General features: G+C 59.6%; 53 protein-coding genes (2 of these 53 cut by a window edge). 38 read left to right on the forward strand and 15 right to left on the reverse strand.

What is annotated here, in order from left to right; genetic code table 11:
• The 3 genes from D3F01_RS03975 to D3F01_RS03985 all read left to right on the forward strand — a co-directional run.
• Positions 1-232, forward strand: partial view of a tagaturonate reductase gene (locus D3F01_RS03975; RefSeq protein ID WP_097770441.1) — the final stretch only. 1,283 nt of this gene lie to the left of the window's left edge; the window shows 232 of its 1,515 coding nt (coding positions 1,284-1,515); its start codon lies beyond the left edge, outside the window; the stop codon is at positions 230-232.
• 86 nt (positions 233-318) lie between these two features.
• Positions 319-1,809 carry an altronate dehydratase family protein gene (locus D3F01_RS03980; RefSeq protein ID WP_097770440.1) on the forward strand — a complete coding sequence of 497 codons (1,491 nt, stop codon included), beginning with the start codon at positions 319-321 and terminating at the stop codon, positions 1,807-1,809.
• 76 nt (positions 1,810-1,885) lie between these two features.
• Complete coding sequence (locus tag D3F01_RS03985) at positions 1,886-2,767, forward strand: aldose epimerase (RefSeq protein ID WP_117475961.1); 882 nt, start codon at positions 1,886-1,888, stop codon at positions 2,765-2,767.
• Between the two features lie 101 nt (positions 2,768-2,868).
• Here the strand turns inward: D3F01_RS03985 and D3F01_RS03990 are convergent, their stop codons facing one another.
• From D3F01_RS03990 to D3F01_RS04015, 6 genes are all read right to left on the reverse strand, one after another.
• Complete coding sequence (locus D3F01_RS03990) at positions 2,869-3,360, reverse strand: cytochrome C (RefSeq protein ID WP_242886001.1); 492 nt, start codon at positions 3,358-3,360, stop codon at positions 2,869-2,871.
• Positions 3,361-3,605: 245 nt separating this feature from the next.
• The gene (locus D3F01_RS03995) at positions 3,606-4,406 is read right to left on the reverse strand and encodes a gluconate 5-dehydrogenase (protein WP_156060602.1); all 801 of its coding nucleotides are present in this window, start codon (positions 4,404-4,406) and stop codon (positions 3,606-3,608) included.
• 62 nt (positions 4,407-4,468) lie between these two features.
• Complete coding sequence (kduI, locus tag D3F01_RS04000) at positions 4,469-5,317, reverse strand: 5-dehydro-4-deoxy-D-glucuronate isomerase (RefSeq protein WP_005931438.1); 849 nt, start codon at positions 5,315-5,317, stop codon at positions 4,469-4,471.
• 26 nt (positions 5,318-5,343) lie between these two features.
• Complete coding sequence (locus D3F01_RS04005) at positions 5,344-6,369, reverse strand: sugar kinase (protein WP_098924630.1); 1,026 nt, start codon at positions 6,367-6,369, stop codon at positions 5,344-5,346.
• A 93-nt stretch (positions 6,370-6,462) separates the two neighbouring features.
• Positions 6,463-7,425, reverse strand: coding sequence for a bifunctional 4-hydroxy-2-oxoglutarate aldolase/2-dehydro-3-deoxy-phosphogluconate aldolase (gene eda, locus D3F01_RS04010; RefSeq protein ID WP_097770432.1), 963 nt, complete (start codon positions 7,423-7,425; stop codon positions 6,463-6,465).
• A 174-nt stretch (positions 7,426-7,599) separates the two neighbouring features.
• The gene (locus tag D3F01_RS04015) at positions 7,600-8,505 is read right to left on the reverse strand and encodes a Cof-type HAD-IIB family hydrolase (protein WP_242886002.1); all 906 of its coding nucleotides are present in this window, start codon (positions 8,503-8,505) and stop codon (positions 7,600-7,602) included.
• 192 nt (positions 8,506-8,697) lie between these two features.
• Here D3F01_RS04015 and D3F01_RS04020 point away from each other — a divergent pair, with 192 nt between their 5' ends.
• The 7 genes from D3F01_RS04020 (at position 8,698) to D3F01_RS04050 (ending at position 15,283) form a co-directional block, all read left to right on the forward strand.
• The gene (locus tag D3F01_RS04020; protein ID WP_242886003.1) at positions 8,698-9,342 is read left to right on the forward strand and encodes a phosphatase PAP2 family protein; all 645 of its coding nucleotides are present in this window, start codon (positions 8,698-8,700) and stop codon (positions 9,340-9,342) included.
• Between the two features lie 137 nt (positions 9,343-9,479).
• Positions 9,480-10,166, forward strand: a complete 687-nt coding sequence (locus tag D3F01_RS04025) for a GntR family transcriptional regulator (protein WP_097770429.1) — start codon at positions 9,480-9,482, stop codon at positions 10,164-10,166.
• A gap of 226 nt (positions 10,167-10,392) precedes the next feature.
• Positions 10,393-11,493, forward strand: coding sequence for a mannonate dehydratase (uxuA, locus tag D3F01_RS04030; protein ID WP_156058461.1), 1,101 nt, complete (start codon positions 10,393-10,395; stop codon positions 11,491-11,493).
• Positions 11,494-11,501: 8 nt separating this feature from the next.
• Positions 11,502-13,088 carry a mannitol dehydrogenase family protein gene (locus tag D3F01_RS04035; protein ID WP_242886005.1) on the forward strand — a complete coding sequence of 529 codons (1,587 nt, stop codon included), beginning with the start codon at positions 11,502-11,504 and terminating at the stop codon, positions 13,086-13,088.
• Between the two features lie 160 nt (positions 13,089-13,248).
• Complete coding sequence (locus D3F01_RS04040; protein ID WP_242886008.1) at positions 13,249-14,178, forward strand: ROK family protein; 930 nt, start codon at positions 13,249-13,251, stop codon at positions 14,176-14,178.
• Positions 14,179-14,307: 129 nt separating this feature from the next.
• Positions 14,308-14,772 (forward strand): DUF4430 domain-containing protein, encoded by a 465-nt coding sequence (locus tag D3F01_RS04045; RefSeq protein ID WP_242886010.1) that lies wholly within the window; start codon positions 14,308-14,310, stop codon positions 14,770-14,772.
• Positions 14,756-15,283 (forward strand): hypothetical protein, encoded by a 528-nt coding sequence (locus D3F01_RS04050; RefSeq protein WP_242886012.1) that lies wholly within the window; start codon positions 14,756-14,758, stop codon positions 15,281-15,283. The genes D3F01_RS04045 and D3F01_RS04050 overlap by 17 nt, the downstream gene beginning before the upstream one ends.
• Positions 15,284-15,538: 255 nt before the next feature.
• Here the strand turns inward: D3F01_RS04050 and eno are convergent, their stop codons facing one another.
• Positions 15,539-16,837 (reverse strand): phosphopyruvate hydratase, encoded by a 1,299-nt coding sequence (gene eno / locus D3F01_RS04055; protein ID WP_156072923.1) that lies wholly within the window; start codon positions 16,835-16,837, stop codon positions 15,539-15,541.
• 278 nt (positions 16,838-17,115) lie between these two features.
• Here eno and D3F01_RS04060 point away from each other — a divergent pair, with 278 nt between their 5' ends.
• The 6 genes from D3F01_RS04060 to D3F01_RS04085 all read left to right on the forward strand — a co-directional run bounded on the left by D3F01_RS04060 (position 17,116) and on the right by D3F01_RS04085 (position 23,512).
• Positions 17,116-18,459 carry an MATE family efflux transporter gene (locus D3F01_RS04060; RefSeq protein WP_242886014.1) on the forward strand — a complete coding sequence of 448 codons (1,344 nt, stop codon included), beginning with the start codon at positions 17,116-17,118 and terminating at the stop codon, positions 18,457-18,459.
• 266 nt (positions 18,460-18,725) lie between these two features.
• Positions 18,726-19,928, forward strand: a complete 1,203-nt coding sequence (locus D3F01_RS04065) for an ABC transporter substrate-binding protein (RefSeq protein WP_242886016.1) — start codon at positions 18,726-18,728, stop codon at positions 19,926-19,928.
• A gap of 128 nt (positions 19,929-20,056) precedes the next feature.
• The gene (locus D3F01_RS04070; protein WP_005931363.1) at positions 20,057-20,935 is read left to right on the forward strand and encodes a branched-chain amino acid ABC transporter permease; all 879 of its coding nucleotides are present in this window, start codon (positions 20,057-20,059) and stop codon (positions 20,933-20,935) included.
• A 13-nt stretch (positions 20,936-20,948) separates the two neighbouring features.
• On the forward strand, positions 20,949-21,962 hold the full coding sequence (locus D3F01_RS04075; protein ID WP_242886018.1) for a branched-chain amino acid ABC transporter permease: 1,014 nt from the start codon (positions 20,949-20,951) through the stop codon (positions 21,960-21,962).
• Positions 21,955-22,794, forward strand: a complete 840-nt coding sequence (locus tag D3F01_RS04080) for an ABC transporter ATP-binding protein (protein ID WP_097770421.1) — start codon at positions 21,955-21,957, stop codon at positions 22,792-22,794. The genes D3F01_RS04075 and D3F01_RS04080 overlap by 8 nt, the downstream gene beginning before the upstream one ends.
• A gap of 4 nt (positions 22,795-22,798) precedes the next feature.
• A complete protein-coding gene (locus D3F01_RS04085; protein WP_242886020.1) occupies positions 22,799-23,512 on the forward strand; it encodes an ABC transporter ATP-binding protein in 714 nt (237 codons plus the stop codon).
• Positions 23,513-23,602: 90 nt separating this feature from the next.
• Here D3F01_RS04085 and D3F01_RS04090 read toward each other — a convergent pair whose 3' ends face one another.
• From D3F01_RS04090 to D3F01_RS04110, 5 genes are all read right to left on the reverse strand, one after another.
• Positions 23,603-26,872 (reverse strand): FtsX-like permease family protein, encoded by a 3,270-nt coding sequence (locus D3F01_RS04090; RefSeq protein WP_242886022.1) that lies wholly within the window; start codon positions 26,870-26,872, stop codon positions 23,603-23,605.
• Positions 26,873-26,877: 5 nt separating this feature from the next.
• Positions 26,878-27,582 (reverse strand): ABC transporter ATP-binding protein, encoded by a 705-nt coding sequence (locus tag D3F01_RS04095; protein ID WP_117533404.1) that lies wholly within the window; start codon positions 27,580-27,582, stop codon positions 26,878-26,880.
• 97 nt (positions 27,583-27,679) lie between these two features.
• On the reverse strand, positions 27,680-28,264 hold the full coding sequence (locus tag D3F01_RS04100) for a uridine kinase (protein ID WP_242886024.1): 585 nt from the start codon (positions 28,262-28,264) through the stop codon (positions 27,680-27,682).
• 132 nt (positions 28,265-28,396) lie between these two features.
• Positions 28,397-28,534 carry a hypothetical protein gene (locus D3F01_RS04105; protein WP_242886026.1) on the reverse strand — a complete coding sequence of 46 codons (138 nt, stop codon included), beginning with the start codon at positions 28,532-28,534 and terminating at the stop codon, positions 28,397-28,399.
• 205 nt (positions 28,535-28,739) lie between these two features.
• A complete protein-coding gene (locus D3F01_RS04110; RefSeq protein ID WP_223454886.1) occupies positions 28,740-29,261 on the reverse strand; it encodes a GNAT family N-acetyltransferase in 522 nt (173 codons plus the stop codon).
• Between the two features lie 403 nt (positions 29,262-29,664).
• Here D3F01_RS04110 and D3F01_RS04115 point away from each other — a divergent pair, with 403 nt between their 5' ends.
• The 8 genes from D3F01_RS04115 (at position 29,665) to D3F01_RS04150 (ending at position 37,503) form a co-directional block, all read left to right on the forward strand.
• Positions 29,665-30,243 (forward strand): DUF3793 family protein, encoded by a 579-nt coding sequence (locus D3F01_RS04115; RefSeq protein ID WP_242886028.1) that lies wholly within the window; start codon positions 29,665-29,667, stop codon positions 30,241-30,243.
• A 404-nt stretch (positions 30,244-30,647) separates the two neighbouring features.
• On the forward strand, positions 30,648-30,863 hold the full coding sequence (locus D3F01_RS04120) for a FeoA family protein (protein WP_005931323.1): 216 nt from the start codon (positions 30,648-30,650) through the stop codon (positions 30,861-30,863).
• A gap of 79 nt (positions 30,864-30,942) precedes the next feature.
• Entirely contained in the window at positions 30,943-31,164 is a 222-nt protein-coding gene (locus tag D3F01_RS04125; RefSeq protein ID WP_005931321.1) for a FeoA family protein, read from the forward strand.
• 25 nt (positions 31,165-31,189) lie between these two features.
• Positions 31,190-33,379 (forward strand): ferrous iron transport protein B, encoded by a 2,190-nt coding sequence (gene feoB, locus D3F01_RS04130; protein WP_242886030.1) that lies wholly within the window; start codon positions 31,190-31,192, stop codon positions 33,377-33,379.
• A gap of 34 nt (positions 33,380-33,413) precedes the next feature.
• Positions 33,414-33,584 (forward strand): FeoB-associated Cys-rich membrane protein, encoded by a 171-nt coding sequence (locus D3F01_RS04135; protein WP_005931317.1) that lies wholly within the window; start codon positions 33,414-33,416, stop codon positions 33,582-33,584.
• A 123-nt stretch (positions 33,585-33,707) separates the two neighbouring features.
• Entirely contained in the window at positions 33,708-34,106 is a 399-nt protein-coding gene (locus D3F01_RS04140) for a MarR family transcriptional regulator (RefSeq protein WP_005931315.1), read from the forward strand.
• Positions 34,103-35,836 (forward strand): ATP-binding cassette domain-containing protein, encoded by a 1,734-nt coding sequence (locus tag D3F01_RS04145; RefSeq protein WP_242886032.1) that lies wholly within the window; start codon positions 34,103-34,105, stop codon positions 35,834-35,836. Before D3F01_RS04140 ends, D3F01_RS04145 begins: the two co-directional genes overlap by 4 nt.
• Entirely contained in the window at positions 35,833-37,503 is a 1,671-nt protein-coding gene (locus D3F01_RS04150) for an ABC transporter ATP-binding protein (RefSeq protein ID WP_242886034.1), read from the forward strand. Before D3F01_RS04145 ends, D3F01_RS04150 begins: the two co-directional genes overlap by 4 nt.
• Before the next feature lie 70 nt (positions 37,504-37,573).
• Here the strand turns inward: D3F01_RS04150 and D3F01_RS04155 are convergent, their stop codons facing one another.
• A complete protein-coding gene (locus D3F01_RS04155) occupies positions 37,574-38,419 on the reverse strand; it encodes a DegV family protein (protein ID WP_097770415.1) in 846 nt (281 codons plus the stop codon).
• Positions 38,420-38,745: 326 nt separating this feature from the next.
• Between D3F01_RS04155 and murC the strand changes: the two genes are divergently transcribed.
• The 14 genes from murC (at position 38,746) to D3F01_RS04225 (ending at position 55,603) form a co-directional block, all read left to right on the forward strand.
• The gene (gene murC, locus D3F01_RS04160; RefSeq protein WP_242886037.1) at positions 38,746-40,125 is read left to right on the forward strand and encodes a UDP-N-acetylmuramate--L-alanine ligase; all 1,380 of its coding nucleotides are present in this window, start codon (positions 38,746-38,748) and stop codon (positions 40,123-40,125) included.
• A gap of 257 nt (positions 40,126-40,382) precedes the next feature.
• Positions 40,383-41,180, forward strand: coding sequence for a zinc dependent phospholipase C family protein (locus tag D3F01_RS04165; RefSeq protein ID WP_242886039.1), 798 nt, complete (start codon positions 40,383-40,385; stop codon positions 41,178-41,180).
• Between the two features lie 5 nt (positions 41,181-41,185).
• On the forward strand, positions 41,186-42,436 hold the full coding sequence (locus D3F01_RS04170; protein ID WP_242886041.1) for an MFS transporter: 1,251 nt from the start codon (positions 41,186-41,188) through the stop codon (positions 42,434-42,436).
• A 217-nt stretch (positions 42,437-42,653) separates the two neighbouring features.
• Positions 42,654-45,407, forward strand: a complete 2,754-nt coding sequence (locus tag D3F01_RS04175; RefSeq protein ID WP_242886043.1) for an insulinase family protein — start codon at positions 42,654-42,656, stop codon at positions 45,405-45,407.
• 313 nt (positions 45,408-45,720) lie between these two features.
• Positions 45,721-46,005, forward strand: a complete 285-nt coding sequence (locus D3F01_RS04180) for a chemotaxis protein (RefSeq protein ID WP_186850847.1) — start codon at positions 45,721-45,723, stop codon at positions 46,003-46,005.
• Positions 46,002-47,435, forward strand: coding sequence for a phage terminase large subunit (locus D3F01_RS04185; RefSeq protein ID WP_156058448.1), 1,434 nt, complete (start codon positions 46,002-46,004; stop codon positions 47,433-47,435). Before D3F01_RS04180 ends, D3F01_RS04185 begins: the two co-directional genes overlap by 4 nt.
• A 275-nt stretch (positions 47,436-47,710) precedes the next feature.
• Positions 47,711-49,444 (forward strand): hypothetical protein, encoded by a 1,734-nt coding sequence (locus D3F01_RS04190; protein WP_242886045.1) that lies wholly within the window; start codon positions 47,711-47,713, stop codon positions 49,442-49,444.
• Between the two features lie 17 nt (positions 49,445-49,461).
• The gene (locus D3F01_RS04195; RefSeq protein ID WP_242886047.1) at positions 49,462-50,415 is read left to right on the forward strand and encodes a ribosomal-processing cysteine protease Prp; all 954 of its coding nucleotides are present in this window, start codon (positions 49,462-49,464) and stop codon (positions 50,413-50,415) included.
• A 98-nt stretch (positions 50,416-50,513) separates the two neighbouring features.
• A complete protein-coding gene (locus D3F01_RS04200) occupies positions 50,514-51,512 on the forward strand; it encodes a N4-gp56 family major capsid protein (RefSeq protein WP_242886049.1) in 999 nt (332 codons plus the stop codon).
• 134 nt (positions 51,513-51,646) lie between these two features.
• Positions 51,647-51,859 carry a hypothetical protein gene (locus D3F01_RS04205; RefSeq protein ID WP_005931267.1) on the forward strand — a complete coding sequence of 71 codons (213 nt, stop codon included), beginning with the start codon at positions 51,647-51,649 and terminating at the stop codon, positions 51,857-51,859.
• 4 nt (positions 51,860-51,863) lie between these two features.
• Positions 51,864-52,247 carry a hypothetical protein gene (locus D3F01_RS04210; RefSeq protein ID WP_242886050.1) on the forward strand — a complete coding sequence of 128 codons (384 nt, stop codon included), beginning with the start codon at positions 51,864-51,866 and terminating at the stop codon, positions 52,245-52,247.
• Positions 52,248-52,262: 15 nt separating this feature from the next.
• The gene (locus D3F01_RS04215; RefSeq protein WP_242886051.1) at positions 52,263-54,134 is read left to right on the forward strand and encodes a hypothetical protein; all 1,872 of its coding nucleotides are present in this window, start codon (positions 52,263-52,265) and stop codon (positions 54,132-54,134) included.
• 3 nt (positions 54,135-54,137) lie between these two features.
• A complete protein-coding gene (locus D3F01_RS04220; protein WP_117535735.1) occupies positions 54,138-54,341 on the forward strand; it encodes a hypothetical protein in 204 nt (67 codons plus the stop codon).
• The gene (locus D3F01_RS04225; protein ID WP_242886059.1) at positions 54,338-55,603 is read left to right on the forward strand and encodes a cell envelope biogenesis protein TolA; all 1,266 of its coding nucleotides are present in this window, start codon (positions 54,338-54,340) and stop codon (positions 55,601-55,603) included. The genes D3F01_RS04220 and D3F01_RS04225 overlap by 4 nt, the downstream gene beginning before the upstream one ends.
• A gap of 41 nt (positions 55,604-55,644) precedes the next feature.
• On the opposite strand, the gene D3F01_RS04230 is transcribed toward D3F01_RS04225, so the two are convergent.
• Entirely contained in the window at positions 55,645-56,379 is a 735-nt protein-coding gene (locus D3F01_RS04230; protein ID WP_242886061.1) for an ABC transporter permease, read from the reverse strand.
• A 4-nt stretch (positions 56,380-56,383) separates the two neighbouring features.
• Positions 56,384-57,076, reverse strand: partial view of an ABC transporter permease gene (locus tag D3F01_RS04235; protein WP_242886064.1) — the 3' portion only. 57 nt of this gene lie beyond the right edge of the window; only the last 693 of its 750 coding nucleotides appear in the window; its start codon lies beyond the right edge, outside the window; it ends in the stop codon at positions 56,384-56,386.

A 57,076-nucleotide genomic window follows, 5' to 3' on the forward strand; every position in this document is an offset into this window, starting at 1 on the left:
CAAGCGCCCCGCAGGCAACACCTACAAGATCCAGGATGACGCATGGGCACTGGACTTCTACTATGCACACAAGGACGACACCGACGCTCAGCTGGTGCACGCCGTTCTGACCAACACCCAGATGTGGGATCAGGATCTGACCAAGATCGAGGGCCTGGAGGCCGCTGTTCTGGCTGATCTGGAGCTGATCCGCACCCAGGGTGCCGAAGCTGCCTACAAGAGCTGCCTGTAAGCTGGAATATCACCTGCACAACAAGGGGCTGCTGCTTTGGGCAGCGGCCTCCTTGTGCTTTGTAAATGTCATTAAGGAGAATAACTATGCCGCAGGCGATTCATATCAGCCCCATTGACAACGTGGTGGTTGCACTGCACCCCATTGCCAAGGGCACTCTGGTGGAGGTGGACGGCCTTGCCGTGACCGCGCTGGAGGATATCCCTCAGGGCCACAAGATGGCAGTAAAGCCCATCAAGAACGGTGAAAATGTCATCAAGTACGGGTTCCCCATCGGTCATGCCACCGCCGATGCCGAGCCGGGCACCTGGATGCACACCCACAATGTCCACACCAACCTGTCCGGTGAGGTGGAGTACAGCTATCACCCCGCCCCCGACCTGGCCCCCCTGCCCAAGGTGGAGCCTGAGACCTTTATGGGCTTCCGCCGCAAGGATGGCCGTGCCGCCATCCGCAACGAGATCTGGATCATTCCCACGGTTGGCTGTGTCAACGACATCGCCAAGAAGATGGTGAACGACAACCAGGATCTGGTCACCGGCTCCATTGAGGGCCTGTACACCTTTACCCATCCGTTTGGCTGCAGCCAGACCGGCCACGACCATGCACAGACCCGCAAGCTGCTGGCCGCGCTGGTCCGCCACCCCAATGCCGCCGCTGTTCTGGTGCTGCATCTGGGCTGCGAAAACCTGCAGCACGATCAGTTCGTGGAAGAGCTGGGCGAGTATGACCACGACCGTGTCAAGTTCCTGACCTGTCAGGATGTGGACGACGAGTTCACCGCCGCCCGTGAGATCCTGAAGGAGCTGGCTGCTTACGCCGGTCAGTTCAAGCGTGAGCCTATCCCTGTGAGCGAGCTGGTGGTGGGCATGAAGTGCGGCGGCTCGGACGGCCTGTCCGGCATCACCGCCAACCCCACCATTGGCCGCTTCTCCGATATGATGGGCCAGCGCGGAGGCTCCACCGTCCTGACCGAGGTGCCCGAGATGTTCGGTGCCGAGGGCTTCCTGATGGACCGCTGCATCAACAAGGAGGTATTCGTCAAGGCCGAGCACATGATCAACGGTTTCAAGGAATACTTCATCAGCCACAACGAGGTGGTTTACGACAACCCCTCTCCGGGCAACAAGCAGGGCGGCATCACCACCCTGGAGGACAAGAGCTGCGGCTGTGTCCAGAAGGGTGGCACCGCCCCCATCATGGATGTCATCGGCTACGGTGACCCCGTGGTGACCAAGGGCCTGAACATGCTCTACGGCCCCGGCAACGATCTGGTGTCCGCAACGGCCATGACCGCCGCAGGCGCTCACCTGATCCTCTTCTCCACCGGCCGCGGCACCCCGTTCTCTGCCCCGGCTCCCACCCTGAAGATCTCTACCAACACCCCGCTGGCCGAGAAGAAGTCCGGCTGGATCGACTTCAACACCGGTGTTATCGCGGACGGTGAAAAGACCATCGACGAGGCCGCCCACGACCTGCTGGATCTGGTCATCCGCGTTGCAGGCGGTGAGCAGACCAAGGCCGAGAAGCACGGCTTCCGCGAGATCTCCATCTTCAAGGATGGCGTTGTTCTTTAATTGAAAAATGGCTGCTGTGCGTGCTTTTTGCGCGTACGGCGGCCTTTTTGTATCAAATGATATGGAGGTACAACTTATGAACCAGATCACCACCCAGTACGTCACCGAGGGCGGCGCATGCTTTGAGCAGTATGTCATCACCGACCCCGTGGCAAAAACTGCCCTGACCATCACCCCCGAGCGCGGCGGCATGGTCACCGGCTTTACCCTGGACGGCGACGAGTACATCTGGACCCGCCGCCCCAACTTCAGCGAGTGCAACCGCCCCCGCTTCGGCATCCCTGTGCTGTTCCCCAACTGCGGCAAGCCCGACAACGGCGTGCACATCTTCAACGGCCAGGCCTATCCCATGGAGATCCACGGCATGGCTGACCTGTGCCCCTGGGAAGTGGAGAGCGTCGGCCCCGACGGCGTGACCCTGATCCTGGAGTCCAGCCCCCTGACCAAGTTCCTCTACCCCTTCGATTTTACTGTCCTGATGAACTACAACCTGCAGGGCAACACCGCTTCCCTGAGCATGACTGTGATCAATGAGGGCGATGTTCCGATGCCCTTCAGCTTTGGTTATCATCCCTATTTTGTGGCCTCTGCTCTGGAGAATGTGGACTTTGACATCAAGTGTGCCACCTGCTCCGAGGATGCCAAGGGTGAGCAGCCTGCCGCACCTGAGAAGATCACCCTGACCCGCAAGGAAGGCTCTGACAACTCCATCCGTCTGATGACCGGTGTGGAGTTCCCCATGACCTTTACGGATAAGGGCAACGGCCACAAGGTCACCGTGGATGCTGACGAGAGCTTTACCAACGGTGTGCTGTGGCAGCAGGATGCCGAAAACTTCGTCTGCATGGAGCCCTGGAACGGCTGGGCCAACAGCGTGAACGAAGAGGGCAAGCACGAGGTGCTGGAGCCCGATGAGGCTATGACCAGCGAGTGGACCATCACCATTGAGAAGGTCTAAGACCCCGCTGCGGAACCTTTGATACGCAAAAAACTCCCCTGCATTCCGGTAAAATGGAATGCAGGGGAGTTTTTATGTTACAGGCTCAGGCCTGCGTTTTTTTACTGCTCCGGAGCGGTGAAGCTGATGGGGGTAGCACCTGCAGCAGCGTCAACGCTCAGCAGGGAGATGGGAGCAACCTCGTAGCCCAGGGTGTCGAAGCTCTGGGTGTCGCCGCCCTCGGTGGTGAACTCCAGGACATACTCAGCGCTCTTGTCAGCATCCTCGGGCAGGGTCAGCACAACGCTGTCGCCGTCAGCCAGGCCGTCAGCAGCCAGGTTCTCGCCCTTGTCCTCAGAGCCAGCAGCGTACAGGTACAGGCCGGTGACATTCTCGCCGGTGGTGTTGTAGACAGTGTACTCGGCGGACTCGACCTCGGCCTCGCTGGAAGCTGCCTCAGAGCTTGCAGCCTCAGAGCTTGCAGCCTCAGAGGAAGCGGCAGCGGAAGAAGCAGCGGAAGAAGCGGTGGTGGAAGAAGCAGAACCGCCGCAAGCGGTCATACCAACAGCCAGTGCCAGAGCAGCGGCAACAACAGCAACATTCTTGAGTTTCATTGTGTAATCTCTCCTTGTTCGTGACGAAAATCTTTTCTCGTGGGCAGCTCTCGTGAAAGGCTGCCCACAAGCAACTATTATACAAGGATGTGTCGATGAATACAATAACAAATCCTTTACAAAAGTGTGAAAAGTATGACAAAGACCCTCTCCGTCCTGCTGATGCCCGCCAGCGCCTCCAAAAGGGAGGGGCGGCATTGCGAAGCAATGACGGAGAGGGTCTTTTCTATTTCGCTGTGCTTTACTTATTTGGGCTGCTTGCCGATGTAAGCCAGGATGCCGCCATCAGCGTACAGGATCTGGCCGTTGACAAAGTCGGAAGCATGGGAGGCCAGGAACACGCAGGGGCCGACCATGTCCTCGGGGGTGCCCCAGCGGCCTGCGGGGGTCTTGGCGCAGATGAAGGTATCGAAGGGATGGCGGCTGCCATCGGGCTGGATCTCGCGCAGGGGAGCGGTCTGGGCGGTGGCAATGTAGCCGGGGCCCATGCCGTTGCACTGGATGTTGTACTCGCCGTACTCGGAGGCGATGTTGCGGGTCAGCATCTTCAGTGCACCCTTGGCGGCAGCGTAGGCGGAGACAGTCTCGCGGCCCAGCTCGCTCATCATGGAGCAGATGTTGATGATCTTGCCCTCGCGCTTGGCGATCATATCAGGCAGAACCGCCTTGGAGCAGTTGAAAGCACCGCCAACGTGCACGTCGATGACGCGCAGGAAATCGGTGTGGCTCATCTCGATCATGGGCACACGCTTCATCAGACCGGCGTTGTTCACCAGAATGTCCACGGGGCCCACCTCAGCCTTGATCTGGGCGATCATGGCGTTCACGGCAGCCTCATCGGTGACATCGGCCACATAGCCGTGTGCGTCGATGCCGACAGCCTTGTAGGCGGCCAGGCCCTTTTCCAGGCTGCCCTCGTTGGAGCAGTTGAAGCAGACGGTAGCGCCGCACTTTGCCATGCCCTCGGCAATGGAGAAGCCGATGCCGTGTGCGCCGCCGGTGACCAGGGCAACCTTGCCCTTCAGGTCAAATGCAGTAAGATCCATAAGTAGAACTCCTTTACTGAAAAACCCCGCGCCGGATCGCCGGTGCGGGGTCTTATTTGTGTTTAGCGCAGGTCGGTGGTAGCGATGTTATCCATGTCGTCAAACTCCATGTTCTCGCCGCCCATAGCCCAGATGAACGTATAGTTCGAGGTGCCGACACCGCTGTGGATGCTCCAGGAGGGGCTGATGACAGCATCCTCGTTGTGCATCACGATATGGCGGGTCTGGGTAGGCTCACCGCACATGTGGAACACCACCTGCCCCTCGGGCAATTCAAAGTAGGTGTAGATCTCCATCCGCCGCTCATGGGTGTGGCTGGGCATCGTGTTCCAGTTGGAACCGGGGTCCAGCTCGGTCATGCCCATGCTCAGCTGGCAGGTCTTCAGCACGTCCGGGTGGATGAACTGATTGATGGTGCGTTTGTTGCAGGTCTCCACGCTGCCCAGAGGACGATGGTTTGCATCGGCCATCTTGATCAGGCGGGTCTCATAAGCGCAGTGTGCCGGAGCAGACACCATATAGAACTTGGCAGGATGCTCGGGATCGGCGGAAGCAAAGGTCACTTCCTTGGTGCCCTGGGTAATGTACAGGCAGTCCTTGTAGCCCAGCTCGTACTTCACGCCGTCAGCCACCACGATACCGGTGGAATCCTTGCCGATGTTGAACATACCGATCTCGCGGCGCTCCAGGAAATAGTGGGTGCCGAAGTTTGCCCAGATATCGATGCCCTTGTCGATGGACACGGTCTCGTGCACCGGCATACAGCCCAGCGTGACCATGCGGTCCACATGGCTGTAAACGGCAACAACTTCATCTGCCTTGTACAGGCCAGTGATGAGCATCTCGTCCCGCATTTCCTCGGTGGTATAGCGCTTGAAATCCTTCTGGTTGCAGGAATAACGAATATCCATTGCGGACGACCTCCTGTAACGCTTGCTTAGCGCTGGATACGGCCGGAACCGTCGCCGCCAGCCAGCTTCTCGACCTCGGACACGGTCATCATGTTGTAGTCGCCTTCGATGGAGTGCTTCAGAGCAGAAGCAGCAACAGCGAACTCAACAGCTTCCTGAGTGCTCTTGCCGGTCAGCAGGCTGTAGATCAGGCCGCCGCCGAAGGAGTCACCTCCGCCAACGCGGTCGATGATGTGCAGGTCGTACTTCTTGGAGAAGCAGTACTCGTTGGAAGCAACGTCGTACAGCATAGCGCTCCAGCCGTTGTCGAATGCGCTGTGGCTCTCACGCAGGGTGATAGCGACCTTCTCGAAGTGGAACTTGTCAGCCAGCTGCTTGGCAACGCTCTTGTAGCCCTCAGCATTCAGCTTGCCGCCGTAGATATCGGTAGCCTCGGCCTCGATGCCGAACACGTCCTTTGCGTCCTCCTCGTTGGAGATGCAGACATCAACGTACTGGCACAGATCGGTCATGGCAGCACGAGCCTGCTCACGGGTCCACAGCTTGCCGCGGTAGTTCAGGTCGCAGCTGATCTTCACGCCGTGAGCCTTAGCAGCCTTGCAGGCCTCGCGGCAGATCTCGACAACGTTCTCGCCCAGAGCCGGGGTGATGCCGGTGAAGTGGAACCAATCCACGCCCTCGAAGATCTTCTCCCAATCGAAATCGGAAGGCTGTGCCAGCTGGATTGCGCTGTTGGCACGGTCGTAGATGCAGACAGAACCACGCTGAGAAGCGCCCTTCTCGTTGTAGTAGATACCAACGCGGTCACCGCCACGGGTGATCATGCTGGTGTCAACGCCGTAGCGGCGCAGGCTGTTGACAGCGGCCTGACCGATGGCGTGTGCGGGCAGCTTAGTGACGAAAGCTGCGTCCAGGCCGTAATTGGCCAGAGAAACAGCAACGTTGGCCTCGCCGCCGCCGAAGCTGAACTCCAGGCTGTTAGCCTGGACAAAGCGCTCATAGTTGAACGGCTGCAGACGGACCATCAGTTCGCCAAAAGTAACGACTTTCATTGTGGTGTACTCCTTTATAATCAGATGTGTTTTATATCACCCGCCGCAGGGTGGACCGGTGCGGCGGGAAACGCCGTGGAAATGCTCAGGAACTCAGGCCTGGACCAGGTGCATTGCAAAGCCGGCGATCTCGTCAGCAAAGTAGCAGGCGATGGTCTTGCCGTTCTTGACATTCTTGCTGTCCAGATCGAACTTCACGCCGCGCTGAGACAGGTGATAGATGGCACGGTCAACGTTGTTGCAGGCGATGGCAATGTGGCCATTGGTGCCGCGGCCGGGCTTCTTCATGATCTCGAATTCCTTGTTGCCCACAAAGATGCTGGAGTTGCCGGGAGCGACCTTCATGTTCAGCAGACCGCCCAGCAGGGTGGCGACCTTCATGGCCTCTTCCTCGTTGCCGGTGTTGATGCCGACATGGTGCAGGCGCAGGCCCAGCATGGTGTCAACAGCTTCCTTGCTCTGAGCGGTGATCTTTGCCCAATCGCCAGCCTTGATGACATCGCTCTTGCACATCCAGGTGCCGCCGACAGCGAAGATCTGGTCGTAGCCCAGGTAATCGTTGACGTTCTTTGCGTTGACACCGCCGGTGCACATCCAGCGTGCGCCCTTCAGGGCAGCGCCGATGTTCTTCAGCATGCCGACACCGCCGTTTGCCTCAGCGGGGAAGAACTTCAGGGCTTCGCAGCCCATGTTCATGGCCTGCTGCATCTCGCCGGCAGAAGCGGTACCGGGCATCATAATGCCGCCCTTGTCGATCACGTGCTTGCAGACCTCGGGGTCGAAGCCGGGAGCAACGATGAAGGAAGCACCAGCTGCCATTGCACGGTCAGCCTGCTCGCAGGTCAGGACAGTGCCTGCACCCAGCAGCATCTCGGGCATCTCTTCGTGGATCTTGCGGATGCACTCCTCAGCACATGCAGTGCGGAAGGTGACCTCGGCTGCGGGCAGGCCGCCCTCGGCCAGAGCCTTGCACAGGGGCAGGGCCTCGTCCACGCTGTTGAAGGCGATAACAGGGATAATGCCGATCTGATAGACCTTTTCAACGATGGGATTCATAACGCATTTCTCCTTTTTATTTGACACTCAGGGCGGGGCAGGGCCGGATGGACACACTCTCCCCACCATACGTTCACAGTATTAGTATAAACGACCCGGCCGCTTTTGGTAATGCTCAACAAGCACAATGTTTTGCATAAGAGCTTGTATACATTGCACAAAAATGCCCAACGGTCACAGTCCGAGCCGCTCAAACAGCTCTGCAACGCCATCGTGGTCATTGTCGCAGGTGCTGACGATATCCCCCAGTGCCCGGATCTCGGGCAGAGCGTTGGCCATCACGGCGGCCACACCGGCCCGGGCCAGCATGGCGCGGTCGTTGTCGCTGTCGCCGATGGCAAGGGTGGCCTCCCGGGGGATGCCGAGCCGGTCGGCCAGAGCCAGCAGGGCGGTACCCTTGTCCACCCCTGCGGCGGTGACCTCTACATTGTCCGGGGCACCCTGTACGGCCTCGATGCCGGGAAACGCCCGGAAACGGACGAGAGCGGCCTGTGCGATCTCGATGCTGTCGAAGAACATACAGAATTTTTCCACTTCGTGGGCGTGGCGGCTCATCCATTCGTCCAGATCCCGCACAACATGGGTACGGCCATCGTCCGGCTGTCTGGCCTCGGTGGAATGGCGCTGGATATGACGGTTCTGAAACAGGGCCATACCGGTACCGTCCAAATAAGAGCGCCCGTCCGAAAAAATGCTCAGTGGGCCATGATATTCCCGGTAGAGGGCAAACACTTCCCGGGCGGTTTCCGGGGGCAAACAATGACGCTCCAGCAGAACCGGTTCATGGGTCGGACGCTGGGCGGCATCGGAGTAACGGCTGTATACGGCACCCAGCGGGTCTGTGCCCATATCCCAGACAGCGGCACCGTTGGAGGTGATGGCGTACCGGATGCCGGGCAGCTGCGCCACCAACGGCGGCAGGCTGGCAAGGGGCCGCCCGGTGCAGGGCAGCACGATGACCCCGCGCCCGACGGCATCCGCAATGGCCTGCCGGGTGCGGGGGGAGATCTGGCTCTGGGAATCGAGCAGGGTGCCGTCCAGATCAAGGGCGACAAGACGGATCGGGGTAGAAGGTAACATAGTTTCTCCTTTGACTTAAGAACCTCTCCGGCAGCAGCGTAAACATGGCTTCCCTGGCAGGGGAGCTGCCGCAACAGGTGACAGGGGAGAGGCTGATACCCTTATTTTATCCCATAAATAATATTTGCGCAAGTGCTGGTTCTGTGTTAAAATAATCGCTATGCGGCGAGTGATTTTATAGGAGAAAAGAATATGAACGCAAAGACTCTGCGCATGCGGCTCAAGCCCCACCTGTGGTATCAGGCTTACTGGGTGGTCTACCTCGTCTGGTTCTTCTGGCTGGATCTGACCATTACCGACCCCAAATACATCATCCACTCCCCGGTGGATGACCTCATCCCCTTCAACGAGTGGTTCATTTTTCCGTATTGCAGTTGGTTCGTGCTGTTGGCGGCGGTCACGGCCCTGCTGTGGTGGTTCGACACCGCCAGTTATGACAAACTCTGCCTGATGATGTTCTCGGGCATGACGCTCTGCCTCATTATTTATATGGTACTGCCCAACGGCCTTGACATCCGCCCCACGGCAGAAGCCATTGGCCGGGAGAATTTTGCCATGACCCTGATGCAGCTCATTTGGAAAGCAGATGCCTCGGTCAATGTCTGCCCCTCTATCCACTGCCAGAGCACGGCCTGCATGGCCATTGCCTTTTCGGGCAGCACGCTGACAAAGCAGCGCCCCTGGCTCAAAGCAGCGGCCTGGGTGTGGGCAGCGCTCATCTGCGCCTCCACCGTGTTCACCAAGCAGCATTCCATCATTGATGTGGTCTGCGGTCTGGCGCTGGCGGCTGTGTGGGGCGTGATCCTTTACGGCCCGTGGAAAAAGCGGCAGGATTGACAAGAAAAAGTTCTCAATTTTGGCAGTTTCCCAATTGACGCGGACAAAGTGTGTGGAGTACAATAAAAATGAAACTGATATATTAGTAAAACACAAAGATAACAGGCGTGCAGAAGCACAAAAGGAGCGAAGACAGTATGGCAGTTCGGAGCGCCCGCGAGGCAGCCTACGAAACCATCCGCAGCAGGATCATCACCATGGAGCTCAAGCCCGGGGATGAACTGAACGACCACGAGCTGGCCCAGGAACTGGGCATCAGCCGCACCCCCATGCGGGAAGCGTTGATCATGCTCAACATTGCCCACATGGTGACCATCAAGCCCCAGAGCGGCACCTATGTGGCCCCCATTGATCTGGAGCTGATGGAGATGGAGCAGTTTGCGCGCTTCACGCTGGAAAAAGAGCTCCTGAACCGGATCCGGGGACGCCTGACCGGCGAGCAGGAGAGAGCCTACCGGCTGCTGATCGAGCAGTACCGTGTGTTGGAAAGCCACCCGGAGGCCGAGAACCGCGAGACCCGGATGCTGGATCTGGACAACGCCTTCCACCGCCGCGCATTTGAGCTCTGCGGCATGGAGGGACACTTTGACCACATGCTTTCCACCTTTCAGCACATCGAGCGGCTGCGCAAGTTCAGCCTGCAGACGGATGAGAACAAATCGGTCTGTGGTGCCCACACCCGCATCCTGGAGGCTGTGCTCCACGGCACGGAGGAGGATGTGAGCCGGGCGCTGAGCGAGCATCTGCACCGGTATAAGCTCAGTGTGGATCAGGCCCGTGCCGCCCACCCGGATTATTTTATCGGCAACGGCGACACCTGGTAAAAATTCCTTTCGTCAAACTGCCAAAGGCGTGTATTTTGCGGCCGGATGGGGGCAAAATCCCATGTGTGGCCGTTTCTTTGTGTAAAGTATACAAGAAAAAACATCAAAACTTGTCAAAACGTCAATTGCCAATTTGAAACTGATATATTAGAATATAAGCAGGAATGTGCCACGGCATCCGCCGCGGCATTTAAGAAGCAAAGCAACAAACAAGGAGGAACCCACTATGCCTATGAAAATGGGTTGGCGTTGGTACGGTGAAGGCAACGATCCCATCACCCTCAACGACATCAAGCAGATTCCCGGCGTGACCAGCATCGTCTGGGCACTGCACAACAAGATGCCCGGTGAGATCTGGGAGATCGACGAGATCCAGAAGGTCGCCGATCAGATCCACGCCTACGGCTTCGACATGGACGTGGTCGAGTCTGTCAATGTCCACGATGACATCAAGATCGGCCTGCCCACCCGCGACAAGTACATCGAGAACTACAAGCAGTGCATCCGCAACCTGTCCAAGTTCGGTGTCAAGGTCATCTGCTACAACTTCATGCCCATCTTTGACTGGACCCGTACCGACCTGTTCCACCCCGTCGGCGACGGCTCCACTGCTCTGTTCTACCAGAAGGACATGATCCAGGACGATTACAAGGCCATGGCCGACTACATCCTGGGCTTCACCGAGAAGTACAACATGACCTTCCCCGGCTGGGAGCCTGAGCGTATGGCAAAGCTGGACGAGCTGTTCAAGGCCTATGCCCCTGTCACCAAGGAAAAGCTGTGGGAGAACCTGAAGTACTTCCTGGAAGCTCTGATGCCCACCTGCCGCGAGTGCGACATCAAGATGGCCATCCACATGGACGATCCCCCTTGGGATATCTTCGGCCTGCCCCGCCTGCTGGTGGATGCTGAGAGCATCGACCGCTTCCTGAGCATGGTGGACGATGAGTACAACTGCCTGACCCTGTGCTCCGGCAGCCTGAACGCAAACCCCAACAACAATGTTGCTGAGATCGTCCGCAAGCACTGCGACCGCATTGCATTTGCTCACATCCGCAACATCCACCACTTCCCCAATGGCGACTTCTCCGAGGCTGCTCATCGTGACTGCTGCGGCGAGACCGGCATCATCGAGATCCTGCGCGCCTACCATGACGGCGGCTACGAGGGCTATATCCGCCCCGACCACGGCCGTCAGCTGTGGGAGGAAGGCCCCGGCAACTGCCGCCCCGGTTACGGCAAGTATGACCGTGCCCTGGGTATCCAGTACATGCTGGGTGTCTGGGACCTGCTGGACCGTCTGGACGAAGAGAAAAAGAAAGGCTGAGTACTATTATGAAGCTGTCTGATATCAAGAACGGCAATCTGTCCGCCGAGTGGGCAGAAAAGGGCTACGAGCTGCCCAAGTTTGACGTGGAGGCTGTCAAGGCCAAGACCCACGCAGAGCCCACCTGGGTGCACTTCGGCGCAGGCAATATTTTCCGTGCCTTCCCCGCTGCCATCCTGAACGAGGCCCTGAACAGCGGCAAGTATGACCGCGGTGTCATTGTTGCTGAGAGCTTTGACTACGAGATCATCGACAAGGCTTACCAGCCCTACGACAACCTGAGCCTGCTGGTCTGCCTGAAGTCCACCGGCGACATCGAGAAGAAGGTCATTGCTTCTGTGACTGAGAGCCTGAAGGCTGATTACTCCTTTGGCGAGGATTGGGCTCGTCTGGTCGAGATCTTCCAGAACCCCAGCCTGCAGATGATCTCCTTCACCATCACCGAGAAGGGCTACGGTGTTGCTCCTGCTGACCTGGAGCGCGGCCTGACTCCCGTTCTGGCCATGGGCAAGGTCACCGCTCTGCTGTACGAGCGCTTCAAGGCCGGCAAGCTGCCCCTGACCGTTCAGAGCATGGATAACTGCTCTCACAACGGCGACAAGGTCAAGAGCGCTGTCCACGCCTACGCTTCCAAGTGGGTCGAGCAGGGTCTGGTTCCCGCTGAGTTCCTGGCATACGTTCAGGACGAGACCAAGATCACCTTCCCCTGGAGCATGATCGACAAGATCACCCCCCGTCCCGACGCAAAGGTCCAGGATATGCTGGCCAAGGACGGTTTTGAGGATAACTACACCATCGTGACCGAGAAGCACACCTTTACTGCTCCCTTTGTCAACGCAGAGGAGACCCAGTATCTGTGCATCGAGGATCACTACACCAACGGCCGTCCTCCGCTGGAGCTGGGCGGTGTGCTGTACTGCGACCGCGAGACCGTTGACAAGATCGAGAAGATGAAGGTATGCACCTGCCTGAACCCCCTGCACACCGCAATGTCCATCTACGGCTGCATGCTGGGTTACACCCTCATCAGCGCCGAGATGGCCGACGAGGATCTGCGTCCCTTCATCCAGAAGATCGGTTATATCGAGGCAATGCCCGTGGTCGTTGATCCCGGTGTCCTGAACCCCTACGAGTTCATCGGCGCTGTCATCAACCGCCGCCTGCCCAACCCCTTCATGCCCGATGCTCCCCAGCGTATCGCTACCGATACCTCTCAGAAGCTGGCCATCCGCTTCGGCGAGACCATCAAGGCATATCAGGCACGCGGTCTGGACAAGTCCAACCTGGTGCTGATCCCCCTGGTGCTGGCAGGTTATGCCCGCTACCTGAAGGGCATTGATGACAACGGCAAGGCCTTTGAGATCTCTCCCGATCCGATGCTGGCTGAGCTGCAGGCCATCGTGGCTCCTCTGGAAGTCAAGGAAGGCGAGCAGGACTTCAGCTGCCTGAAGAACCTGTACAGCCGTGCTGATGTGTTCGGTGTTGACCTGTACGAGGTCGGCCTGGGTGAGCAGATCGAGGGCATGGTCAAGGAGCTGTACGCTGGCAACGGCGCAGTCCGCAAGACCCTGCACAAGTATGTTGTCGCCCGTTGAGCGCTGACACGATCCTGAATTAAGCTATCTTCGTTCCCGCGCTGCGTTTTGCTTTGCCGCAGCGTGGGATTTTTTTGTTTTCCGGCATGGCGGAGCGCATGGCTCTTTACATTTGGAGAGCGATTTGCAATAATAGAAAAAAGCGCAGGAGGGTCTGTACATGAAAGTAATGGTTTTTGATGTGGGCGGCACCGGGATCAAGTATTCCGTGATGGATGAGCAGCTGAACCGGACCGATACGGGCAGCACGCCCACCCCGGCGGATTCGCAGGAACACTTCCTGAACACCCTGCGGGAGATCTACCTGCCCCACAAGGACGAGGTGGACGGCATTGCCCTGAGCCTGCCCGGCTTCATTGATGCCGAACAGGGCGTGGTCAAGGGCGGCGGGGCACTCTCGCTGGCCTACAATGTGGGCACGCCTGTCGGCCCCCGGCTGGCCGAGGCCTGCGGCTGCCGTGTCTGGATCGAGAATGACGGTAAAGCGGCTGCCATTGCGGAGCTGGAGCGGGGCGCGCTGAAGGGCTGCAGGAACGCAGCAGTGTTCATCATCGGCACCGGTGTGGGCGGCGGTCTGATCATTGATGGGAAGCTGGTGCGCGGCCGGGACTGCACGGCGGGCGAATACAGCTTTATGAATACGAACGCCGATGCCTGGAGCGACCCTTCCAAGACCATGGCCGGCCAGTGCAGTACCAGCGCCCTGTTGAACGGCTACCGCGCCCGCAAGGGTCTGCCTGCCGATGCGCCCATGGATGGACGCATCTTCTTTGAGGCGGTCCACGCCGGGGAGACCGAGGCCAACGAGGCCCTGCGCAGCTTCTGCCGGGCCGTTGCCGTGCAGATCTACAACCTGAACGTTTTGCTGGATCTGGAAAAGGTGGCCATCGGCGGCGGCATCAGCAAGCAGCCCATCCTTGTGGAGACCCTGAACGAGGTGTATGAGGAGTACATCCTGCGGGGCCATCCCTTCAGCGAAGCGCAGGCCCGCTGCCTGCCCCGCCCGGAGATCGTGCCCTGCCGGTTCCTGAGCGAGGCCAACCAGATCGGTGCCTTTGCAAGCTACCAGAAGGCGTTTTTGGAAAAGTAACGATCAAACAACGGCACAGCGCTGGTGCATCATCGTATCTGCGCTGTGCCTTGATTTTTGGGCGCACCCATGATATGATAGACCCTGCGCGCAGGGCGCGCGGAAAACAAACAAAGGAGTTCTTTTTCTATGAAAACCATGCATAAATTTCTGGCCGTTGTGATCAGTGCCGCTCTGGCTGCCGGGCTGCTGGCAGGCTGCGGTGCAGCTTCCAGTGCCGCCTCTTCTGAGGCCGTGTCCTCTGTGGCAGCTTCCAGTGAAGCCGCTTCCTCTGAGGCTGCTTCCGGGCAGGCCGAGGATGCCAAGGTCAAGGCAGAATTTACCGTGACCAGTGCGGATGGCGAGAGCCAAACCTTTACGCTGGAAGTGACCGATGGCGAGAAGCTGAGCGATGCTCTGGTGGAAGCCGGTCTCATCAGCGAAGAGGAGGCTGCTGCAGGCTTTGTGACCACCGTCAACGGTGAGACCGCCGACTGGGATAAGGATCAGGCATGGTGGTGCCTGACCGATGCCACCGGCGAGATGACCACCGTGGGCGTGGCAGACATTGCGCTGCACGATGGCGACAGCTATGCCTTTGTCTACACGAAGTAAGGAGCCTGTGCACATCCGGGTGCTGCGGCTGGTGCTCAGCGGCCTGATGGGTGCGCTGCTGGTGGTGAGCAAGCAGGCCATGAGCGGCCTGCCCAACATTGAACCGGTGACGCTGCTTGTCATCCTGTTTGCACTGGAGCTGCCCCGGGAAACACCGGGGGCTGTTACGGTGTTCATCCTGCTGCAGGGCGTGCTGTACGGCTTTGGGCTGTGGTGGGCCATGTACCTGTATGTCTGGTATCTGCTGGCCCTGCTGGCATGGCTGCTGCGCCGGATGGACAATGCCCTTGGCTGGGCGGTGTTCAGCGGCATCTACGGCCTGTGCTTCGGCGGCCTGTGTGCGGCGGTGTATCTGGTGGCAAAAACTCCGGCCTTTGCCCTGAGCTGGTGGCTCAGCGGCCTTTCCTACGATGCCATGCACGGCGTGGGAAATTTTGTCATCATGCTGCTGCTCTACCACCCCCTGCGCAGAGCGCTGCAGACAGCCAAACGGCAGCTGAGAGTGAATTGAAAAGGAAGGCATCCTCACCCTCTCCGTCATTGCTTGCGCAATGCCACCTCTCCCGAAGGGAGAGGCAAGACATCACAGAGGACAGATGCTGCAATATCTGGGATTGCCCTTGGCTCCCCCTTTGGGGGAGCTGGCGAGCGTCAGCGAGACTGAGAGGGTGAGCCATCAAAACAGAAAGAGGGCCGCTGCACGGAGCAATGTGCAGCGACCCTCTTTTGCGGAAACAGGTAAGAAAATGGTTTGAGGATGTCAGATTCAGCGCTTTACGTTGAAGGCGGCCATGCCGGGGTAAACGGCGCTTGCACCCAGATCCTCCTCAATGCGGAGCAGCTGGTTGTACTTGGCAACGCGCTCGGTGCGGCTGGGGGCACCGGTCTTGATCTGGCAGGTGTTCAGGGCAACGGCCAGATCAGCAATGGTGGTGTCCTCGGTCTCGCCGGAGCGGTGAGAGCTGATGGCGGTGTAGCCGGCCTTGTGGGCCATCTTGATGGCCTCCAGCGTCTCGGAAACAGAACCGATCTGGTTCAGCTTGATCAGGATGGCGTTGCCTGCACCCAGCTGGATGCCCTTGGCCAGACGTTCGGTATTGGTAACGAACAGGTCATCGCCCACCAGCTGGACCTTGCCGCCCAGTTCCCGGGTCATCTCCTGCCAGCCTTCCCAGTCCTCTTCGTCCAGACCATCCTCAATGGAGATGATGGGGTACTTCTCCACCAGGCTCTTCCAGTGTGCGATCAGCTCGCTGGAAGTGTACTCGGTGCCGGCCTTGGGCAGCTTGTAGAAGCCCTTGCCCTTGGGGCTCTTCCACTCGGAGGAAGCGGCATCCATGGCCAGCATGAAGTCCTTGCCGGGCTGATAACCGGCCTTCTCGATGGCGGCCAGAATGGTCTCGATGGTCTCCTCGTCGCTGGACAGGTTGGGGGCAAAGCCGCCCTCGTCGCCCACGGAGGTGGCCAGGCCTCTGGCCTTCAGGATGGAAGCCAGAGCGTGGAACACCTCGGCGCACCAGCGCAGGGCTTCCTTGAAGCTGGGCGCGCCCACAGGCATGATCATAAACTCCTGCGTGTCCACGGTGTTGGTGGCATGTGCGCCGCCGTTCAGGATGTTCATCATGGGCACGGGCAGGCGGTTGCCATTCACGCCGCCCAGAAAGCGGTACAGAGGCATCTCCAGAGAAGCGGCGGCAGCGCGGCAGGCGGCAATGGAGACCGCCAGAATGGCGTTTGCGCCCAGATTGGATTTGTCCTTGGTGCCGTCGGCCCGGAGCATGGCGGCATCAATGGCGTAGATGTCGGAGGCATCCATGCCCACCACCGCGTCAGCGATGACAGTGTTGATGTTCTCCACAGCTTTGGTCACGCCTTTGCCCAGATAGCGGCCCTTGTCGCCGTCGCGCAGCTCCAGAGCCTCGAACTCGCCGGTGGAAGCGCCGGAGGGGGCACAGCCGCGGGCAACCGTGCCATCGGCCAGAGTGATCTCGGCCTCAACGGTGGGATTTCCGCGGGAGTCCAGGATCTCGCGGCCGATCACAGATTCAATTTCCAGATAGTTCATCACAGTAACCTCCCGATTTTCGATGAGATATTATATAGGTAGTCAAAACTAACTAACTGCCTTTATCCTACCACGTCCTGCACCCTTGCGCAAGAGGGTCTGCGGATGTTTGCCGCTGTAAACATTGATAGGATGCCCGCCGGGGCGGGTGCGTATCCGGCAGAAAGCGGGAAAAGGATGGGGGAGTGTGTGGATTTGTGGGTTTACATTCCGAAGAGGGGACGGTAAAATGATAGATGGACAAGAGAGAACCAAAGATTGAGGAGGATTTTTTTTACATGAACAAAGACCTGACCGTGGGCTCCCCGTCCAAGGTGCTGTGGCAGTTCTGCCTGCCCATGTTCGGCAGCATTCTGTTCCAGCAGCTCTACAACATTGCCGACAGCCTTGTGGCGGGCAAGCTGATCGGTGAAAACGCCCTGGCCGCTGTGGGCAACAGCTACGAGATCACCCTGATCTTTCTGGCGTTCTCATTCGGCTGCAACATCGGCGGCTCTGTCATCGTTTCCCGGTACTTCGGCGCAAAGGACTACAACACCATGAAAACCGCCATCTCCACGGCGCTTATCGGCACGGTGGTGCTCTGCGGTGCCCTGATGGCGGTGGGTCTGCTGGGCTGCCGGAGCCTGCTGGTGCTCATCCGCACCCCGGCGGAGCTGATGGCCGACTCGGCAGAGTATCTGGATATCTACACCCTGGGCCTGCCCTTCCTGTTCCTTTACAATGTGGCAACGGGCATTTTTACGGCGCTGGGCGACAGCCGCACCCCGTTCCTGTTTCTGGCGGTTTCCTCCACGGCAAACATCGCGGTGGACGTGCTGTTTGTGGCTGCCTTTGATATGGGGGTTGCCGGTGTGGCCTGGGCGACCTTTCTGTGCCAGGGGGTGAGCTGCGTGCTCTCCCTGTGGGTGGTGGCCCGGCGGGTGCGTGCTGTCCCGAGTGAGGGGGAGCGGGTCTGGTTCTCCTGGAAGATGCTGGGCCAGATCGCAGTGGTGGCCATTCCCAGCATTTTGCAGCAGAGCTTTGTCTCAGTGGGCAATATCATCATCCAGAGCGTTGTCAACTCCTTCGGTGCCAGCGTGATCGCGGGCTTTGCCGCGGCCACCAAGCTGAACAATGTGCTCATCTCCTCCCTGACCACGCTGGGCAGCGGCATTTCCAACTACGCCTCCCAGAATCTGGGCGCCGGGAAGAACGAGCGCGTCAGGGCGGGCTTCGGGGCCGGTGCCAAGCTGCTGGGCAGCATCTGTCTCTGCTTCACGGCCCTGTACCTGCTGGCAGGCCGCCAGCTGCTCATGCTCTTTATGAACAGCCCCACGGGCGAGGCCATCAACACCGGCCTGACCTTCCTGCAGACGATCGCACCCTTCTACCTGCTGCTGGCCTTCAAGCTGACTTCGGACGGTCTGATGCGCGGCTGCGGCATGATGGGCCGCTTTATGGCAACCACCCTTTCCGACCTGTTCCTGCGCGTGGTGCTGGCCATCCTGTTTTCCGGCTGGCTGGGCGTGAACGGCATCTGGCTGTCCTGGCCTGTGGGCTGGTTTGTGGGCACCGTGCTCTCCATGGTGTTTTATCGTACCTCTATTTACCGGCAGGCAGAAGAAAAAACGACGCTGTAACCTTTTTGACATGGGTGAAAGCTCTTCATGTCACGATGAAACAAAGTGAACAAAATGAAAAAATAACCAAAAATGACACGGTTTTTTTGGTGGCTTTCACATAAAATGCCGGAAAATGCCCGGAAAAGTATGGACGGTTTGTGAATTGCACAACCCGCCCGGCGAGACTATAATGAATACACGCACAAAGCAGGGCGGCTTTGAAGGAAGCGCCCTGCTTTGTGCATCTATCACACGAAAAACTTCCAACAGGAGGATATTGTATTATGAAAAAGATGATCTCTCGCCGCAACTTTCTGACCGCTGCCGGTGTCGTGGCTGCTGCCGGTGTCCTGACCGCCTGCGGCGGCTCCTCCTCCAGCACTGCCGCTTCTTCCACTGCCGCTGCTTCCGGTGACACCATCAAGATCGGTGTGATGGGCCCCCTGACCGGCAACGTTTCCGTTTACGGCCAGGCCGTTGTCAACGGCGCTGCCCTGTACCTGAAGCAGGTCAACGCCAACGGCGGCATCAATGGCAAGCAGATCGAGATCCTGACCGAGGATGAGCAGGGCGATGCTACGCAGGCTGTCAACTGCTTCACCAAGATGGTGGACGAGGGCATCACCGCTCTGGTGGGCGATGTCACCACCACCCCCACTCTGGCAGTTGCTGCCGAGAGCGCAGATTACAACATGCCCATGGTCACTGCTTCCGCTACCGCTGAGGCCGTTACTTACGATGCCGAGACCGACACCGTGAACGAGAATGTCTTCCGTGCCACTTTCACCGACCCGTTCCAGGGCATCAAGATGGCTGATTACGCTTACCAGAAGCTGGGCTACACCAAGGCAGTTGTCATCTTCAAGAAGGGCGCTGACTACAACGAGGGTCTGGCCGAGAACTTTGTCAACGAGTTCGAGAGCCTGGGCGGCACCATCGTCGATCAGGAGAGCTACTCCGATGGCGACGTGGACTTCAAGACCCAGCTGACCAGCATCATGGGCAAGGGCCCCGAGACTGTGTTCTGCCCCAACTACTACGAGGAGGTGGGCCAGATCCTGTCTCAGGCTGAGAGCATCGGCCTGAATGTTCCCTTCCTGGGCGGCGACGGCTGGGATGGCCTGGAGGGCTATGCCACTGCCGATCAGCTGAAGGACAGCTACTTCTGCGCAAACTACGCAAAGGGTTCCAGCCCCGAGTTTGAGGATGCCTACAAGGCCGAGTACGGCGAGGATTACCCCAATGGCTTTGCTCCTCTGGGCTATGATGCCGCCAAGACCGTAGTCTACGGCGTGCAGGCTGCTGAGGATGCCGGCCTGGAGGCCGGTACCGATGAGTACAAGCAGGCTGTCAATGATGCCATTGCCTCCGGCACCATCGAGGGCATCACCGGCACCTTTACCTTTGATGAGCACCACGATCCCGTCAAGAAGACTGCGATCCTGACCTATGTGGACGGCAAGCCCGAACTGAAGGAAATGTTCTGATCCCGCTTCTGCGCCGCACACCGGTGTGCGGCCTGAATGCCGGAACCAGAGAATGATGTACCCTTGCGGAGGCCGCCGGAACAGGTTGTCTCCGCTTTTTTGGTAGAAAGAAAGGAAGTGTCCATCCAATGACAGTGTTCTTTAGTCAGCTGATCAACGGCCTGTCCCTTGGCAGCATCTATGCACTGATCGCACTGGGTTACAGCATGGTGTACGGCATCATCCTGCTGCTGAACTTTGCCCACGGCGATGTCATCATGGTGGGTGCATACATGTCCTGGTTCGTTATGAACCAGCTGGGCCTTGGCCCGGTGACGGCCGTGTGCGCCACCATTATTACCTGCACCCTGCTGGGTGTGGTGATCGAAAAGGTCGCCTACACCCCGTTGCGCAACGCGCCCCGCATCTCCCTGCTGATCACAGCCATTGGTGTCTCCTTCTTCCTGGAGTACACCGCTGAGCTGGTGATGGGTTCCGGCGCAAAGGTCATCCCTTCCTACTACGGCAACAAGACCTTTATGATCGGCAGTGTGCCCCTGGGCCTGACCTCCGTGATCACACTGGTGGTCACTGTGCTGTCCATGCTGGTGCTGACCTTTCTGGTGCAGAAGACCAAGCTGGGCAAGGCCATGCGCGCTGTCTCTGAGGATATGGACGCTGCCCGCCTGATGGGCATCAATGTCAACAGCACCATCTCCTTTACCTTTGCGGTGGGCTCCGCGCTGGCCGGTATCGGCTCGGTGCTGTACTGCTGCTCCTACCCGCAGGCTACCCCCACCATGGGCTCCATGCTGGGCCTGAAAGCCTTTGTTGCCGCCGTTCTGGGCGGCATCGGCTCCATCCCGGGCGCAATGATCGGCGGCATTGCCATCGGCCTGTGCGAATGCTTTGTCTCCGCCATCGGTCTTTCCGCCTGGAAGGATGCCGTCACGTTTGCCATCCTGATCATCGTGCTGCTGTTCAAGCCCACCGGCTTCCTCGGCCGCAAGGTGCAGGAAAAGGTGTAAGGAGGGCAGGAAGATGAATAAGAACCGTAAAACGATCAAAATGCCCGTGCGCTACCTGATGAACGCGGTGCTGGTGGCTCTGCTGTTCGTGGCGCTTTCCTACCTGACCCGGAATATCCTGTCCACCTACCAGAACAAGGTGCTGATGACGGTGGGCATCAATATCATCCTGGCGGTCTCCCTGAACGTTGCCACCGGCTATCTGGGGCAGCTGCCGCTGGGCCATGCCGGTTTCATGGCTGTGGGTGCCTACACCTGCGCCCTGTTCACCAAGTTCTGCCCGCTGCCGGACGGTGTCTCCTTTGCCATCGGTCTGGTGCTGGCCTGCATCGTGGCTGGTCTGTTCGGTGTGCTCATCGGCATCCCGGCCCTGCGCCTGACCGGCGACTATCTGGCCATCCTGACGCTGGGCTTTGGTGAGATCATCCGCATCACCCTGAACAACATCGATGATGTGCTGGGCTTTAAGCTGTTCTATGGCTCCAAGGGCCTGAAGAACATCCCCAAGTACTCCAACTTCACCAACGTGTTCCTCTGCGTGGTCATCACCTGCTTCCTGATCCACGCCATGATGAAGAGCCGCCACGGCCGTGCCGTGCTGGCCATCCGCGACAACGAGATCGCCGCCGAGAGCTGCGGCATCCAGACGACCTACTACAAGGTCATGGCCTTTGCCTTCTCCGCTGCCTTTGCGGGTTTGGCAGGCGGCCTGTATGCCTGCTACATCGGCGTGCTGAACCCCTCCACCTTCGGCTTTATGAAGTCCATTGAGATCCTGGTCATGGTGGTTCTGGGCGGCATGGGCTCCATGCTGGGCTCCATCCTCTCTGCAACGGTCCTGACCATCCTGCCTGAGGCGACCCGCAGCTTCGACAGCTACCGTATGGTCATCTACTCGCTGGTGCTGATCCTGATGATGATCTTCCGCCCGGGCGGACTGCTGGGCAGCTACGATTTCTCCATGAGCAGCCTTGTGGAGCGTGTCCTGTTTGGCAAGAAAAAGAAGGAGGGTGCAGACCATGAGTGAGTTCCAGACCAGACTGAACAGTGTCCCCTCCGGCGGCTTCCTGACGGACCGCGATAAGGACAAAAAGCCCATTCTGGATGTCCGTGAGCTGGGCATCGATTTCGGCGGCCTGACCGCCGTGGATGGCTTCAACCTGATGATCGGCCGCAACGAGATCACCGGCCTGATCGGCCCCAACGGTGCCGGTAAGACCACGGTGTTCAACTTGCTGACCAATGTTTACCAGCCTACCCGCGGCTCCATCCTGATCGATGGAATGCCCACGGCGGGCAAAAAGACCTATCAGGTCAACCGGATGGGCGTGGCCCGCACCTTCCAGAACATCCGTCTGTTCAAGGAGATGAGCGTCATCGACAACATCAAGGTCGGCCTGCATGAGTCCATGAAGTACGACCTTGCCTCGTCGCTGATCCGCCTGCCCAACTACTGGAAAGAGGAAAAGCACTGCACCGAGCGTGCTTTTGAGCTGCTGGACATCTTCCACATGGCAGATATGGCCTATACGCAGGCCGGCAGCCTGCCCTATGGTGCACAGCGCCGTTTGGAGATCATGCGTGCGCTGGCCACCAGCCCCAAGCTGCTGCTGCTGGATGAGCCTGCCGCGGGTATGAACCCCTCGGAGACCGCTGAGCTGACCGAGACCATCCGCCGCATCCGCGATGAGTTCAACATCGCCGTGCTGCTGATCGAGCATGACATGAGCCTGGTCATGGGCATCTGCGAGGGTATTGCGGTGCTGAACTTTGGCCGCATCATCGCCAAGGGCACCCCGGATGAGATCCGCAACAATCCCCAGGTCATCGAAGCCTACCTGGGCAAGAAGGAGGGCTGAGCCGATGGCAGAAACGATGCTGAAAGTTGATAACATCAACGTTTATTACGGCAACATCCACGCAGTCAAGGGTGTTTCGTTTGAGGTGAACGAGGGCGAGATCGTGACCCTGATCGGTGCCAACGGTGCCGGTAAGTCCACCACCCTGAAAACCATCTCCGGCCTGCTCCACCCTAAAACGGGCGATATCCTGTACAAGGGTAAGAGCATCAAGGGCGTGCGCGCCCATAAGATCGTGGAGGCCGGTCTGGCACAGGTGCCGGAAGGCCGCCATGTGTTCCTGCACATGACCGTGGAGGAAAACCTGGATATGGGGGCCTACACCCAGCCCGCTTCCACCATTGCGGCCAACAAGGAAAAGGTGTTCACTCTCTTCCCCCGCCTGAAGGAGCGCCGCAGGCAGCTGGCGGGCACCATGTCCGGCGGCGAGCAGCAGATGCTGGCCATGGGCCGTGCCCTGATGAGCAACGCCTCCATGCTGATGCTGGACGAGCCTTCCATGGGCCTTTCCCCGCTGCTGGTGCAGGAGATCTTTGATATCATCCGCGATATCCACAAGGAAGGCATGACCATCCTGCTGGTGGAGCAGAACGCACAGATGGCCCTTTCTGTGGCCGACCGCGCCTATGTTCTTGAGACAGGCCACGTGGTCATGGATGGCACCGGTGCAGAGCTGCTGACCAATGAGCGCGTCCGCAGCGCTTATCTGGGCGGCTGAGACTGCAGCTGGATAGAATGCAAAACAATACGCCCGCCGGCGGTACGAGAAGTACCACACCCGGCGGGCGTTGTTCTGTCTGTAAGGGAATTATTCCGGCGCTTTCATGCTTTCCACCATGCTGATCTGGCGGACATGGCGGCGCATGAGCAGGCAGACGGCAAAGTTGAAGAGCATGGTGAGCGCCACGCTGAACACAAAGCTGCGGGGGGCAATGGAACGGATGAACATCATCTGGTCCATTTCCACAGTGCGGATGATGAACTGGTGCAGGGGAATGCCCACCACCAGACCCACCAGGGAGCCGATGAGAGAGAGCAGGTCGATCTCCCGGAAGATGTAGCGGTAGACCTCCTTGTCATAGAAGCCCAGCACCTTGATGGTGGCAAGCTCCTTTTTGCGCTCGCCCAGGTTGACGCTGATGAGGTTGTAGAGCACCACGGCGGCCAATGCGGCAGCGCAGACGATGACCAGCATGACCACATAGTTCAGGCAGCCGATCAGGCCATCGAACATCTGGGTGGTGTCCTCGATGAAGGAGACGGAGCTGACATAGTTGCAGGCCAGAATGGCGGAGGAGAGGGAGGCGCGGGCTGCATCAGTGGGGCAGTCGGTCTGACCGTAAACGGCGTTCCAGGCGGGCAGAGCACCGCCGTTCAGCGTTTTGAGCTGCGCCTGCGAGAGGTACAGCCGGGTAAAGACATAGTTTTCGGTGATGCCGGTCAGGGTCAGGGACCTGCGCCCGCCGTCAGCAGTCTCCACCTCAAAGCTGTCGCCCACGGAAAGCCCCAGCTTTTCGGCGGTCTTTTCGGTCAGGATGACGCTGGAATCGTCAAAGGCAATGGCCTTGTGGCCCTGCCGGGTGCGGAAGGTGAAGTATTCGGTCATCTGGCTTTCGTCTGCGGCGGCAACCAGGCTGACGGTCTCCTTTTCCCCCGCAGCGTTGTAAAGGGTGACACTCTTGGTGTAATAGCGGCCCCAGCTGGTGATCCCGCTGCTGGAATCCAGCAGGTCGGCCAGACCGTTCTCCATGGTCAGCGCCTTTTCGTCGCTCAGGGAGATGGTCAGGTCGGCGTGGGTCAGCTCGGTGGTCTGCTTGGTCAGCATGGGCAGCAGGGAATCCTGGATGCCGAAGCCGATGAGGAGCAGGGCCGTGCAGCCCGCCACGCCCAGAACGGTCATAAAGAAGCGCTTTTTATAGCGGAACAGATTGCGGGCGGTGGTTTTCTGGGAGAAGCTCATCCGCTTCCACAGCGGGGTGAGATATTCAAGGAGGATGCGCTTGCCCGCTACAGGCGCACGGGGCAGCAGCAGGGCGGCGGATTTTTCCTTGAGGCTGGCGCGGCAGGCCTGCAGGGTGGCAAGGCCGATGACCGCCGCGCTGAGGGCCATGCTGCCCAATGCCAAGCCCGGGTAGAAGTGCAGCGTAAAGGTGGGGATGGAGAACATCATGGTGCGGTAGGCGTACCAGAAGATGGTGGGGAACACCACAAAGCCTACGGCAATGCCTACGATGCTGCCCAGAACGCTGGCGGCAATGCCGTACAGTAAGTACTTGCCTGCGATACTGACGTTGGAGTATCCCAGCGCCTTGAGGGTGCCCATCTGCAGGCGGTTCTCGTCCACCATGCGGGTCATGGTGGTGGAAGCCACCAGCGCCGCCACCAGGAAGAAGAACACCGGGAACACCCGGGCAATGGCAGCCATCCGGTCGGCGTACTGTTCCAGCGTGACAATGCTCAGGGTGCTGCCGCGGTCCAGCACATACCACTCGCCGTTCTGGATGTCCGCGATCTTCTCTTCCGCATCGTTGATCTGCTGCTGGCCTTCGGCGAGCTTCTGCTCCGCATCGGCCTTCTGGGTCTCGTACTCGGTGCGGGAAGCGTCCAGCTGCTCCTGCCCGGACCGGTACTGTGCCCAGCCCTCGTCCAGCTGGGCGCGGGCGGCCTCAAACTGGGTGTAGGCTGTGGCAGTACCGGTGCTCAGCTGGAGCTGGCCCTGCAGCAACTGTACCTTCATTTTGCGCAGGGCGGCTTTGGCCTCGGTGACAAGGTCCGTGTTGGAGAGGTTGGGCGAGGAGATGAGCCCTTTGGCGTACATCTGCTGCTTGCCGGCATCCAGCTGGGCCTGATAACCGTCCAGCTGGCCCTTGATGTTATCGTAGGCGGCCTGTGCCTTGGCAAGCGCGTCCCGCAGCTCGGTGTATTCCTCGTCCTCGGGTTCGGCCTCATCCAGCGCCTTTTGGGCATTGTTCAGAGCGGTCTCGGCATAGCCCAGCAGGGGGTCAGCCACCTGTTTCAGGTTGACCAGAAGTTCGATCTGCTGAAGCTGATCCTCAAATTCCAGCACCTGCTCTTCGCTGCTCACCAGCGTAGCGGCACCGCTCTGCATGGTATCGGGCAGGGCGGCCTTCTGGGCGGTAAGCTCGGCTTCGCCTGCGTCCAGCTGGGCCTTGGCGGCATCCAGCTCCCGCTGCGCGTCGGTCAGCTTCTGCTCGGCTTGTGCAAACTGGCGCTCGGCTTCGGCCTTCTGCTCACTGTAGGTCTGCTTGGCATCGTCCAGCTGGGTGGTGGCATCCTCGATAAGCTGGGCCCGGCGGGCCACACAGTGCTCCTTGCTGATGGCATCCAGCCGGTCAGCCACAGTATCCACAGCGGTCTGGTATTCATCGCTGTAATTGTCATACTGTGCGGCATCTGCTACCTTGAGATAACAGACGGTATAATAATCTGCGGTCAATTCACCGTTCTGCACGAACACAAGAGCATCCAGGATGCCGTCGCCGACGGTGCTGGTCTCCTGATTGGCAGAAAAATATTGAGGGTCCTGCACCTGGCCCACCACGGTATATTCGGTGCGGCGGATGTCCTCGGTATCCTCGGGCAGGGTGACCACGGTGCCCAGCGGGACAGGGTCGGCATGGCCCAGCACCTGTACCACACACTCGTTGGCGGTTTCGGGCATCCGCCCCTCCAGCAGGGTCAGGCGGTTCATATTGGCCTCGGTATCCGCAGCCGGGTCGGCGGGAAGCTGCTGCACCCGCAGCACGGCTCCATCGGTAGAGCTTGACCAGCGGCCCTCGGTGTCCAGATACTTCACGGGCATCACGGCGCTCACGCCCTCCGTGGCGGCAATGGCGGAGAGATCTGAGTCCGAAAGGCCCAGCGTGGAGAGCACCCGCAGGTCGAACACATTTTGCTGGACATAGTATTTCTGCCCGGCGGTGCGCATACTGGGGGCAAAGCTGACCAGACCTGTCAGCATCATCACGCCCAGCGCCACGATGCCGAACAGGGAAAGGAACCGGTTCAGATTGCTCCGGAAGTCACGCCGGATATTTTTACGATAGCTTTTCTGCATAGCGGTCACCACTCGATCTGTTCCACCGGCACCGGGTGTTCGTTGACCTTGTTGGACAGGATCTGTCCGCTCTTGACCTGAATGATCCGGTCCGCCATGGCCGTCAGGGCCGTGTTGTGGGTAATGACGATGACGGTGCGCCCTGTTTCGCGGCAGGTGCGCTGGAGCAGGGCCAGCACCTGCTTGCCGGTCTTGTAGTCCAGCGCACCGGTGGGCTCATCGCAGAGCAGGAGCTTGGGGTTCTTGGCCAGCGCCCGGGCAATGGAAACGCGCTGCTGCTCGCCGCCCGAAAGCTGGGCAGGGAAGTTGTTGAGCCGCTCACCCAGACCCACACTTTCCAGCGTGGCGGCGGGGTCCAGCGGATCACGGCAGATCTCGCTGGCCAGCTCCACATTTTCCAGTGCAGTCAGATTCTGCACCAGATTGTAGAACTGGAACACGAAGCCAACATCATACCGGCGGTAGGTGGTGAGCTCTTTTTCGGAAAAATGGCTCACATCCTGCCCATCCAGCCAGACATGGCCCTCGTCGCAGGTGTCCATGCCGCCCAGAATGTTCAGCAGAGTGGTCTTGCCTGCACCAGAGGGCCCCACAATGACACAGAACTCGCCCTTGTCTACATAAAAATTCAGGTGATCGGCCGCCGCAATGCGGACACTGCCGGTCTGATAATATTTGGAAACATCCTCAAACTGCACAAAATGTTCCATATGCTGCTCCTTGCCTTGAAAAAATTATTGTTCCATCCTAACTATAACATATTTTGCAGCAGGTTTGCAGGGGCAGAGCGCTGGAATTTGCAAAAAGTTAACAGGTCGTATCAAGGATAAAGTCAACGGTCTGCTCGATCTGGAATTTTGCGAAATACCCCTCTTCCAGCGGGATCCACCGGGCGGTGAAGCCGGAATAGCGTTCTCCCTCCCGCGCCAGCAGGCGGCGGGCCTGCTCTTCCTTGGAGCAGGTGACGAAAACCTTCAGATCATAACAGTCCGCAAGGGTGGGGTGGCAGCTGTAACTGCCCTCCACGATGACCAGCGGCTGGGGCGCAAAGCATTGTTCCGGCAGGTAGGCACCCGCCCGGCAGGAGTAGGCACGGTAGGGGACGGCCTGCCCGGCCCGGGCGGGGGTGAGCACCTGGGCACGCAGGCGCTCCAAGTCCATGTTGGCGCAGGGGATCTGCTCCCAGTTTGCCATACGGCTGGCTGGAGGAAGATAGAAGTCATCGGTATGCACCGTGATGCTCTGGGGGAACTGCTGTGCCAGCTGTGCCGCCAGCGTGGTTTTGCCGCTGCCGCACCGGCCGTCCAGCGCCACCAGCACCGGGGCGGCAGGATGGGCAGAGAGCAAAGTGGAGAGTTTTTCCACGAGAGGGGAAAGGGTGGTTGAAAGCATAGGGAACACATCCTTGACAAATCGTTAAAAATTGACTATACTACAAATAGAAAAGGCGCTGATCCACATCGGTCAGCTTTCCTTCCCGAGAATCAAAAAAGATTGACTGTCAGGTTTGGTACGCTGAGGCAGTCAATCTTTTTTGCTATCATCGTTTTTCTTCTGCGAAAACTTATCCATGGCCTCAAGAGTCAGGCGGACCACATCCACAATCAGGCTCAGCAAGCCAAGCATGAAAGTGAGCAGTGCCAGAGTTTCCAACAGCGTCATTCGACATCCCTCCCTTCGCCATCAGGCTCCGGGAAGTTCCCTTCAAAAAAGTTCCGTCCCCGGTATCCTGCTTTATTCCATGTAGGAAGAATCAGCGATACGGGATTGGAAAGCATGACCACCAATGATGCAGACAGCACCTTGCTGCCATTTCTGGCAACGGATACAGTATAACAGAAGATTCAACAGCTTGCAATGAAAAATGCTATAACTGCTTTTTGAATGTCAGACTTTTGTATTCGGTCTGAGAGCCGCTTCGGCGGAAGGTTCCATTTTCAGTGGGCGTGAAACCTAGTGCACGCATCACGCCGCAGGAACCGGCATTTTCGGCGGCAACATCGGCCAGAACGGTTTTTATACCGTTCTGTGCACCGAACTGCACCAGAGCGTTTACCATTTCTTTGGCATAACCCTTGTGCCAGCAGGTAGGGTGGATGCAGTAACCGATATCCCAGCAGCTGCCGCCATCCTTGACCACAGCACAGCAGGTACCAATGGGCTGGTGGGTGACTTTGTCCTCTGCAATGACATAATAGCAGTCGGTGCTGTCGCTCAGGCTGCGGAGCAATTCCATATATTCGTTCAGGTCATCGATATCGTCCAGCACCGGGTCGGACAAATATTTTCCGGTGATGGGGTCACCCCAGATGCAGAGTGCAAACCCGGCATCCCGAGCTTCCTGCGGGCGCAGGCGAAGCCGGGCGGTTTCAAAAGGTGTGAAAGTCATAGAAAGCGCTCCTTCTTGACAAATCGTTAAAAATTGACTATTCTGCAAAAGAAAAAGGCACTGCAACAAGCGGTCGGCCTCTTTCAATGTGAAGTTTTCAATTGAAAAAACGTCACCTTAGCCGAGGTGGCGATTTTACTATACCATGAATTTCGACACGCCGCAACACGCGCAAAAAGTTTGTTGCGGAAAACTTGTCAGAACCCCTTGACACCACCCCGATGCTGTGGTAAGATAATGCCACGTTAGAAATAACTAACCACAAAGCGGTCAGCAGACAAATGGTCTGTGCCGCATTCTTTTAGAGTTTGAGGTTAGAAATATCTAACTGCTGCACCTGCATAGAATGCGGTGCAGCGGGGAACGCTGTTCCTCAAATGGATAAAAGCGGAGGAAAGCAGCCATGGAGCGTAATTTTGAGACCGTGATGATCGAACAGTGCGCACCGGTGCTGGCGGGGCTGAAGCCAGCCGGGCTGTTCCGCTATGAGACCCGGGACTGTGCCGACTTGGCTGCCCGGGTGCGCTGCTGGAATGACCAGCTGGGGGAGAAGGGGCTGAAGGTCCGGGTCCTCAAGGGCTGTGCTCAAACCCACCGGTATCTCATTTATGTTTACCGCGAGAGCCGCCTGCGTCAGGTGCTGGCCGATGAGGCGGTGCGGGAGTTCCTGCAACGCGAGGGCTATGCCCTGCCGGAAGATGCTGCCGATTGTGACGGTATGCTGCGGCAGCTGTCCCGGCGGCTGTGCTGCGAAGCCGATTTTCCCCATGAAATCGGCGTGTTTCTTGGGTATCCGCTCACCGATGTGGTGGGCTTTATCGAAAATCAGGGCCGCAACTTCACCTGCTGCGGCTGCTGGAAGGCTTACGGCGACCCCGATGCCGCCGCACGTCATTTTGCCCAGTTGAACAAGTGCACCAGAGTATATCTGCGCCTGTTCCACGAGGGTACCCCCATTTTCCGCCTTGCTGTGGCGGCTTGACAAGTCATTCTCTACCAATACTCTCTTTTTATCCTGGCACCCACCGGAACAAACCACGCTCCGGCGGGAAGAAATCCTCCTTTTGACACGCGGCCGTCCGTTGCAGCCTTGACCACTGCACCGGGCGGCTGTGTCATTTCATGGATAGAAAAAATGACGGTAAAATGTAAACAATGGCTAACTTTTACTCAGAAATTTGAGTTAGTTGTTGTTGATTGTGATAAAAAAACTGGGATATTTGGGCAGAAAAACTGTTTGTTCATATAAACTAACTTTTAATGATGAAAAAACTGTTGACAACAAAGGTTAGTAAGCGTAAACTATCTATGCTGATAGTTCCGACTGACTAACCGCTCCGGTGCATCAGCAGCCCACAAACAGTATGAAAAAGGGAGTGGAATGTTATGATGCCTCTGACAATGGCGAAGGCGGGCGAGACCGTCACCATTAAGAAAATCACCGGCAAAGATGAAGTCCGCCTGCATCTGGCAGAGCTTGGTTTTGTGGTGGACAGCGAAGTGACCGTGGTCAACGAGATCGCAGGCAACCTGATCGTACAGGTCAAGGAAAGCCGCCTGGCACTCGACAGGACGATGGCGAATCGCATTATGATCGGCTGAACAGCGCAGCACGCTGTTTGGGACCTGCTCCGACACTGGAATGGTCTCTGAATAAAGACAAGTAGAGGAGGAATTTTGCATGAAAACTCTGAAGGACGTGAAGGTCGGCGAGACCTGCACCGTGGCACGCCTGCATGGCGAAGGCCCGGTCAAGCGCCGCATCATGGACATGGGCATCACCAAGGGTGTTGAGATCTATGTCCGTAAGGTGGCACCTCTGGGCGACCCCATGGAGCTGACCGTGCGCAACTACGAACTGAGTGTGCGCAAGGCCGACGCTGAAATGATCGAAGTGGTTTGATTCCAAAGAGAGGAAAGGACACGCAATGAGTATTAAAATTGCACTGGCCGGTAACCCGAACTGCGGCAAGACTACCCTGTTCAATAACCTGACCGGCTCCAACCAGTATGTTGGCAACTGGCCCGGCGTTACCGTGGAAAAGAAGGAAGGCAAGCTGAAGGGCGATAAGGATGTCATCATCCAGGACCTGCCCGGTATCTACTCCCTGTCTCCCTACACGCTGGAGGAGGTCGTCTCCCGTACTTACCTGGTCAAAGAGAAGCCCGATGCCATCCTGAACATCATCGATGGCACCAACATTGAGCGCAACCTCTACCTGACCACCCAGCTGATCGAGCTGGGCATCCCCGTTGTTATGGCGGTCAACATGATCGATCTGGTCCGCAAGAACGGCGATAAGATCGACCTGAAGAAGCTGAGCAGCGAGCTGGGCTGCCAGGCAGTTGAGATCAGCGCACTGAAGGGCGAAGGCACCGAGGCTGCTGCCAAGGCTGCGGTTGCCGCTGCCCAGAAGCAGAAGGCCGGTGAGCTGCCCCACGTCTTTACCGGCAGTGTGGAGCATGCCATCGCACACATCGAGGAGTCCATCCAGGGCAAGGTCGATGGCCGCTTCCTGCGCTGGTATGCCGTCAAGCTGTTCGAGCGGGATGAGAAGGTCATGGAAGAGCTGAAGCTCGACAAGGCTCTGGCTGACCACATTGATGAGCACATCAAAGACTGCGAGAAGGAGATGGACGATGATGCGGAGAGCATCATCACCAACCAGCGCTACTCCTACATCAACGGTGTCGTTGACAAGGCCGTCAAGAAAAAGGCCCGTGTGGATCACCTGACCGTTTCCGATAAGATCGACCAGATCGTGACCAACCGTGTGCTGGCTCTGCCCATCTTCGCGCTGGTCATGTTCCTGATGTACTCCCTGTCCATGGGCACCTCCATTGCAGATGGCGGCTGGGCCATCGGCACCTTTGCCACCGACTGGACCAACGATGTCCTGTTTGGTGAGATCGTGCCGGGCGCGCTGGGCGGCTTCCTGGAGAGCATCGGTGTGGCAGGCTGGCTGTACGGTCTGATCATGGACGGTATCGTGGCCGGTGTCGGCGCGGTGCTGGGCTTCGTTCCCCAGATGCTGGTTCTGTTCTTCCTGCTGTCCATCCTGGAGGATGTGGGCTATATGTCCCGTGTCGCCTTCATCATGGACCGTATCTTCCGCCGTTTCGGCCTGTCTGGTAAGAGCTTCATCCCCGTGCTGGTCGGTACCGGCTGCGGCGTGCCCGGTGTCATGGCTTCCCGTACCATCGAGAACGAGCGTGACCGCCGTATGACCATTATGACCACCTGCTTCATCCCCTGCGGCGCAAAGATGCCCATCATCGGCCTGATCGCAGGTGCAATGTTCGGCGGTTCCTCTGTGGTGGCTGTTTCCGCTTACTTCATCGGCATGGCTGCCATCATTTGCTCCGGTGTTATTCTGAAGAAGACCAAGCTCTTCGCTGGCGACCCCGCACCCTTCGTTATGGAGCTGCCCGCTTACCATGTGCCTGCATGGGGCAACGTTTTCCGTGCCACCTGGGAGCGAGGCTGGTCCTTCATCAAGCGCGCCGGTTCCGTCATTCTGGCAGCTACCGTTGTGCTGTGGTTCCTGCAGGGCTTCGGTTTCGAGAATGGTGCCTTCGGCATGGTCGAGGATCAGGACAACTCCGTCCTGGCCGCTATCGCTACCAAGATCGCCTGGATCTTCGCTCCTCTGGGCTTCGGCAATTGGCGTGCAACCGTTGCTTCCGTCTCTGGTCTGATCGCAAAGGAGAACGTGGTTGGCACCTTCGGTGTTCTGTATCACTTCGGCGGCGAGCTGTCTGAGAACGGTGATGAGATTTGGGCAGCAGTTGCGCAGGATTACACCGCTCTGTCCGCTTACGCATTTATGATCTTCAACCTGCTGTGCGCTCCCTGCTTCGCTGCTATGGGCGCGATCAAGCGTGAGATGAACAACGGCAAGTGGACTGCCATCGCCATCGGTTATATGTGCGCTCTGGCTTACTGCGCGGCTCTGGTCGTGTACCAGATCGGTGGTCTGATCACCGGTGAGGTTGGCTTCAACTTCTTCACCATCGTGGCAATCGTGATTTTTGCCGCATTCCTGTACCTGATGTTCCGCCCCAACAAGTACGTTGGCGACAACGAGGTCAAGATCGACGTTTCCAAAATCAAGTAAAATCATCTGTCCAGTTTGAAAGGGTGTGTTCTGTATGATGGAATTCCTGGCCACGAACTTTAATCTGCCTACCATCATTGTAGGTGCTATCGTGTTTGGCGGTGTGGGCTGGGCCACATGGCACTCCCACAAGCATGGCGGCTGTGGGGGCTGCGGCGAAGGCGGCTGCAATGGCAATTGCGGCGGCTGCAGCGGCTGCCACTGATCGGTGAAAACCGCTGGGCGCGGGTCGAACATCCAATCGGCCCGCGCCCTTTTTTAGAATGAAAAAAGTTAGCTTTGGATAACACTGGAAGCGGCTTACATTATTATAGAAGAGAGTGATACTATGGAACTGACAGCAGCCCATCTGCGGTATCTTCTGGCCATCTATGAGGTCTCCCAGACGCATCTGGATATCTGCTCCCGCAGCATTGCCGAAAAGCTGAACGTGACCAAGCCCAGTGTGGTGCGCATTATGAACCTGCTGATGGATCGGGGAATGATCGTGAAGGAACACTATGGCAAGATCTATCTGACCGATCGGGGCATCTTTGTGGCAAAGGCGGTCAGGGCTCAACTGGAAACGGTGCTGACGCATTTTCCGCCCGTGCGCATCGACATGACCGAGGAGGAACGCTATAATGCCGCTTTGGCCCTGACTTCGGCCCTGCCCGAACGGGCTTTTACCGGCGAATATGACCGTCTGTTCGGCCCGGATGAATCTGAAAAGGAGAACGCTTCGTGATCAACAAAAAACTGCTTTCCTTCGATCGGAAGGCCCTGCGCTATGTGGGGCTGAACGTGCTGTTCCAGTGGCTGGGGATGCTGTGCAATGTGGTGCTGGTGATGACGGTATCCCGCCTCATCGGCGGCGTATTTGCGGGCAGCCTGACCGGCAATGCCCTCTGGCAGGGGATGCTGCTCTGCCTGCTGACTGTGCCGGTGCGCTATGGCCTTACCCTCTGCGCCTCCGATATGAGCGACCGGGCTTCCAAGGATGTCAAGCGCACCCTGCGCAGCAGCATCTATGCAAAGCTCACCCGGCTGGGGGCCGGTTACAGCGAGACGGTGGCCACCAGCGAAGCCGTGATGCTGGCCAGCGAGGGTGTGGAGCAGATCGACACCTACTTTGCAAAGTATCTGCCCCAGCTGTTTTACAGCCTGCTGGCCCCGGTGACCCTGTTTGTGCTGCTGGTGGGTGTGCACGCGCGCTCGGCCATCCTTCTGCTGTGCTGTGTGCCGCTCATCCCCCTATCCATTGTGGCGGTGCAGAAGTTCGCCAAGAAGCTGCTGGCGAACTACTGGGGCGAGTACACCACCCTGGGCGACAGCTTTCTGGAGAATCTTCAGGGCCTGACCACCCTGAAGATCTATCAGGCAGACGGCTGGAAACACGAGGAGATGAATGCCCAGGCCGAGCGGTTCCGCAAGATCACGATGAAGGTGCTGACCATGCAGCTGAACAGCGTGACCCTGATGGACCTGATGGCCTACGGCGGTGCGGGTCTTGGCATCATCAGCGCGGCATCGGCCTTTGCCAAAGGCCAGCTCAGCCTGACCAGCGCCCTGACCATCCTCCTGCTGGCGGCGGATTTCTTCCTGCCCCTGCGCCTGTTGGGCAGCTACTTCCACATTGCCATGAATGGCGCGGCTTCGGCTGAGAAGATCTTCAGGCTGCTCTCTGCCCAGGAGCCTGAAGATGGCGAAAAGACCGCCGACCCGGCCGACAGCACCCTTGCGCTGGAGCATGTCACTTTTGGCTACGAGAAGGAGCGCACCATTCTGCACGATGTGTCCCTGACCATCCCGCAGGGCAGCTTTGTCTCGCTGGTGGGAGAATCCGGCTGCGGCAAGAGCACCATAGCGGCCATCCTGTCCGGTGCCCGCACCGTGACGGAGGGAGAGGTCACGCTGGGCGGCATCCCGGTCAGCGAATGGAAGCAGGCCGACCGCCTGCGCCTGCTGACACTGGTGCCCCACAATGCGGCCATCTTCAAGGGCACGGTGGAAGCCAACCTCCGGATGGCCCGGCCCGATGCAGCCGAAGCCGAGCTCTGGGCGGCCCTGGAGCAGGTGAACCTTGCAGACTTCTGCCGCAGCCAGAGCGGCCTTGCAACGGCGCTCCACGAGGGCGGCTCCAACCTGTCCGGCGGGCAGCGCCAGCGCCTTGCCATGGCCCGTGCCCTGCTGCATGATTCGCCCATCTATGTGTTCGACGAGGCGACCTCCAATGTGGATGCCGAGAGCGAGAACGATATCATGAAAGCCATCCACAGCCTGGCGGGAAAGAAAACAGTGATCCTGATCTCCCACCGTCTGGCCAATGTGGTGGACAGCGACTGCATTTATGTGCTGGAGGCAGGCCGCATCGCCGAGCAGGGAACGCACAACGACCTGCTGGCGGCACAGGGGGTGTACAGCCGCCTGTACAACGCCCAGAAACAGCTGGAAGACCTTGGGGAGGTGAGCGCATGAACAACACAAAACACCGCAGTCCGTTTGCCATTGCCGCACGGCTGATCGTGCTGGTCCGGCCCATGCTGCCCATCATGCTGGCAGCCATTGTCATGGGTGTCATCGGCCATTTCTGCGCCACCTTTATCACGGTCTTCGGCGGCTTTGCCCTGCTCACGGCGGCAGGCCTGCCCAGCCCGCTGGCAGGCGTGAACACAGCCTTTGTCTGCATCCTTGTCTTTGCCCTGCTGCGCGGCGTGCTGCGCTACGCAGAGCAGGCCTCCAACCACTATATCGCCTTCAAGCTGCTGGCCCTCATCCGGGATAAGGTGTTCGGCGCGCTCCGCCGCCTGACCCCCGCCAAGCTGGAGGGCCGTGACCGGGGTGACCTGATCTCCCTGATCACCGCCGACATCGAGCAGCTGGAGGTGTTCTATGCCCACACCATTTCGCCGGTCTGTATCGCGATCCTCTGTGTGACCGGCATGACCTGCTTTACGGCCAGTTATCATATTCTGCCCGCACTGGTGCTGCTGGCAGGCTATCTGCTGGTGGGCATTGCTCTGCCGGTGTGGTCTGCCAGACGGGGCGACAAAGCCGCCCGCGAGTACCGGCAGGCCCTGGCCGACACCAACAGCTATCTGCTGGAAAGCCTGCGCGGCCTGCGGGATATCCTGCAGTACCAGAACACCGCCGCGCGCGCCGAGGGCATCACGGCCCACAGCGAGACGCTGGGGGAGAAGCAGAAGGCCATGAAGTACCGCGAGGGCGTGACCGTGGGTGCCGCCAACACCCTCATCGTGCTGACGGCGCTGGCTGTGCTGGGGGTGAGCATCCGGCTGTATCAGAATGGCCAGCTGGGTGCGGAGGGGGTGCTGATCTGCACCCTGTCGGCCCTGAGCTCCTTTGGCCCGGTGGTGGCGCTGGCCAACCTCGGTGCCAGCCTGACCCAGGTGTTCGCCAGTGCCGACCGTGTCCTTGACCTGCTGGACGAAGACCCCGTGACCGCCGATGTGACCGACGGCGTGGACACCGCCTTTACCGGTGCACAGGCTGAGCGTGTCAGTTTTGCCTACGCCAAGGAAGAGGTGCTCCACGACCTGAGCCTGACTATCCCGGAAAAGAAGATCGTGGGCATCACGGGCCGCTCCGGCAGCGGCAAATCCACCTTCCTGCGGCTGCTCATGCGCTTCTGGGATGTGAGCAGCGGCACCATCCGGTTTGGTGAACGTGATATCCGCGCCGTGAACACTGCCACCCTGCGCGCCCAGGAAAGTCTTGTGACCCAGGAAACGGAGCTGTTTGACGATACCATAGAAAACAACATCCGGATCGCCCGGCGCGATGCCACCCGTGCCGAGGTGGAGGCTGCCTGCAGAAAGGCCGCACTGGATGGCTTTATCAACAGCCTGCCCAAGGGATATGATACCCCTGTGGGCGAGCTGGGCGGTGCACTCTCCGGCGGTGAGCGCCAGCGCATCGGTGTGGCCCGTGCCTTCCTGCACGATGCACCCTTTCTCCTGCTGGACGAGCCTACCTCCAATCTGGACAGCCTGAACGAAGGGATCATCCTCAAGGCCGTGCGGGATGAGTGCAGGGAAAAGACTGTCCTGCTGGTCTCCCATCGCAGATCCACCATGGCCGTGGCCGACCTGAGCTTCTCGGTAGAGAGCGGACGGCTGAGCTGAGAAAACCGGATATCATGCAAAAAAGACGCGCTCTGTGATGAGCGCGTCTTTTTTGTGTGCAGGGAGAAATTTACTGCTTGCGTGCAAACACGATGCCGATGGTACCGGGGCCGGAATAGCCGCCGATGGTGGTGCCGATGTCGGTCTCGTAGACATTCTCAAAATTGCCGTACTGCCGCAGTCCGGCCTTGATGGCCTCCATGCAGCCGGGCTTTGCCTGAGTGGAAGAGATGAACACCATGCTGCGGTCGATGTCCTCCCGGTTCGCCAGCTGGTCGGTGATGTACTTGCCCACGCAGATGGGCAGACTGCCCCGGTACTTCCGCACGACTTTCAGTTCACCATCGATGACGGCCAGGCTGGGCTTGATGCCCAGAATGTTGGCCCCGAAGGCCAGCACGCCGGAGCAGCGGCCGCTTTTGGCCATGTAGTCCAGCTGGTTGAGCACAAAGCTCAACTCGACCCGCTTGGCAAGGCCCTGTAAGCGCATGGAAATGTTTTTGGGCGGCAGGCCGTCAGCGGCCCACTTGGCTGCCTGCAGGACGAGATAGCCCTGCCCGGTGCAGATATTCTCGCTGTCCACGACATAGACGTTGCCGAACTCCTGCGCCGCCAGCCGGGCGTTCTGGAAGCAGGAGGAGAATTTGGAGCCGACATTGATGTGGATGACGGCATCGTAGTCTCTGGCAAAGGGGGCGAGGAAGTCGGTGTACTCCACCAGATTGGGGGCGGCGGATTTGGGCATTTTGCCGCCGTTCTGGGCATGGGCGAATACATCGGCGGGGTGGATGGTAACGCCGTCCAGATAGCTTTCCTCTCCCATGAGGATGTGCATGGGGATCAGGCTGATGTTCCACTGCCGGAGCAGCGCTTCGGACAGATCGCAGGTGCTGTCCGCAGTGATCTTGATGTTCAAAATGAGATTCCTCTTTTCCAGCCGCGCGTCCGGCGGCAGCGTGATAGTTCAAAATTCGCAACTATCATACCACAAATACTTCAAAATTGTTAGCTATCAAGCCGATAAAAAATGTAAATCTTTTATGAAGTGTGCAAAAGGGGCGAAAATCCATGGGCTATCTGTACAGTTGTCACAAAAATGTGCCGGAGTTTCTGGTTCTTTCCGAAAATTCGCTCGGAACTGTTTATTTTGTCGGCCAAAAATTATATAATAAGTAGTACCCAAGAATTAAGATGGATTCGGTCTGCCTTGCGGCCGTTTGTTTATTGGAGGTTTGCCTGCTTATGTTCGTTACTGATTATACCATGCATCTGCTGGATAATGTAAAAAAGATCCATTTCATCGGCTGCGGCGGCAGCGGTATGTATCCGCTGATCCAGATCCTCTCTGCCAAGGGATATAATATCTCCGGCAGCGATGTGCTGGACGGCAGCATCATCCGCTCGGAGCGGGAGATGGGCGTGAAGGTCAGCCTGGGTCATGCTGCGGACAACGTGATCGGCGTTGACCTGGTGGTCTACTCTGCCGCCATTGCCAAGGACAACGTGGAGCTGAACGCTGCCGCTTCCTATGGCATCCCCACTGTGGAGCGCAGCGTTCTGCTGGGCTATGTGAGCCGCCTGTACAAGGACAGCATCTGCGTTTCCGGCACCCACGGCAAGACCACCACAACTTCCATGATCACCACCGCACTGGAGCTGGCAGGCCGTGATCCCTCTGCAGTCATCGGCGGCAAGCTGCCCCTCATCGGCGGCTACGGCAAGGCCGGCAAGGGGGATGATATCGTCATCGAGGCCTGCGAGTTCTCCGAGACCTTCCTCAAGCTGACCCCCTATATGTCCGTGGTGCTGAACATCGATAACGACCATCTGGACTATTACGGCAGCATGGGCGAGCTGAAGTTTGCCTTCAAGCGCTTTGCCCTGATGACCCATTTTATGATCTTTGCCAATGCGGACGACAAGAACACCATGGATGTCATGTACACCCTGGACCGCCGCGTGCGCACCTTTGCCATTGACAATGCGGCCGATTACCGTGCTGTCAACGTGCAGGAGTACAAGCCCGGCTTCTTTGAATTTGATCTGAAGGAGTGGGATACCAATGAGCTGGGCCACATCCGTCTGGCAGTGCCGGGCCGCCACAACATTTACAATGCACTGGCCATGTGTGCTGTCTGCCGCTCTGTGGGCCTGACCGTGGAGGAGTGCGCCAACGCTGCCCTGAACTTCAAGGGGGCAGGCCGCCGTTTTGAGGTCTACGGCGAGTGCAACGGCGCGGTGGTCGTGGACGACTACGCCCACCATCCCACCGAGATCCGCGCGACCCTGAACACCGCCAAGGAGCTGGGCTACAATCGTGTCATCGCAGTCCATCAGCCGTTTACATACAGCCGGACCAAGATGCTGTTCAACGACTTTGTGGATGTGTTCAAGATCCCTGATATCACGGTGATCACCCCCATCATGGGCAGCCGCGAGCCCAACGACCCCACCATTACCAGCGCAAAGCTGGCGGCGCAGATCCCCAACTCTGTGCTGGTGGACAGCCTGGAGGCTGCCGCTGACTGGGTCAAACAGAACGCCCGGGAGGGCGATCTGGTCATCACTCTGGGCTGCGGCGATATCTATAAGGCCAGCAAGATGATGGTGAAAAAAGACTGATCGTTTGGAATAGCTGAAAGCCGCCGGGTCAAAAACGCCCGGCGGCTTTTGGCTGCCGGACCTTTCACAGACCGAACTGGTCTGCAATACCACCCTGCGAAAGCGCCCTGCCGGGAGACCGGCGGGGCGTTTTTGCGCTATGGGATGGGCGTGATGAAAAATATCTCAAAAATTTTACACAAATCAGACCCGGAAGGGTGGCGGCGGGGGTGGGATTCTGCTATACTGATTCTGGTACGAAAAGGAGGAGAGAGGATATGCCATCTACGTATGCACACCGCCGCTTTGGTGCGGATGTTCTGGTGCAGCTGCCCAGGGAGCTGCGGGAAAAGATCACCCCATACCGGCCGCTGTATGACATGGGCCTGCACGGGCCTGACCTGATGTTCTACTACCGGACATTGCAGTCCAACCCCGTGAACCGGCTGGGCAACGCCATGCATGAGCAGCCGGGCCGGGTGTTCTTTACCCGGGCCCGGGGCGTGGTGAACACGGCCCGCAACAAGAATGCTGCGTTGGCCTATGCGCTGGGGTTCGTCTGCCACTTTGCACTGGACAGTACCTGCCACCCCTATGTGGAGCGCTACACCCGGGAAAGCGGTGTGAGCCACTGCGAGATCGAGACGGAGTTTGACAACCAGCTGATGCGGGAGGACGGGCTTGACCCGATGCACTTTTTCACGGCGGGGCATATCCGCCCCAACCGGGAGTTTGCAAAGATCATTGCGCCGTTCTACGAAAATGTCACGGCAGACGAGACCTACGGAGCCATGCGGGGCATGGTGCGGGTGCACCATCTGCTGCAGGCTACCAGCCCGGTCAAGCGCTGGGTGGTACTGACTGCCCTGAAAGCGGCAGGTACCTATGATGTCATGCACGGGCTGGTGGCAAACCTCCAGCCCAATCCCCGGTGCGAGGCCAGCGACAAAGAGCTGGAAGCGCTGTATCAGCAGGCTCTCCCGCTGGCAGTGCGGCTCATCACGGAATATGTGGAAGGACTCTCCAACGGCGCACCGCTGGACAAGGCCTATGACCACACCTTCGGAGAATTTTGAGAGGAATGCAAATGAACGAAGCAAAGCAAAAATTTCACCTGACCAGCCTGGAACGGGCGTGGATTTTATACGATGTGGGCAACTCGGCGTTTGTGCTGCTGGTGGCAACACTGATCCCCATCTTCTTCAACGCACTGGCTGAGGGGGGCGGCCTGAGCTCGGTGGAGTATCTGGCCTACTGGGGCTATGCAGCCTCGGCGGTCACGGTCATCACGGCGGTGCTCAGCCCGATCCTTGGCACACTGGCCGATACCCGCAACTACAAAAAGCCCATCTTCATCTTCTGTGTGGCAGTGGGTGTGATCGGCTGCTGCGCCATGGGGATGGCAAGCGCCTGGCTGCCGTTCTTGCTCATCTTCATCTTTGCCAAGGTGGGTTTTTCGGGCAGTCTGGTGTTCTATGACTCCATGCTCAGCGATGTGACTGTGCCGGACCGGATGGATGAGGTTTCTTCCAAAGGCTATGCCTGGGGTTACATTGGCAGCTGTGTGCCCTTTGTGGTCTGTCTGGCGCTGGTGCTGGGGGCCGGGAGCATCGGCATCTCCCAGATGACGGCGCTGAATCTTGCTCTCTTTATCACCGCCGTCTGGTGGCTGGTGACCACCCTGCCCCTGCTGCGCCAGTATAAGCAGGTGCACTTTGTGGAGGTGCAGGAACATGCCATCCGGCAGAGCTTTGCCCGCATCGGCCATACCCTCCGCCACCTGAAAGAGGACAGGCAGGTGTTCTGGTTCCTGCTGGCCTTTTTCTGCTACATCGATGGCGTATATACCATCATCGATATGGCCACGGCCTACGGCACGGCCCTGGGGCTGGACACCACCGGCCTGCTGCTGGCGCTGCTGGTCACCCAGATCGTGGCCTTCCCCTCGGCACTGGTGTTCGGGCGGCTGAGCGGGCAATACCCCTCGGGCACCCTCATCCCGGTCTGTATCGCAGCCTACGCGGGCATTGCGTTGTTTGCCTTTTTCCTGAAGCACCAGTGGCAGTTCTGGGTGCTGGCCGTTGTGGTGGGCATGTTCCAGGGCGGCATCCAGGCGCTGAGCCGGAGCCATTTTGCCAAGATCATTCCGCCAGAAAAATCGGGCGAGTACTTCGGTCTGTTCGATATCTGCGGCAAGGGCGCATCCTTTCTGGGCACCATGATCGTCAGTGTGGGCAGCCAGCTGACCGGCAGCGCCAATGTAGGCGTGGGCAGCCTGATTGTGCTGTTCATTGTGGGATTCGTGCTGTTCCGGGTGTCGGATCGGAAGTAAAAACAACCCTCTCAGTCAAAGCCTTCGGCTTTGCCAGCTCCCCGAAGGGGAAGCCTATTGTGGGCCTTGGATAAAGGCAGCATAGCCTCTCCCTTTGGGAGAGGTGGCATTGCGCAGCAATGACGGAGAGGGCTTTTTTGTTCGTTGCGTCTTACCGGAAGGCGTGGTACAATAGGGCCAAACACTTTGAAAAAATATGACCCAAAGGAGAAACAACATGAACTATCCCGGTTATACGCTGGTGCGCTGCGAGGACTGCCCGGAGCAGCACGGTGTGCTGACGGTTCTGAACCACGATGTGAGCGGGGCCGCTGTCCTGCTGGTGGAGAACGAGGACACCAACAAGGCGTTCGGCATCGGCTTCGGCACCTTCCCCTCCGACGACACCGGTGTGTTCCACATTCTGGAGCACTCGGTGCTGGCGGGCAGCGAGAAGTACCCTGTGACCTCGCCTTTTTTGCAGCTGCTCAAGAGCAGCATGGCCTCCTTCCTGAACGCCATGACCTTCCCGGACAAGACCGTGTATCCCTTTGCCACCCCCAACGAGACCGACTTCAGGAACCTGATGGACGTGTACCTGAACGCCGTGTTCTGCCCGTTGGCCATGGTGGACAAGGCCGTGTTCGAGCAGGAGGGCTGGCACCGGGACGCAGACGGCACGGTGAGCGGCGTGGTCTACAATGAGATGCAGGGCGCGCTGGCTTCCCCGGATGCGCAGCTGCAGAACGCGCTGGAGCGGGCCATGTTCCCGGATACGGCCTACGGCTTTGTGTCCGGCGGTGACCCGGCCTCCATCCCGGCCCTGACCTATGAAAAATACCAGCGGGTGTACCGCCGCCATTACAGCGCCGACAACTGCTGCATCACCCTGTACGGCAAGATGGATATGGCCGAGAAGCTGGCGTTTCTGGATGAGCACTACCTGAGCAGGATGCCCAAGGGCACCAGCCGCCCCCGGCTGACGGTGCAGGACCAGCAGAACGGTGTGCGTGTGCACATCCCGTACTACACCGAAAACCCCGAACCGGATCAGGTGCAGTGTGCGCTGGCCTGGTACACCGGCGCGTTTGCAGACCGGGAACGCCAGCTGGGCGTGGAGATCCTGCTGGATGCCCTGCTGGGCACAAACCAGTCCCCGCTGAAGGCAGCTCTGCTGGAGCAGAAGCTGGGCGCGGATATCGACATTGGCTTTGACGACAGCACCCTGCAGCCCACGCTGGAGCTGGTGCTGCGGGGGGCCACCGCAGAGACTGCCCCCAAATTTGCAGCTGGCGTGAAACAGGCTGTGACCGACCTGCTGGCAGGGGGCATCCCCGAGGAGCTGCTGCTGGCCAGCCTGAACGCCATGGAGTTTGCCTCTCTGGAGCGCCCGGGCAGCCTGCCCGACGGTGTGCTGGATGCCATCTATGCCGCCACCGGCTGGCTCCACACCGGCGACCCGGCTCTGCTGCTCCACACCGACAAGCTGTTTGCTTCCCTGCGGGAGAAGCTCTCCACCGGCTGGTTCAATGACCTGCTGAAGGATCTGCTGCTGGCCGAGCCGGTGCAGGTGATCCAGACCCCGGCCCTGCCCAGGAAAGACGAAGAGGATGCTGCCCCTGCCCGCAACGACGGCAAGCTGGTGCTGGACCATCCGCTGACCGTGGCCGACCTGGGCGATGGTGACAGGAGCGCTGCCGGTACGGTGGAACAGCTGGCCGGTGCGGAGCTGCTGCACCACCCCTCCAAGGGCAGCCTGTATCTGAATTTCTACTACGACCTGGGCGAGTGCACCCCGGAAGAGGTGCAGTATCTTGACCTGCTGACCGATATTCTGGACGAGCTGGATACCCCCGAGCACACTGCCCGGGAGCTGCAGACCCAGCGCGCCACCTGGCTGGGCAACAGCATGGCCTGCATCAGCTTCTGGACCGGGCGGCAGGAGGGCAGCCCCTGCCACGCAAAGCTCACCTGGAACATGAGCCTGCTGGAGCGGAATCTGGACAAGGCCATTGCGCTGGGCAGTGAGTACCTCTACAAGACCTGCCTGACCGGCCCCAAGGCCGAGGAAGCCTTTGCCCGGGTGCTGAGCCAGCAGAAGCTGAGCATGGAACAGCAGTTCATCCAGCAGGGCAACCAGTACGCTGCCGTGCGTGCCGCCGCCCACTACTCAGTGGAGTATGCCCTGAGTGAGCGGTGCAGCGGCGTGACCGGGTACCACTTCCTGTGCGGCCTGCTGGAACAGGCCGACTGGGCTGCCATGGGCAAAAAGCTGGAGGCGGTGCGGGAAAAGGTGCTGAATCATGCAGCCCTGACCGTCAGCCTGCATGGCAGCGAGGAAGCGCTGGCAAAGCTGCGTGCCCTGCTGCCCGGCAGTGCTTTTGCTGCCCAGGGCCGCACTGCGGCCAAGCCCTACACAGAGGTGCTGACTGCCCCCGTGAACGAGGCCTTTATCATTGACGGCGGCGTGAACTATGATATCCTGACCTGGCCCATGGAGCGGCAGGCCGACCGCCGGGTGCTGGCCCGCATTATGAGCTACGAATACCTGTGGCACAACATCCGTGAGGTGGGCGGCGCTTACGGCACCGGAATGCTGACCCGTGCCCAGACCGAGGGACTGTACACCTACCGTGACCCCCACCTGACTGAGAGCTACGAGACCTTTGCCAAGGCCCCCGGGGTGCTGGCAGGCCGGGAGTACACCGAAAAAGACCTGACCGAGTTCATCGTGGGCGCGGTGTCCGAGATGGATTCGCCCAAAAAGCCCAATGCCGAGGCCAAGGAGCTGGACCGCCGGTACTTCTGCGGCATCACCGATGCCATGCTGGCCGCGGACCGCAAGGCCCTGTGCAGCGTGACAGCTGAAACGATCCGGGCACAGGCCGCAGACCTTGCAGACCGGATGGCAAACGCTACCCGTGTGGCCTTTGGCAGCAAGGACGCTGTGGAAGCAGGCAAGCAGCTGTTTGACCGCATCGAGACCTTGTAAGCAGAACCGAAACTGAATCTGTAACGAAAGCAGGCACTCTGCCTTTGCCCCGGACGGGGCGGGCGGAGTGCCTGCTTTTTTGCGCAAAAGGCGCTTCACGCACCTGATGTGCCTGTGCATGGAAAATCCGGGAGAAAAACGGAGATTTCTGCACGGTGCGATACAGCGATGAAAAATGAAAGATTGTTTTATACAGATAGGACTCTGAAACGCTGAAAATACAAAATGGCCCTGCGAAAGTGCGCGCTGTTGCGGGGGACGAAAAGCTGGTATCCTTGTGCCAAGCCAAACAGAAAGGATGTGAGAACACAGGATGGCGCAAGCAAAACAGCCGGGCAGGGACAAGAGCCTTGCCAGCCTGCACAAGGCCACCGACACCCTGAGCACCATGCTGGCGCAGGAGGTCAAGGAGCTGAACGCCAGGCAGAAGGCCCAGCATGCCGATGGCTCCGACCCCGCCCTGATGAAAGGGCTCAAGGAGGCCACGGCGGTGCTGAAGGATCTGGCCGCGGTGGCCAAGACCCTGAACGATCAGGGTGCGGATGCCGAGGCCCGGGCGTGCGGCGTGGTGCTTCTGCCAGCCGTGGAGGACGTATGAATGCAGAGATCGTATGGCGGCCCCAGCCCCGGCAGGCGGAGTTCATGCGCCGCCCGGAACCGGAAGCCCTGTACGGGGGCGCGGCAGGCGGCGGCAAGAGTGACGCGCTGGTGATCGAGGCCCTGCGGCAGGTGCACATCCCCCACTATCGGGGGCTCATCCTGCGCAAGACCTACCCCCAGCTCAGTGATCTGGTGGACAAGAGCATGGCCTACTACAAGCGGGCTTTTCCCACGGCGCAGTACAACGCCACCAGTCATGTGTGGGTGTTCCCCAGCGGGGCAAAGATCTACTTTGGTTCCATGCAGTACACCAAGGACCGCACAAATTATCAGGGCAAGGCCTTCGACTTCATCGGGTTCGATGAGCTGACCCATTTCGAGTGGGAAGAGTACAGCTATATGATGAGCCGCAACCGCCCTACTGGCCCGGGCACCCGGGTCTACCTGCGGGCCACCACCAATCCCGGCGGTGTGGGGCACGGCTGGGTGAAAGCCCGGTTCATCACGCCTGCCCCGCCCGGCACCCCCATCGTGGAGCAGTTCCCGGTGCGGATGCCGGACGGAACCGAGAAGGTGCTGGAGCGGGCAAGGGTGTTTATCCCGTCCAGCGTGTTCGACAACCCCGCCCTGCTGGAAAATGACCCGGACTACCTTGCCAGTCTGGCAAGCCTGCCCGAAGCGGAAAAGCAGGCCCTGCTCTATGGCAGCTGGGACAGCTTTTCGGGGCAGGTGTTCACCGAGTGGAGGAACGACCCGGGGCATTATCAGGACCAGCGCTGGACCCATGTCATTGCGCCCTTTGCCATCCCCAGACACTGGAAGATCTACCGGGGGTACGATTTCGGTTTCTCGAAGCCGTTCTCGGTGGGGTGGTATGCGGCGGATGAGGAGGGCAGGCTTTACCGCATCAAGGAGCTGTACGGCTGTACGGGCCGCCCCAACGAGGGCCTGCGCATCGATCCGGTGGAACAGGCAAGGCGGATCCGGGAGGCAGAGCAGAACGACCCGATGCTCAAGGGCCGCACCATTCTGGGGGTGGCTGACCCTGCTATCTTTGATGAGAGCCGGGGCGAGAGCATTGCCGCCATGATGGAGCGGGGCCCCCATTTTCTCCACTGGGTCCCCGGTGACCACACCCGCCTGGCGGGGAAGATGCAGTTCCACTACCGGCTGGCGTTCGATGGGGAGGGGCGGCCCATGTTTCAGGTGTTCAGCACCTGCAGGCACTTTATCCGCACCCTCCCGAACCTGGTCTATGACGAGAGCAATGTGGAGGACATCGACACCCGGCAGGAGGACCATATCTATGACGAGTGCCGCTATGTGCTGATGGAAAATCCCATCTCTCCGCCCCGGCAGACCGTGCAGCCTCCGGTGGGGGACGACCCGCTGGAGCTGCACCGGAGGGCGAGATTTTACAGGGTATAGGCGGCTCACCCTCTCCGTCAGCGCTGGCGCGCTGCCACCTCTCCCGAAGGGCGAGGCCTTGGCAGTTATTGTAAAGTTTGCAGTTTCGTCAGAAGCTCCCACTTTGGGAGCAACGACGACGACCGCCGCCAGCGGCGGATTGAGGGAGGAGTTGTTGGGGCAGCGGCCAGCAAGGATGCGAACAGAGTGAAGCAGACGCTGGGAGCCGCAACCCGGCTGTGGGCGAGCGGAGCGAGACTGAGAGGGTGAGGAAGCTAACAAGAAAGGAGTAAGCAATGATCGATGAAAAGCCCCCCATCGGGGCAGAAGAAGTGGCCGAAGCCACTGCCATTTTACAGAAATACAAGGCCGGAAAGGCCGCGCTGGACAAACGCATTGTGGACAACGAGCTGTGGTTCCGGATGGGACACTGGAAGAACTACCAGAACCCCATGATGGAGGGCAAGCCCCAGCCTGCCAGTGGGTGGCTGTTCAACAGCATTGCCAACAAGCACGCCGATGCCATGGACAATTACCCGGCCCCCAACGTTTTGCCCCGGGCGGCAGACGATGCGCAGACCGCACAGGTGCTTTCCAGCATCCTGCCGGTGGTGCTGGAGCAGGCAGACTATGAGCAGGTGTACAGCGACACCTGGTGGCGCAAGCTCAAGCAGGGTACCGGGGTCAAGGGCGTGTTCTGGGACCCGGAGGCCCGGGGCGGCGTGGGAGAGATCGCCATCCGGCCCATGAACCTGCTCATGCTCTACTGGGAGCCGGGCGTGGCGGATATCCAGGCCTCGCCCCACTTTTTCTCTCTGAGCATGGAGAACACCAAACAGCTGGAAAGCCGCTGGCCCCAGCTGAAGGGCCACAGCGCCAGTGTGCTGGATGTGCCCCGTTTTCTCCACGACGGCGGGCTGGATACCACCGAAAAAAGCGTGGTGGTGGACTGGTACTACAAAAAGCCGGACAAGGCCGGACACACCCGGCTCCACTACTGCAAGTTCTGCAACGGCGTGGTGCTCTATGCCAGCGAGAATGACCCGGCCCTTGCCGGGCGGGGCTTTTACGACCACGGGAAATATCCCTTCGTGTTCGACCCGCTGTTTATGGAAGAGGACAGCCCGGCGGGCTTTGGCTATATCGATGTGATGAAGGAATGCCAGACCGCCATCGACAGGATGAACCATGCCATGGATGAAAATGTCCTGCTGGCATCCAAGCAGCGGTATGTGCTCAGCGACACGGCGGGCGTGAACGAGGAGGAACTGGCAGATCTCAGCCGGGACATCGTCCATGTGGCCGGGCGGCTGGGAGACGAGAGTTTCCGCCCATTGCAGACCGCCGGTTTGCAGGGAAACAGCCTGAGCTACCGCAACAGCCGCATTGAGGAGCTGAAGGAGATCAGCGGAAACCGGGATATGACCCAGGGCGGCACCGCAGGCGGCGTGACGGCGGCAAGTGCCATTGCGGCCCTGCAGGAGGCGGGCAGCAAGCTCTCCCGCGATATGCTCAAAAGTGCCTACCGGGCCTTTGCAAGGGAGTGCTACCTCATCATTGACCTGATGCGGCAGTTTTACGATGAGGAACGGGTGTTCCGTGTCATCGGGCCTGCCGGAGGCAGAGAGTTCGTGCCCTTTTCCGGGGCAGCGCTGCGTGCCCGCCCCATGGGGCTGATGGGCGGCGTGGAGCTGGGAAGCCGGGAACCGGTGTTTGATATCGTGGTGAGCGCCGAGAAGAAATCTACCTTCAGCCGCCTTTCCCAGAATGAGACGGCGAAGGAGTGCTACCAGCTGGGTTTCTTTGCACCCCAGAATGCCGACGCGGCCCTGGCGGCACTGGAGATGATGGACTTTGAGGGCATCGAAAAAGTGCGCCAGAGGGTGCGGCAGAACGGCACGCTGGCACAGAAGCTGACGGCGGCCCAGATGCAGATCGCGCGGTTCAACGAGAAATTGAGCGGTGCGGAGGAAAATCTGAGCACGAGAGCATGGGCAAAGAACCTCTCAGGTGCCGGAGCGGTTCTATAACGGAAGGAGCGACAACAATGATCAAAGTGAATTATACGGAACTGGATGGCCCTTACGGCCCGGCCATGCGTCTGGAGGCGGCGGGCCACGCAGGCTATGCCCCGGCAGGGCAGGATATCGTGTGTGCCGGTGTCAGCACCCTGATGCAGGCACTGGTCAGCCTGCTGGCGGGCGAGGAAAACGCCCACAGCGATGCCTTTGATGAGCCCGATGGCCCCCGCCTGACGGTGACTGCTGCCCGGCCCTGTACCGCATGGGTCGAGGGAGCCTTTGAGCTGGCCAAGGCGGGCTTTGCCCTGCTGGCCGAGCGCTACCCGGACAATGTCCGCTTTGCTGACCGGAGTGCCCGGGGCAAGCAGGAGATGATGGACCTGCAGCTGTTTGCTGACGGCGGCGAAGCGGCTGCCCCTGCCCTGAGTGCGGCCCAGGAGCAGCAGGCCGTTGCATCGGGTACCCTGAAGCCCGGTGAGAAAGCGGACGCAAAGCAGGAGACGACCGCCCCGGAGGGGGAGAAGGAGGTGAAAGAGACCGAACCGGTCAAGGCGGAAGAAGGGCAGGAACAGGAACCGCCCCGCCCTGCGCTGCCAAAACGTTTCCCGGGAAGCCGGGCTGTGGATGCCCTGCACCGGCGCTGGGCTGCCGAGGAGGCCATGATGCGCCGGGCAGTGCCGGAGTTTTCCCTGCAAAAGGAGCTGGCAGACCCCGAGATGCGCCGTCTGATGCAGCTTCCCGGGATGCGGATGCTGGATGCCTACCGGCTGGCCCACTACGGGGATGCCATGCGCCAGACTGCCCGCACCGTGGAGCAGGGCGTGGTGGAGCGTATCCGCCAGCGCGGGGCGCGCCCGGCTGAAAACGGCACCCACCCCGGCAGCGCCGCCGTGACCGGTGCGGATGTGAACCGGATGACCCGCAGCCAGCGGGAAGCGCTGGAGCGTCAGGCGCTCCATGGCGCAAAGATCAGTTTTTGAGGGAAAACCCTCTCACCGCTTCGGTCTGGCTTTGCCAGCGCCTTGCGGAGCTCCCCCGAAGGGGGAGCTTGAAATCAATGAAAGAAAGGATAATGACTATGAACAACTTCAACATTCAGCTGTTTGCCGAAACTCCCCTGAACTCCACCACCACTATGACCCCGGAGATGAAGACCTTCTACGAGAAGCGCCTCATCGACCAGGCAGAGCCCCGGCTGGTGCATGACCAGTTTGCGGATTACTATCCTGTGCCCCAGAACGGCGGCAAGACCATCGAGTTCCGCAAGTACGACAGCCTGCCCAAGGCTTCCACTCCGCTGACCGAGGGCGTGACCCCGGACGGTCAGGCCCTGAACGTGACCACCATCACCAGCGACCTGCACCAGTATGGCGGCTGGACCCCGCTGACTGACGTGCTGCAGATGACCGCCATCGACAACAACGTGGTGCAGGCCACCCGTGTGCTGGCAAGCCAGGCGGGCCGCACCATGGACAGCATCACCCGTGATGTGCTGGCGGGCGGCACCAATGTGCTGTATGCCCCCAAGCAGAATGCAGACGGCACCGAAACGGAGGTGAAGAGCCGCAAGGAACTGGACAAGACCTGCACCCTGACCCCGAAGCTGTTCTTCCGGGCGGCGGCGCAGCTGGGTGCCATGAATGCAGACCCCATCGGCGACAGCTACATTGCCATCATCCACCCCTATGCCGCCTATGACCTGAAAACCTGCAAGGAGTTCGTTGAGGCGCACAAGTATGCCGACCCTGAGACCATGTACCGCGGCGAGATCGGCAAGCTGGGCAACATCCGCTTTGTGGAGACCAGCGAGGCCAAGATCTGGAAGGACACCACCTGCCCCAGTGATCTGGCCGTGTTCGGCACGCTGGTGCTGGGTGCTCATGCCTACGGTGTGACCGAGCTGGAGGGCGGCGGCCTGGAACACATCGTCAAGCAGCTGGGCTATGGCGACGACCCGCTGAACCAGCGCGCTTCCGTGGGCTGGAAGGGGATGCGCGCCGCCGAGCGTCTGGTGGAGCAGTATATGGTGCGCATTGAGAGCGTATCCAGTTATTCGGAGAATGCGAGTGCCAACTAAACCTCGCAGGCGCTTCGCGCCAGCTCCCCTAGTAGGGGAGCCCTTGGCAAACCGGGCAAGCCCTGTTGGATGAACGAAACCAGGCGAGGCGTAAAAGGCAGTGCCCCTGCGACAGAGGGCAGAAAGGATGAAAAATGGACAAGAAAAACGTAAGAATCCGGCTGTTCAAGGACAACAGCCGGTACAAAGGCGACCTGTTTGTGAGTGTGAACGGCGTGAGCTATAAGATCCGCCGGGGCGTGGAGGTGGAAGTGCCGCCCGAGGTGGCAGAGGTGCTGGAACACAGCCAGGTGCAGGATGAGCGCACCGCCGCCCGCATTGCCGCCGCCGAGAGGATCGAGGGGTGAGCGCATGACAGTGGGAGAGGCTCTGGAACGGGCCGAGGAACTAAGGCCGGGCTGCAAGGTGGACAGCTGCACCCGGCAGCGCTGGCTCTGTGAGGAGGACGGGATGCTGCGGGCCCTGCTGTTCTCCGGCTGCGGGCTGCGGGCCGGAGTGGGGGCAGACCTTGCCTGGCCTGCGGAGGGCGGTCTGGACGATGCCGTGGAGCTGCTGGTACCCGTGCCTTTTGATGCGCTCTACCCGCATTACCTCTGCGCGAAGCTGGATGCTGCCCTGGGCGAGACGGAACGTTACGCCGGGGAGCAGGCCCGGTATAACAGCATTCTGGCTGAGCTGAGCGCCTGGCTGCGGCGGCGGGCAAAGCCGAAGCGCGGTGCACAGTGGCGGTGGTGAAAGGGAGGAAAGTGGATGCTTCTGACAAATCGGACCGGTGTGAAGAATACCCGGGATCTGCTGCGGGCCTTTGGCGGCCTGAACGAGACCTACGGCTGCACCGAGGCTGAGTACAGCGGGGGAATGAATTTTTCGGCCCGGGATTTCCCGGCCCTGAGCACCCGGCTGCCCCGCCGCAGGCTGCAGGAGCTGGCCGGGCTGAACGGGATGTATCACCTGAACGGTCTGCTGACCGTCTGCGGGCAGGACCTGGTTTATACCCCGGACGAGGCCCCGGCCCAGCCCGTCACCGTGAAAAATTCCGTGGCAGACAGCCGCAAGACGATGGTGGGCATCGGAACAAAGATCCTGATCTTCCCGGACAAGGTGGCGTTCGATACGGCCGACGGCAGCGTGGCCCCGCTGGGTGCTGCCTGGGAAGCGGGAAGCCTGAGCGTGAGCTTTGCACCCTGTGATGCTTCGGGGAATACCTACGAGGTGAAGGACAAGGGCACGAAGGAGCCGGAACACCCGCAGGACGGCCAGCTGTTTCTGAAGCTGAACGAGCCGGACAAGCCCTATTCCGCAGAGAACACGCTGGAGGTGTACAGCGAGGCTTCGGGCAACTGGACGGTGATCCCGCTGGACTACTGCCTTGTGACCGCTGAGGGCATCGGGGCGGAGTTCCGGGTGTGGGATACTGTGACCCTGACCGGTACGGGGGCTGAACAGGCAGGCCAGTGGGCCGGGCTGGACGGCGACCGCATCGTGTACGGTGTGACCGAGACCACCCTGCGCCTGCGGGCTGACCCGGGCGGCGAACACTTTTACGGCAGGCTTGTCCACAATGGCAGCAGTGCTGTCTGGGTGAGCATGGACGGCACACAGCGGGAAGAGTATTTCCCGGCGGAGGGTGTGAAGGTGGAGCGCCGGGTGCCCGACCTTGAGTACCTGACCGAGTGCGACAACCGGGTGTGGGGCTGTTCCAGCAGCGAGAATGTCATCTATGCCTGCAAGCTGGGCGACCCCACCAACTGGTTCTCCTACCGGGGCATTGCGGCAGACAGCTATGCCGTGACCGTGGGCAGCGACGGTCCCTTTACCGGCGCAGCCACCTGCATGGGCTATGCGCTGTTCTTCAAGGAAAACACCCTGCACAAGCTCTACGGCTCCAAGCCCTCGGATTTCCAGCTCAGCTCCCTGCGATGCCGGGGCGTGGCCAGAAACGCGGCCCGCAGTCTCTGCGTGCTGAACGAGACGCTGTACTATCTCTCGCCCGACGGCGTGATGGCGTGGGACGGCAGCATCCCGGCCAAGGTGTCGGCGGCGCTGGATGCCGGGCGGCTTGCCAATGTGAAGCAGGCCGTGGGCGGCGCGCTGGATGGCCGGTATTATCTGTATGTCAGCCGGGAAAACGAGGTGCGTCTGCTGGTCTATGATACCGAGCGGGGCCTCTGGCACGAGGAGGATGTCTGCTCCTTTGAGATGGCCAGCACCGGCGGGCAGCTCTATCTCTGGGATGGCCGGGCGCTCTGGGCCGCTGATCCCAGCCGGGAAGCGGCAGGGCAGAGAAGCGAGGAAACGGAACAGGGCGTGGAGTTTGCCCTGACCACCGGAGATCTGGGGTTGGACAGCCCCGAGGAGCGGTACCTCTCCCGGCTGACGCTGCGGCTGGATGCCGCCTGCAGGAGCCGGGTGACTGTGGAAGTGAGCTATGACGGCGACCCCTGGGAGACCGCCGCCGCCCTGACAGTGGAGGGTCCGCGCCGCAATTGTGATCTGCACCTTGTGCCCCGGCGGTGCGCCTCGCTCCGGCTGCGGCTGTGGGGCTATGGGCAGATCACCCTGCGGAGCCTGGCCAAGACCTTCAGCGGGGCAAAGGGAAACTGGATGGAACTGGAGGGATGAACCATGGCAAGCATTGCGGGCCTGGGCAAGATCGGCCTGCCCAGGCTGAGTGAGAATATGGACCCGGAGGATGCCCGGGCCCTGCGGAATTATCTGTACCAGATGCAGGAGCAATTGCAGTATGTGCTCTGCAATCTGGACACGGAGAATTTCTCGGAGGAGCTGCGGAGCAGGCTTTCCGGCAGTTTGGGAAAGGAGGAGACATGAGCGAGAAAAAGAAGCAGGAGTACACCACAGGCGGGCTGAAAAACCGGCAGGATGTGGAACACGCGCTGGCTTCGGCAGAGTACCGGCCCTCGCAGGAGGTGACGGACGCGGCCAGCGACCTGAAGCAGTGGCAGGCCAACCGCCCCGGCGATTACGAGAGCGCCTATCAGGGCCGCATTGACGGCCTGATGGAGGATCTGCTGGACCGGAAGGAATTCAGTTACAGCTATGGTGCCGACCCACTGTACCGCCAGTACGCCCAGCTGTACACCCAGAATGCCCAGAACGCCAGTGCCGACGCGGCGGCGCAGGCCGCTGCCCTGACCGGCGGCTATGGTTCCAGCTACGCGGCCAGTGCGGCCCGGCAGGCATACCAGCAGCAGATCGGTGCACTGAGCGAGGCCATCCCCACGCTGTACCGGCTGGCGCTGGATACCTACCAGAGCGGCGGCGATGCCTTGGTGGAGCAGATCGACCAGCTGAACGGGCAGGAGCAGAATGCCCAGCAGAAGTATGAGCGGGAGCTGGCGGATTACTACACCCAGCTGGAACAAAAGGGCAATGCCTACAACACGGCTTATACCCAGGATTACGGGCGCTATCAGGATTATCTGGGCCAGCTGGACAGCCTGTACGGTTACTACGCGGCACAGGAACAGCAGGAGGCGGCCCGCCGCCAGCAGGGATTCAACAATGTGATGACCGTGCTGGGCCTTCTGGGCGATGCGGCCCAGCTGGCCATCACCGGCACCACGGGTCTGGGCAGTATGGCAGGCAGCCTGCTGAACACCGGGTACAACATCTATGCAGGCAACCGTGCCTATGAAGCCGAACGGGCCGACACGGCGTGGAAGCAGAAAATGCAGGAGCAGCTGCGGCAGGATGAGCTGGCACAGCAGCAGTACAAAAACGAGCAGGCGCAGCAGGAATATCAGGACAAACTCCGCCAGCAGCAGGTCAGCAATGCCCTTGCGGCAGAGCGGCTGGACCTGAGCAAGAGCCAGTGGGCAGCCAAGCAGGAAAAGGCCAGCCGGACTGCCGAAAAAGCCAGCGCCGATGCAGCGGCAAAGCGCGGCAGCCTGACGGGTGACACCGGCCTGAAGGTGGGCAGAAGCGGCGTTTCCAGCGGCGGCACCGTGCCGTACAGCGCGGCGAGGATGCGCAGTCAGGGTCGCAGTGATACGGCCATCCGCACCCAGCTGCTCAAGGAGGGATACTCCAGCAGCGAGGTCAGGGAAATCATGCGGCAGCTGAACAGCTGAAAAAAGGGGAGGGCAACCGTGAAGGCGCTCTCCCCTTTGTGCTATGCCCGGACATCCCGTTTTTTCAGCAGGAGCCATGCCAGAAGGAACATTGTCCCCAGCCAGAAGATGCAGCTGAAGGCAAACAGCCCGTAGCTGCCCGCCAGAGCATCCGCGCTTTTGTTGGAGTTCATACCCAGCTGCATCAGGGAATAGGGCCACAGGATTCCAAAGCCTTTGGAGCTGATAAAGATGCCGGTAATGCCGCCCAGCAGCCCCAGAAAAATGGGCACGGCAAAGCTGCGGATGACCATGGCCAGCACCAGCTGTGCGGCAATGACAGCCAACGCACCCAGCAGTCCCCGCAGTAAAAACAGAGGTAAGGTGACCGGCGGCAGCCCGGGCAGATGGGCAAATACCTTGCCGCAGAACACGAACAGCGCAAACACAAAACCGTGGGTCAGAAGCGCCAGCTTTGTCACCACCGCAAACTTTGCGGCAAACAGGCCCAGCGGCGGCACAGGGCTTGCCATGATGAGGTTCCAGTTGTGCCCCAGATGTTCCAGCCGCCACAAGTAAGCAGCATAGGTGGCTACCATGGCAGGGAAGAAGAGCATGGAATAAAACAGGGTGTGCTGGGTCCACAGGCTATACCAGCCGTCGGTGAGGATCTCAAGATTTTGTAAATAATTGAAAGTGCCGTAGGTGGCGGAAAGAATGGGCAGCACAAAGAACATTGCCCAGATGGGGGATGCGTGGAGTTTGCGGTTCTCCGCAAGAATACAGCGTTTCAGCATGGTTTTATACCTCCTCGTCCTGTACCTTGCGCCACGCAAGGGCAAACAGCACAGCGCCCAGCGCAAGGGTGAAGGCCAGCAGCCCCCAGTTGAAGGGGCGGGTGCCGTAGGTGACGGTGTGGGTAGCCTTGTCCCAGTTCGCCACTTCGTAGGCGCTCAGAGGGATGTAGTACCCAAAGGGTACAAAATAACTGGCAAGCGGCGGCATAAAAGCAGAGAACAGACCCACCAGCGCCCCGACAATGCCCACGCAGAGCGCCGGCAGAGGATTGCCTACCCACAGCATCAGCAGAAATTCGCCAAAGAAGAGCATTGCGTCCACTGCCAGCGTGCAGACGAACAGATAGCATAGCTGCCCAGTGGGAAAGGCTTCGGTATAACCATGGACACGCCCCAGCACCGGAACGCAGGCCAGCTCCAGCACCGTGACCAACAGCACTTCCAGCACCCCAAAGACAGCCTTGCCTGCAAACAGGCTGCGGCGGCTCTGCAGGGTGTAAAGCAGCTTGGCGGTGTTGCCTTTGATCTCCATATCCCACAGCCGGGAGGCCAGCACTGCCATCATCACCGGCATCAGAATGGCTTCAATGACGGGCAGGCTGTAAAGCAGGGCGCTGTAACCGTTGGCAAGTTCCTCCGGGTCTGCCGGGGCAAGGCCGCCCACCCACAGCACGACAATGCCGGGGAGGAGCAGGCA

This window comes from Faecalibacterium sp. BCRC 81149 (genome assembly GCF_022750605.1).
In the GTDB taxonomy this organism is placed as follows: domain Bacteria; phylum Bacillota; class Clostridia; order Oscillospirales; family Ruminococcaceae; genus Faecalibacterium; species Faecalibacterium duncaniae.

What these genes read in the sequence shown, in the direction of transcription:
- D3F01_RS03980 (WP_097770440.1), top strand. Translation starts at nt 319, where the DNA reads ATGCCGCAGGCGATTCATATCAGCCCCATTGACAACGTGGTGGTTGCA.
- D3F01_RS03985 (WP_117475961.1), top strand. Translation starts at nt 1,886, where the DNA reads ATGAACCAGATCACCACCCAGTACGTCACCGAGGGCGGCGCATGCTTT.
- D3F01_RS03990 (WP_242886001.1), bottom strand. Translation starts at nt 3,360, where the DNA reads ATGAAACTCAAGAATGTTGCTGTTGTTGCCGCTGCTCTGGCACTGGCT.
- D3F01_RS03995 (WP_156060602.1), bottom strand. Translation starts at nt 4,406, where the DNA reads ATGGATCTTACTGCATTTGACCTGAAGGGCAAGGTTGCCCTGGTCACC.
- kduI (WP_005931438.1), bottom strand. Translation starts at nt 5,317, where the DNA reads ATGGATATTCGTTATTCCTGCAACCAGAAGGATTTCAAGCGCTATACC.
- D3F01_RS04005 (WP_098924630.1), bottom strand. Translation starts at nt 6,369, where the DNA reads ATGAAAGTCGTTACTTTTGGCGAACTGATGGTCCGTCTGCAGCCGTTC.
- eda (WP_097770432.1), bottom strand. Translation starts at nt 7,425, where the DNA reads ATGAATCCCATCGTTGAAAAGGTCTATCAGATCGGCATTATCCCTGTT.
- D3F01_RS04015 (WP_242886002.1), bottom strand. Translation starts at nt 8,505, where the DNA reads ATGTTACCTTCTACCCCGATCCGTCTTGTCGCCCTTGATCTGGACGGC.
- D3F01_RS04020 (WP_242886003.1), top strand. Translation starts at nt 8,698, where the DNA reads ATGAACGCAAAGACTCTGCGCATGCGGCTCAAGCCCCACCTGTGGTAT.
- D3F01_RS04025 (WP_097770429.1), top strand. Translation starts at nt 9,480, where the DNA reads ATGGCAGTTCGGAGCGCCCGCGAGGCAGCCTACGAAACCATCCGCAGC.
- uxuA (WP_156058461.1), top strand. Translation starts at nt 10,393, where the DNA reads ATGCCTATGAAAATGGGTTGGCGTTGGTACGGTGAAGGCAACGATCCC.
- D3F01_RS04035 (WP_242886005.1), top strand. Translation starts at nt 11,502, where the DNA reads ATGAAGCTGTCTGATATCAAGAACGGCAATCTGTCCGCCGAGTGGGCA.
- D3F01_RS04040 (WP_242886008.1), top strand. Translation starts at nt 13,249, where the DNA reads ATGAAAGTAATGGTTTTTGATGTGGGCGGCACCGGGATCAAGTATTCC.
- D3F01_RS04045 (WP_242886010.1), top strand. Translation starts at nt 14,308, where the DNA reads ATGAAAACCATGCATAAATTTCTGGCCGTTGTGATCAGTGCCGCTCTG.
- eno (WP_156072923.1), bottom strand. Translation starts at nt 16,837, where the DNA reads ATGAACTATCTGGAAATTGAATCTGTGATCGGCCGCGAGATCCTGGAC.
- D3F01_RS04060 (WP_242886014.1), top strand. Translation starts at nt 17,116, where the DNA reads ATGAACAAAGACCTGACCGTGGGCTCCCCGTCCAAGGTGCTGTGGCAG.
- D3F01_RS04065 (WP_242886016.1), top strand. Translation starts at nt 18,726, where the DNA reads ATGAAAAAGATGATCTCTCGCCGCAACTTTCTGACCGCTGCCGGTGTC.
- D3F01_RS04070 (WP_005931363.1), top strand. Translation starts at nt 20,057, where the DNA reads ATGACAGTGTTCTTTAGTCAGCTGATCAACGGCCTGTCCCTTGGCAGC.
- D3F01_RS04075 (WP_242886018.1), top strand. Translation starts at nt 20,949, where the DNA reads ATGAATAAGAACCGTAAAACGATCAAAATGCCCGTGCGCTACCTGATG.
- D3F01_RS04080 (WP_097770421.1), top strand. Translation starts at nt 21,955, where the DNA reads ATGAGTGAGTTCCAGACCAGACTGAACAGTGTCCCCTCCGGCGGCTTC.
- D3F01_RS04085 (WP_242886020.1), top strand. Translation starts at nt 22,799, where the DNA reads ATGGCAGAAACGATGCTGAAAGTTGATAACATCAACGTTTATTACGGC.
- D3F01_RS04090 (WP_242886022.1), bottom strand. Translation starts at nt 26,872, where the DNA reads ATGCAGAAAAGCTATCGTAAAAATATCCGGCGTGACTTCCGGAGCAAT.
- D3F01_RS04095 (WP_117533404.1), bottom strand. Translation starts at nt 27,582, where the DNA reads ATGGAACATTTTGTGCAGTTTGAGGATGTTTCCAAATATTATCAGACC.
- D3F01_RS04100 (WP_242886024.1), bottom strand. Translation starts at nt 28,264, where the DNA reads ATGCTTTCAACCACCCTTTCCCCTCTCGTGGAAAAACTCTCCACTTTG.
- D3F01_RS04105 (WP_242886026.1), bottom strand. Translation starts at nt 28,534, where the DNA reads ATGACGCTGTTGGAAACTCTGGCACTGCTCACTTTCATGCTTGGCTTG.
- D3F01_RS04110 (WP_223454886.1), bottom strand. Translation starts at nt 29,261, where the DNA reads ATGACTTTCACACCTTTTGAAACCGCCCGGCTTCGCCTGCGCCCGCAG.
- D3F01_RS04115 (WP_242886028.1), top strand. Translation starts at nt 29,665, where the DNA reads ATGGAGCGTAATTTTGAGACCGTGATGATCGAACAGTGCGCACCGGTG.
- D3F01_RS04120 (WP_005931323.1), top strand. Translation starts at nt 30,648, where the DNA reads ATGATGCCTCTGACAATGGCGAAGGCGGGCGAGACCGTCACCATTAAG.
- D3F01_RS04125 (WP_005931321.1), top strand. Translation starts at nt 30,943, where the DNA reads ATGAAAACTCTGAAGGACGTGAAGGTCGGCGAGACCTGCACCGTGGCA.
- feoB (WP_242886030.1), top strand. Translation starts at nt 31,190, where the DNA reads ATGAGTATTAAAATTGCACTGGCCGGTAACCCGAACTGCGGCAAGACT.
- D3F01_RS04135 (WP_005931317.1), top strand. Translation starts at nt 33,414, where the DNA reads ATGATGGAATTCCTGGCCACGAACTTTAATCTGCCTACCATCATTGTA.
- D3F01_RS04140 (WP_005931315.1), top strand. Translation starts at nt 33,708, where the DNA reads ATGGAACTGACAGCAGCCCATCTGCGGTATCTTCTGGCCATCTATGAG.
- D3F01_RS04150 (WP_242886034.1), top strand. Translation starts at nt 35,833, where the DNA reads ATGAACAACACAAAACACCGCAGTCCGTTTGCCATTGCCGCACGGCTG.
- murC (WP_242886037.1), top strand. Translation starts at nt 38,746, where the DNA reads ATGTTCGTTACTGATTATACCATGCATCTGCTGGATAATGTAAAAAAG.
- D3F01_RS04165 (WP_242886039.1), top strand. Translation starts at nt 40,383, where the DNA reads ATGCCATCTACGTATGCACACCGCCGCTTTGGTGCGGATGTTCTGGTG.
- D3F01_RS04170 (WP_242886041.1), top strand. Translation starts at nt 41,186, where the DNA reads ATGCAAATGAACGAAGCAAAGCAAAAATTTCACCTGACCAGCCTGGAA.
- D3F01_RS04175 (WP_242886043.1), top strand. Translation starts at nt 42,654, where the DNA reads ATGAACTATCCCGGTTATACGCTGGTGCGCTGCGAGGACTGCCCGGAG.
- D3F01_RS04180 (WP_186850847.1), top strand. Translation starts at nt 45,721, where the DNA reads ATGGCGCAAGCAAAACAGCCGGGCAGGGACAAGAGCCTTGCCAGCCTG.
- D3F01_RS04185 (WP_156058448.1), top strand. Translation starts at nt 46,002, where the DNA reads ATGAATGCAGAGATCGTATGGCGGCCCCAGCCCCGGCAGGCGGAGTTC.
- D3F01_RS04190 (WP_242886045.1), top strand. Translation starts at nt 47,711, where the DNA reads ATGATCGATGAAAAGCCCCCCATCGGGGCAGAAGAAGTGGCCGAAGCC.
- D3F01_RS04195 (WP_242886047.1), top strand. Translation starts at nt 49,462, where the DNA reads ATGATCAAAGTGAATTATACGGAACTGGATGGCCCTTACGGCCCGGCC.
- D3F01_RS04200 (WP_242886049.1), top strand. Translation starts at nt 50,514, where the DNA reads ATGAACAACTTCAACATTCAGCTGTTTGCCGAAACTCCCCTGAACTCC.
- D3F01_RS04205 (WP_005931267.1), top strand. Translation starts at nt 51,647, where the DNA reads ATGGACAAGAAAAACGTAAGAATCCGGCTGTTCAAGGACAACAGCCGG.
- D3F01_RS04210 (WP_242886050.1), top strand. Translation starts at nt 51,864, where the DNA reads ATGACAGTGGGAGAGGCTCTGGAACGGGCCGAGGAACTAAGGCCGGGC.
- D3F01_RS04215 (WP_242886051.1), top strand. Translation starts at nt 52,263, where the DNA reads ATGCTTCTGACAAATCGGACCGGTGTGAAGAATACCCGGGATCTGCTG.
- D3F01_RS04220 (WP_117535735.1), top strand. Translation starts at nt 54,138, where the DNA reads ATGGCAAGCATTGCGGGCCTGGGCAAGATCGGCCTGCCCAGGCTGAGT.
- D3F01_RS04225 (WP_242886059.1), top strand. Translation starts at nt 54,338, where the DNA reads ATGAGCGAGAAAAAGAAGCAGGAGTACACCACAGGCGGGCTGAAAAAC.
- D3F01_RS04230 (WP_242886061.1), bottom strand. Translation starts at nt 56,379, where the DNA reads ATGCTGAAACGCTGTATTCTTGCGGAGAACCGCAAACTCCACGCATCC.